We start from the raw sequence: 53672 nt of genomic DNA, 5'->3' as shown, positions 1-53672 counted from the left end.
AAAAAGCGAGCACACTCCGTTTCATCTGCCGACCAGCGGTGATCGCAATGCAAAACGAAGAGCTGCCAGCCCCAGCAAGGCTGTAGATCCCGCAGGATTTGGAGCAGGCAAAAAGAATCTTGCCCGCCCGAAAAAGCCACCAGCAGCCGCTGGCCAGGGTGAAGAAGTTGCCGCTGCCGAATGGCGCACTGTACCCGCAGGTGGAGAGGAGAGAGCCTGGCCACAGCTTGTTATTGCTCAGGTGCAACCCAGACCCTGCCTGCCTTCATGGGATCCCTTAGGCAAGAGCCCGGGTCAGATGAGAGGCCACCGCCTGCACAGCAGCAATGCTGCGTTCGTAGGCCATTCGGGTCGGCCCCAGCAAGGTGACGGTGCCCAGAGGAGCCGAGCGACGGTGGTAAGTGGAGGCGATAACCGTGCAGTGGTGCAGAGACTCCAGTGGATTCTCGCTGCCAATGTAGATGATCACCGGGGTCTTGCGGGCAGACTGTCCTGACTCTTGATCCATCTCCGTTGAGCTCGGCAGAGGAGGCAGATACGCCAACTGCGGATCACCCCCATCGGCAAAATGGAGCCCGATCATCCCCTGCAGTTGCTTGGCTCCCTCCTCGATCAACTGCATCACTGCCTGCACCTGTCGGGCCTGGGAAAACTCCGGCTGACGCATCAACTCGGCCATACCGGCACTGAACACCTGCCCCAGAGAGGGCTGTAGACAGCGTTGCACCACCGAGCGCAGCAGTTGCTGGAGCCAATGGCCGTAGGTACGAAATTCTTCATCCAGTTTCAGCCAGCTCAGATCCTGCAACTCGGCAAAGGTTTTGCCCCGCAGCTTCAGGGTGAGAAAGTTGCTGAGCAATTGCAATTCATCTTCCAAATCCTCTCGGGAGTCGCTGGGCCAGTCGGGGGGGCTGACCAGAGCTGAATGGGTTTGATAGGAGTCGGTTACCACCAACACCATCACCCGCCCTGGCGCTACCGACACCAACTGCACATGATGAATGGCTACCACCGGCCCCTGAGGAGGAGTGATGAGAGCAATGCAACCGCTCAGATGGGCCAAAAGCTGAGCTACCCTTTGCAGGAGGCTGTCTAGGTCGTCTCCCAGCTCACGGCCAAGCTGATCCATCAACTGTTGCAGAGCGGGATGGGGATCCGGCTGAGGAGCATCGTGAGGGATCCCACCGCTGTTGGCGGAGGTCAACAAATCGTTGACATAAACCCGATAGCCAAAGTCGGAAGGAACCCGTCCGGCGGAGGTGTGAGGCTGAAACAGCAATCCCACTTGCTCAAGGGTGGCCAAGTCGTTGCGAATGGTGGCCGTGCTTACCCCAAAGTTGTAGGACTGGGCCAAGGTTCTGGAACCGACAGGTTCAGCTGTAGCAATGTAGCTACGCACTGTCGCCCAGAGAATCTTCCGCTGGCGGGGAGTCAGTTCGAGTTTCATAGCCGATCAAAAGAACCCAGTCAACACCTATCAAAGGAAACTGTTAATACAGAGCCGGTAAATTGCTCCAGGATAAACCAACTCAGAGCTGAGATAGGAATCCAGACAGACTTTTACATCTTCTAATCTATATGCATCTATTGTTACTCTTTATATAGCGGGTTGCCTAGGAAGGAAGTTGCAAAACCCGATGTCGGAAGAGGTTGAGACTGCTGCTTGTGCAGGAGAGAGTGAAATCTCTTGTAGCCTGGGCTCCCCTTTTTTGCCCAGAGGTGGTAGAAGATGAACTACGGCTAGCCACCTTGTTGCGTAGCAACAGTCCGCTGCGCCAAGGCTGGGGATTTCTGCGCATGAGTTCGGTCAACTCTAGGCCAACTGGGCCTGCTGCTGTCCTCTTTGTATCCTTTTTTATCTTTGAGGTTGCCCCATGTACTTATCCCCCCAGGAGAAAGACAAGTTGTTGATCTACCTGGCTGCCCAGTTGGCTCGGGATCGGCGGCAGCGGGGCCTCAAACTCAATTACCCTGAGGCGGTGGCCTACTTGAGCGCAGCAGTCTTGGAAGGGGCGCGGGAGGGGAAAACAGTCGCCCAATTGATGAGCGAGGGGCTGACGTGGCTGACCCGCGAGGACGTGATGCCTGGGATCCCAGAGATGATCCCGGAAATTCAAGTGGAGGCTACTTTCCCCGACGGAACCAAGCTGGTTACCCTACACCACCCCATTCGCTAGGGATCCCCCAGATGCTCCAAAGACCGAAAAACTTCAGGAGGTTGTCCCCATGCCCTCTGGCCGCAAATCCAAAACCACGCCTGGCGCCAACGCAGAGCCGGCCCTGATCCCAGGGGAACTGCTGCTGGCAGAGGATCCCATCCAAGCCAACGTCGGACGGGCCACCGTGACCCTGGAGGTTACCAACCGAGGGGATCGGCCCATTCAGGTGGGATCCCATTTTCACTTTTTTGAGGTGAACCGAGCCCTGGTTTTCGATCGCGCCGCCAGCTTTGGCATGCGCCTCAACATCCCTTCCGGCAACGCAGTGCGTTTTGAGCCAGGGCAAACCCATCGGGTAAAGCTGGTGGCTTTGGGGGGCAAGGGGTTGGTGCATGGCTTCAATCGGCTCACGGAGGGCACGATACGCTCCGCTGCCCAGAAGCGGCTGGCTCTGGCCCGATTGCAGGAGTGGCTGGGTGAAGCAGCCCATCCGTAGGGGGAATATGCCCCCCTCAAGTGTGCAGCTTTGGGCAGCGGTGTCAAGGCTCAACCCCATCCCCGTCTCTGCTCAGATTCAGGACAGTAGGGCTATCCTATTTCTCCTCTAGGAGCTGACAGATGTCAGAGCGCGAGACTGTCTTGTGGATGTGGGTGCAAGGCTTGGGGCTAAATCTTTCTGGGTTGGCGCTGTTGGCAGCAGCAGGCGCCGCCTTTGGGCCTCTCAGTTGGACAGGTGCAACGGTGGCGGTGATGTTGAAGCTCATTGGGGATAGCCAACTGGTGCGGGGCTACTGGCTCTGGCAAAGCCAGCGGCAACAGAAGGGATCCCAGCCCGTCAGCTCAGCAGCGGCAGTGCTCCACAGTCAAGCTTGAGACATTGCCCGGCACTTGTCCGGTCTCCGACTCGAGAATGCCAACGCGACCACCCCTACTCCCTTCTGGCACTGGCAAGCCTCACTGTACAAGCCTCACTGTAAATGAGCCACGGTCACTCCAGTACCGCCGTCTTCGGGATCAGCGGCTGAAAAACGCTGAACGCGCGGGTGATTTTGGAGATAAGCCTGGACGCCGGCTTTCAGGCGCCCTGTGCCGTGGCCGTGGATGATCCAAACCGGGCCGGGAGGAGCTTGGGCAAAGTGCTGTTCCAGAATGGCCTCAGCATCAGCAACGGTTTTCCCCCTCAGATCGAGGGTGTTCTGGCTGGTGCGCAGGTTCAGGGGAGCGGTGGCTGCAGGGGAGGGAGGTGGGGCTTTGGGGCGTCGGCGTTGCTTAGCCTGGTGTTCATCAATGGGATCCAACTGCCCCCGTGGCACTGTGAATTTGAGGATGCCGCTGCGCACTACATATACATCTCCTTCGATGGCGATCACTTCCCCCGTCTGCCCCAAGCCTCTCAGCCGCACCCGATCTCCCACCTCTGGCACAAACTCCATATCCACAGGCGGCGGTGGGGGAGAGTAGCGCTGCTGGATTTGCGCCAGCTCGGCAGTAATGCGTTGGGGATCCTCTCCCTGCTGCAATTTGCGGATGGCGGCAGCCACTTCCTGACGGGCAGCAGCCAACAGGGCTTGCAGTTCTTGGTTTTGCTTGTGCTCCAGCCGGGCTTCTCGCTCGGCAATTTGGCGGCTGCGCTGTTGCATTTGTTGATATAGGCTCTCCAGCTCTCGATGCAGGGATCCCACCTGGGCCGCCCGCTCTTCCAATTGAGCCCGCTGCGCTTCCAGGCCGGCAATGACCCTATCCACCTGGCTTTCCCCTTGCAGGTGCCGCTGGGCCCGCCGCAGAATCTCTGGATCCAACTGCAGCCGTTGGGCAATGGCCAAGGCGTTGGAGCGGCCTGGGATCCCCCACAAGAGGCGATAGGTGGGGGCCAGGGTGACCTCGTCGAACTCCACTGAGGCATTTTCAAAGCCGGGATGTTGGTATTTCAGGGCCTTTAGCTCGCCGTAGTGGGTGGTAGCCAGGGTGAGCAGTGCCCTTTCCGAGAGGTACTCCAATAGCCCAGCCGCCAGGGCAGCTCCTTCGGTGGGATCCGTGCCCGCCCCCACCTCATCCAACAGGACAAGGGCCGGCTCCGGAGCAGACTGCAGGGCCTGCACGATGCGGCTGATGCGGCGGATGTGCCCCGAAAAGGTGGAGAGATTTTGTTGCAGCGACTGCTCGTCCCCAATGTCGGCGTAAACCCCGTCGAACCAAGGCAGCTGGGGCGGATCCTGAGCCGGCAGGAAGATCCCCGCCTTGGCCATGAGCACCAGCAGGCCCAGGGTTTTCAGGGCAACGGTTTTGCCGCCGGTGTTGGGGCCGGTGATAACCACGACACGAATGGAGTCCGCGAGGGTGAAGTCGATGGGGACAACGGCAGAACCTTGACCCTCCGAAGGGGCGGCGGCGCGGGACTGCCAGAGCAGCAGAGGGTGCTTGGCCTGACGCAGGCGCAATCCTGCCGAGACAAACTGGGGACGATTGCCCTCCAGCCAGAGGCTGTAGCGACCCCGAGCCAGAGCCACATCCAACCCCACCATCACCCCCTGCAGATGCTCCAGATCGGTGGCCACGGCTGCCACCTGAGCCGAGAGCGCGGCCAAGATCCGCTCTTCCTCCGCCTGAATCTGAACTTGGGTTTCTCGCCAGCGGTTGCCCAGTTCCACCACAGCGTAGGGCTCCACATAGAGGGTGGCTCCACTGGCAGAGCTGTCGTGCACAAGGCCGCGGATGAGATCCCGATGGGTGGCCTTCACCATCAGGACAAACCGCCCCTGCCGCTGGCCAATCAGGGTATCCTGCAGCGCCTGGGGATACTGGCTCATCAATTGTTGCAGCTGCTCTTGGATCTGGCTGCGTTGCCGCCGCTGCTGCTGGCGCAGATCCGCAAGGGTAGGGCTGGCGCTGTCCCGCACCTCACCATGCTCCTCCAGGCAGCGGAAGATCTCCTGCTCCAGCTCCGGGTAGGTGCGCAGGTTGCTCACCCAGGCCTGCAGGTGGGGCAGATGGTCATGATCATCGATCAGGCGGCGGATGCGGCGGGCTGCCCCCAGAGTTGTAGCGATCTGCACCAGCTCTTCCCCGCTCAGGACCCCCCCCCGTTCGGCCCGTTCCAAAGCCGGCAGCAAGTTGTGGATCCCTGCCATAGAAAGTCCCCCGGCCTGTGTGCGATCGAGGCGGATCGCCTCTTCCGTCTGCTCAAGGTAGGCTTCGCTGTCGGCGCGGCTCTGCCAGGGATCCAGCTCCAAGCAGGCGCGGCGGCCCAAGGGTGTGGCCGCAAAGGTGGCCAAGTGCTGACAAAGGCGGGGCCACTCCAGCAATTCCAAGGTTTCTTGCCGTTCGCCTTGGCAGGCCGTAGGCCTTGGGGAGGGATCGGGCTTGGAGAAGACTGGCAGCGGGTGCAAGGTGGGGACGGTGGGCATTAACCATTCAGTGATGCAAGGAACCCTGGAGACGCAGTTGCTTCATCTCTTGCAAAAACTGCTGTTGATACTTGAGGAAGGCCGTGTGCCACTCGCGGAAGCGACGTTCGCCATCCCGCACCAGCATCTGGCGGTACTGCTCTGAGTTGAGACGGGGCTGAGCAAAAGATGGGTTCATAGGGATCGGGGACGCTCTCCATCCTATTGTGGCAGGCTCTGGGTCGGCTTCCACAGATAGCTTTTGGTGAGAGGGGCACGCTGATAATGGCGCCGTTTTCTCACGCGCTGCCTCTGGTGATCTTCCCAAGAAGCTGAGCTCACCGAAAAACTGGGTTCAAAGCCCCGCCCTACCGCTGTGGGGTTCGCCTTGGGTGTCCTGTGGAGGGTGGAAGTGAGCTGCATTCACGGCCAAACTGAACCTCACAAGCCTGCCATACTGAAGGAAGTTGCTGCACTCAAAACACTCAAGATCCGTGCGCAAACGAGTCACCCTCATTTTCCCCCGCCATTTGGTGAATGTGCCTCTCACCTATCGGTTGGCCAAAGACTTCGATGTGGCTGCCAATATCGTGCGCGCCAGGGTAGCCCCCAACGAAGTGGGTACTTTGGTGGTGGAGCTGTCGGGGGATATCGACCAGGTGGAAGCAGGATTGGAATGGGTACAGTCTTTGGGCATTGAGGTGACTGAACGGGCCAAGGAAATTCAAATCGACCCAGACTTGTGCGTGGACTGTGGATTGTGTACGGGAGTTTGCCCAACCGAGGCCCTGAAGATTTCTGCTCCCAGCTGGAAGCTGGAGTTCTCTCGCAACCGCTGTGTCATGTGCGAACAGTGTGTTGCCACCTGCCCCGTTGGGGCGATCAGCACCAGCTTGTAGTCAGTTTGTGGTCAGTTGGCTGAGTTACGAACTCCCCCAAGCTGACAAATCCCTTTACAATCCTGTTAGATTTGTTGGACATAGGTCTAGCTGCGGAGCGCACTCGACATGGCTTCTACTACATCGTTGATTGGGTTAACTTATGGCGGTTTGGCTGTTCTCTATCTGCTGGTGCTGCCTCTGTTGTCTCTGCTGTATGTGGACAAACGCTGGACTTCAGGCAGTGCTTGGGAAAAGGTGTTGATGTTTTTCTTGGTCTTGTTTTTCTTTCCCGGCATGGTGCTCTTGGCTCCCTTCATGACGTTCCGGCCCAAGCCTCGGTCGCTGTAAGGTCAGCCGTTTGTCGGTTCACTGAGCCATGCGCAGATTGGATGTTCTTGCTATAGGCTTAGCCCTGCTGTTGGGGGGAGGGATCCTCTATGGCCTGCTGCTTTGGGCGGGCTTGGATACGGGGGCTGCGCAGCAGATATCGAGCGTGGTGCTCCTGCTGGCTTGCTTGGGTTGGACTTTTGGCTACCTGAGGCGGGTGCTGCGTGGGGAAATGACCCTGAAGGCTCAATGGGCCAGCTTCGAGACCCAGCAGATTCAAGAGAGGCTCCGCTCCCTCTCCCCAGAAGAGTTGCAGGCCCTGCAAGCTGAATTGGAAAGCGAGAAAGAAGGGATCCCAGATTGAATTGAGCAAGACAAACGTTGAGGCCGTCGGACAGGCCGCACCCAGAAATTGGCTGTCGGCTGCTGGGGATCCAGGTTTAAGGGTATGGAGCGTCGGGCTTAAACCGCAACACTTGTATATCTGTATATCCGGTTACCATTTGCTTCCCCTAAGAATGCTACATTACGCCCCGCACAAGATTCTGGCGTACGACGGATTATTAAGTGGTGCAAGCCTTTGCCTTTCCTTCTACTCGCATATCTCCATCCACTGTGAGAAAAACCATACTGCTAGCTCAGGGCCAGCCCTCGCAAATTCATCTCTGGAAGTTGGCGCTGGAGTCTCAGGGGCACTCTGTGGTGCCGATTTCCCCACGTGAAGATCTGCTAGAGGCGGCAACAAGCCAGCCTCTGGATTTGGATCTGATGGTGGTGGACATGACGACGGGGCTGTTTAACCCCTATGCCTTTTGTCGAGAGTGTCAAAGCAAGCTGCCCAACATCCCTGTGATCCTGACTCATCACCCCCGCCGCCACATCGAGCCCGCAGAGCGGCGCTGGGCAATCTACCAGGGGGCAGCAGATGTGATCCCTGGCTTGGCGGAGGCCGGCGACCTTCTCCACTCCCTCGAACGGATTTACGAGGCTGCCAGGTGGTTTTTGCCTATTGACACGGAGGCGCTCCACAGGGCTCTGAAGCAAGCGGGCTTATGGCCGGCGGAGGTCAGCCGTACATCTTCTTCCACCCCTCCCCCGCAGCCGAGCGCCCACTCTCCCACCGCCCCTCCACAACCCATCACCGCGGAAGGGGATCCAGGGCAAAAAGACTTGACCCCGCAGGTGAAGTACCGACTGATGTACCGGGGTCGCCCTGTCGATTGAGGTACTCGTTCCAACCTGCCGTCACTCGTTTTTCCTCGTAGCTTCTCGTAGCTTCTTGCCCTGCCAGGGTTAAGCTGCCGATTGGCAACGAGCAGGATGCAATCGCTGCAGCCCCGGGCAGCAGTGTATGGCCTCGCCGTGCAAGCTACCCGTCTTGTTCAGCGTCAATGTATCAGCGAAGTCTGCTGGCAGAAATTGTGGAATGGATCACCTGGCCAGCAGAGGGGCCTGCAGAACTGATAGAGTTTTGGCACCTCTGCCTTCCCATTGCCCATGACCAAGCCCAAAGCCGGGATCCTCTACAACGACGCCAAACCCGCCGCCAAACGCAGCAGCGAAACCCTAGCCCGCTGGTTTCAGGAGCAGGGCTGGGAAGTCTGTGTGGCCCCCAACTGGGGCGGTATCCTCGGTTATGCCAAGCCCGACAGCCCCATCTGCCTGACCAAAGTAGATAGCCTGGCCCCGGCTGGATTTGATCAAACCATGAAGTTTGCGGTGGTGTTGGGGGGAGATGGCACCGTCCTGGCAGCAGCACGGCAACTGGCCCCCAAAGGGATCCCCTTGTTGGCGGTGAATACGGGCCATCTGGGCTTTCTGACGGAGACCTACCTTTCTCATCTAGAGGAGGCAGCCAGCGCCGCCATTGCCGGGGAATACACCCTGGATCGCCGCAGCATGTTGCTGGTGCAAGCCTACCGAGGGCAGGAATTGCGCTGGGAGGTCTTGAGCTTAAACGAGATGGTGCTGCACCGCGAGCCTTTGACCAGCATGTGCCATTTCGAGATCACCATCGGGGATCACTCACCTCTGGATGTGGCTGCCGACGGAGTGATTTTGGCTACTCCCACCGGCTCGACGGCTTATGCCCTCTCGGCGGGTGGGCCGGTGATCACACCGGGGGTGCCGGTTTTGCAGTTGATCCCCATCTGCCCCCATTCCATGGCCTCGCGGGCCTTGGTCTTTCCCGATTCGGAGGAGGTGTGGATTAGCCCCGTTACCCCTCAGCCGCTGGTTTTGGTGGTGGATGGGAATGCCGGCTGCTATATCATGCCGGAAGACCAGATTCGGGTGGTACGTGCCCCCTATTGGACGGATTTGATGCGCCTGCGCCGACCGGAATTTTTCCGCGTTATGCGCGAGAAATTGGGGTGGGGACTGCCCCATGCTTCCAAGCCCACGTCGGTGGAGTTGCCTTAACTTTGCCGAGGCAGGACAAGCCATAGCTGCAAAATGGCCAATGCCCTTAACAACTCCACCCCTCTGTCGCTATGATGGTTAGGCTCGGAAGCGGATGTGGCGGAATTGGTATACGCGCACGTTTGAGGGGCGTGTGGCTTTGCCTTGCGAGTTCGAGTCTCGCCATCCGCATTACGCAATTAGTACGCGTTATTCATTAGTCCCTCTCCCAGAGAGGGAGAGGGGAAGCTGGCTTCGGCCTTTGGCACTATTCCCGAACGGCACCCTGCAGGCGTGCGCCCCAGGTGCGAGCAAAGCGCAGGTCAGCCCCAACCAGGTTGGCGTCGCGTAGATCGGCCCCCCGCAAGTCGGCGCCGTACAGGGATGCAGAAGAGAGATCGGCCCCCCGCAGGTTGGCCCCCCGCAAGTCTGCCCCCTCCAGGTAAGCGCCACTCAGGTTGGCTCCCCCCAATTGAGCCCGCCGCAAATTGGCCCCCACCAGGTAAGACTGGCTGAGATCGGCGCCCGTCAAGATGGTGCGCTCCAGATTGGCCTCGATGAGATCGGAACCGCTGAAATTGGCCTCCGCCAAATCCAGATTGCTCAGCTCAATGGATCCCAGGCGGCAGTTGGGACAGGTGCGGGAAGCCATGAGGTAGCGCATAAAACAAGAGTTGTAGGTTGTGGCTGCGGCAGAGGAAGCCAAGGCTGCCGTGGCCAGTAGTGCCCAAATGGCGGGAACTTTGAGATTGAGGTTCATGGTTACCAAGCCTCACAATTTTGAAGGTTTACGTGAAGGGACACAGCAGAGGGGGATGGTTCTGCGCTGGTCACATGATAGTGGCATCTTCTGGCTTCGGCCACTCCGCAGGTCTGTCTGGCCCACCTGATAGCAGGCTCTCTCAGGGCGGGATGACGTTTGGAGTCCTATCGTCCCGAAGCTGCCGGGCCGTTGCCAACACTGGGAAGGGGTGGATCTTTGAGCAGCGGCTGCACCCAATGCCAAGACAGTTGCCCCAACCCCACCAAAACCCCGAGTATTGCCGAGGAAGTCAGGACGCGATCCCAGCGGATTTCCCGCCAGCCGGCAGGGCTGGTTGTTGGCCTTCTTGGGTTGAGTTTCTCGGCAACAGGAAGCGGGCGATGGCGCAAAAAGTGCCCACAGCGACGACAGCGATAATCGGAGTTGGAGTTGAGCCAGTAGCAAGCTGGGCAGCGAAGCATGGGAAGGCCAGGGATCCCCTAGTGAAATGATCCCATTTTGAGGGGGGCGAGCAGTTGCCGTGAGCTATATGAGAACCCCATTAAGGATCCCTCCAGTTGGCTTGAGAGGGATCCACTTTGCCTACACTCCCCTGGATTGTGGGCGGGGTTTGGGGCATCTTTGAGGAAGTAGCCTGTGCGCTGTGGCAGCCGGGATCCCTGTCGGTTGGAGAGAATCAGCCCTACAGAATCAGTAAGCATTGATCAGCAGCCCTGTGCCGGCCCTATGCAGATCTACTTAGAAAACATCTGTAAGCGCTATGGCCGCCGTGAGGTGGTGAGCGACGTTAGCCTGAACATTCAGCAGGGGGAAATCGTGGGGCTCCTGGGCCCCAATGGGGCGGGGAAAACCACCACGTTCTACATCATGACTGGCCTGATCCAGCCCAACCGCGGCCATGTCTGGTTGGATGACCAAGACATCACCCACCTGCCCATGCATCGCCGGGCCCAATTGGGGATCGGCTACCTGGCCCAGGAGCCGAGTATTTTTCGTCGCCTCAGCATCCAAGACAACCTGCTGCTGATCATGGAGCAAACGGGGGTGCCTCGCCGCCTCTGGCAGCAGCGGCTCAACCAACTGCTGGAGGAGTTTCGCATCGCCCACGTGGCCCACAGCCTGGGCCTGCAGGTATCGGGGGGGGAGCGTCGCCGAGCGGAGATCGCCCGTGCCTTGGCCGCTGGGATCCACGGGCCGAAATTTCTGCTGCTGGATGAGCCCTTTGCGGGGGTGGATCCCATCGCGGTGGCGGATATTCAGGAGGTGGTGGCCAAGCTCAAGCAACGGGGCATCGGTGTTTTGATTACTGACCACAACGTGCGGGAGACGCTGGAGATCACCGACCGGGCCTATATCCTCAACGACGGGGCCATTTTGGCCAAGGGCACGGCGGCGGAGCTGGCGGCGGATCCCTTGGTGCGCAAGTATTACCTGGGGGAGAAGTTCCGTCTCTAGGGCAGCTCCAGGTCACCTCCAGGAGTACAGAGCTCGCAGGCGTTGGCTTTTCTTGTGCTGGTGGGTCTGCATCCGAGCCAGCAGCTCGTCCAGGAGGGCGACCGCCTCCAGCAAATACTGGCCCTTGTTGAGCATCACGCATTCGGCGCGGGCAGACATCACCGCATCGGAAAGCTCAGGCCGCGAGGGCAAGCCCTCCTTGGTGAGCTGATCCAGCACCTGGGTAGCCCAGACCACCGGCACCTGGGCTGCCTCGCAGATCCACAGCAGTTCCTCCTGGATCTCGCCCAAGCGCAGCCAACCGATCTCCACAGCCAGATCGCCACGGGCAATCATCACCCCCAGGGGCCGGCAGCCGGCAACGGTCGCGATCAAGGCCGGCAGGTTTTTCACCGCCCGCTGCGTTTCCATCTTGCTGCGTTTCCATCTTGAGGATCAAGCCCAAATCGGGGCGAGCCTGCCGCCGCTCCAGCTCAGAAACCAGCAACTGCAAGTCCGCTGGCTGCTGGACAAAGGAATAGCCCACTAAGTCGGCATGCCGCACCACAAAGTCCAGGTCTTGGCAGTCTTTGTCGCTAAGGGAACGGATCTGGAGCTGACTGTCAGCTAGAAATCGCAGGAGCCCCGCACTGTACCCGTAGGGTCAGTGCCGGGAGGAATGCGAGGTTACAATAGAACCATGACCCAAGTCCTGACCGTCTCCTGCAAGCTCAAGGTAGCCCAGTCGCAAGCCGCCAAATTGGACGCGACGATGAATGCCTTTGTACAGGCATTGAACTGGGTCAACCAGAACACGCAGGAGAAGATCGTCAACGCGGTCAAGCTGCAATCTCTTTGCTACTACGAGATTCGAGCCCGGTTTGGCTTGTCCAGTAACTTGGCTCAACAGGTGTGCAGACGGGTAGCGGGTTCCCGCAAAGTGGCTAAGCAGAAAAAGCGTCCCGTCAAGGAGTTTAAGAGCGGCTTTGTTACCTACGACGCTCGCATCTTTTCGTTCCGTCAAAAAGACTGGACGGTGTCGCTGACCACGGTGGAAGGGAGAGAACGCTTTGAACTGGCCATTGGCAACTACCAGCGTGGGATGCTGGCTGGTTCCAACCCCAAATCTGCCACCCTGGTCAAGCGCAAAGATGGCTCCTACTACATCCAGATTTGCGTAGAGGAAAAAACACCCAAGCAACAAGATACCGACAAGGTGATCGGGGTGGACTTGGGGAGGACAGATATTGCCCATACGTCAGAGGGGGACAACTGGAATGGACAGCAGTTGAGCAGAGTCCGAGAGCGCTACTCCCGGTTGAGGGCGGTACTCCAACGCAAAGCCAGTAAGGGCACACGCAGTTCGCGGCGCAGATGCAGAGAACTGTTGCAACGGCTGTCTGGCAAGGAGAGACGCTTTCAGTCGCGTCAGCGTTGCGTAGCAAAAACGTGGGTCAATCATCGCATCTCTAAAGCTATTGTCTCCAGGGCAAAAGCTACCAACAGCGCTATCGCTCTGGAAGACCTGACAGGGATCCGTGAAAGAGTCAATCAACAGCCACGCAGCAAAACCGAAAGGCGCAGGGCCAACAGTTGGGCGTTCTACCAGCTACGCCAGTTTCTGGAATACAAGGCGAGAGTTGCAGGGGTTTCTCTGATTCCTGTGCCGCCTGCCTACACGTCGCAGACCTGTCACAAGTGTTTACACATCCATCCCGATCCTGCGCAATCCTACCGCAGTGGGAAGAAGTTTAAGTGTGGGCACTGTGGATGGGAAGGAGATGCGGACTTGAATGGTGCAAACGTAATTGCGCTCTTGGGGGCTGCCGTAAACCAGCCTAGAGGTTCGGGCCTGTTTTGTTCTCTGGTAGAGCAGAGCAGGCTCAGGGCTACTGAAAGCCCGCTCCGTACCGCTTAGCGGTCGGAGCCGGGTAGTTTACGAAAATTGAGGCCTTTTTCTGCTCGCAACTTCTTGCCCTGAGGGGCAACTTTGTCCACCTCCAGCACCACGCCTGCCGGCTCGATCCTTACCACGCGGGCGCCGATTTTGCCGTCGTCGATCCAAACACTTGCCCCTACCTGCAGGTGCGCCAAAACCTCCGGCAGGCTGCAGGTCACCTGGCAGGAGATATCGGCGCTGGCCTCAGGAACCTTCGCGGTGAGCAGGATGCGATCCCCGCGGTACACCTTGGTTTTGCCAGGGGGCATGGCCACTGGGCCGGTGCGGATCTTGGGGCCGGCCAGGTCCAGCAAAATCTTGCAACGCCGTTGGGTCTGGGCTTCGGCCTGGCGCAAGTGGGCCACCATTTTCTCCCACACCGAGGGCTCGTCGTGGGCGCAGTTGATGCGGGCCACGTTCATGCCCCGCTCCAACAACTGCAGCAACAGCTCCGGCTGCTCGGCGGCTTCGCTGGGCAGGGTCACCATGATGCGCGCGCGGCGATGGGGAGAAGGAGGGCCAAACAGCGCCTCGGCGTGCTGCTCTAGTGCCGTATCCCCGGCGTAAAACTCTTCATAGCTGGGTGCCGTATGGGTCAAACCCTGGGTGGCTGCCAAAATAGCAATCACCGCATCCAGGCTCTCCAGAACCCGCGACTCACAGCGCCCCAGCGAGGACAGCCCCGCAGCCGCCAGCTCCAGTTGCAAGCTGCGCAGATCCTGTTGGCGCAGCGCCAGGTAGCGCGCCAGGTTGTGGATGGCCGCAGGAGGGCTCGTAAGGCAGCCCCAAGCGGCCAAGTATTTCTGGGATCCCTCTACAACCTGCTGCCGCAGCTCCAGGAGCCGCTCCAGCAAACTCCTAAGATTGCAGGAGGGGGAAGAGGAGGAAACCATGTCGAAAGTCTTCCCAAGACAAACCCGGCCCAATTCTATGCCTGAGCTTACTTGGGGTCGATCATAGGCGGGTTAGGTTGAGAAAGGAAGGCGATAGCCTTTCATTGCCCAGTGTTCCGGTCTAGAGTCGTTAGCAGCCTTCGGCTGTCCTGCCTACTACTTCCTTGGGTTGCGTGAAACTTCATTCTCTCCCTCCTGCCCGTTCCCGCGAGCGGCCTGACCACAGGCTCTCCCTCGTTTGCGCGGTGGGCCTGATGGATCGCTATGTCCTCTCGGAGATGCTGCTGCCGTTTCTCTTTGGGGTGGGAGCTTTCACAACCTTGGTGATGGCGGTGGGATCCCTGTTTGAGCTGGTGCGCCTGGTGGTGGAAGCGGGTCTGTCGCTTTCGGCGGCGTTACAGGTGTTTGTGTTGCGGGCGCCGGGGATCATCGTCCTGACGTTCCCGATGTCCATGTTGCTGGCGACGTTGCTGGCCTATGGGCGCTTGTCTGCCGACAACGAGATCACGGCCTTGCGCGGATGCGGGGTGAGCCTTTACCGCCTCATGGTGCCTGCCCTCGTCCTCAGCTTGCTGGTGACGACGTTAACGTTTCTGTTCAATGAGCTGGTGGTGCCGGTGAGCAATCGCCAAGCGGCCACGACTTTGAACCGAGCTTTAAATCGGGATCCGGACTTCCGGCGGGAGAATATCCTCTACCAAGAATTTGGCGAGATCCTCATGCCTGAGCCAGACGGCACCTTTTCCCGGCGACAAGGGCTAACCCGTCAGTTCTACGCCCGCAGCTTCGATGGAAAGCAAATGCGCGGCATTATCGTCCTGGATTTTTCCAACGAGGCGCTCAACCAAATTCTGCTGGCCCAGCGGGGGCGCTGGGATCCCCAAGAGAATCTTTGGGTGTTTGAGGATGGCACCAACTACATCGTTTCTCCGGATGGCACCTACAGCAACATTGCCACCTTCAGCCGGCAGGAGTTGCGTCTGCCTCGCGCGCCGCTGGAGCTGGCTCAGGAGATTCGCAGCCCTGAGGAAATGAACATTCGGGAGCTGAAGCATTACATCGAGGTGATCGCCAGTTCTGGAGATCTGCAACGGGTGCGCCGTCTGCAGGTCAGCCTCAACCAAAAGTATGCCATTCCTTTCGCGTGTCTGGCGTTTACCCTGATTGGGGTGCCTTTGGGATTGCGCCCGCAACGCACCGGTTCCTCTTTGGGGTTGGGCATCAGTGTGCTGATTATCTTTGCCTTCTATGTGCTGCTGTTCATCACCCAGGCGCTGGGACAAATTGGGACGCTGGGGCCAGCAATGGCGGCTTGGTTGCCCAACTTGATCTGTGCCGCCGTAGGGCTGGGGTTGCTTTACCGAGCCAATCAGTAGCTGCTGGGCACCGTTTCTCCAGATGTAGGATAAAACTGCCCAATGGATTCTCGTATTCTGGAGAGCTCCCCCATGGAAGTTCAAGCTTGGATGAATTGGATGTTTGGCGGATTAGCCCTGCTGATCTTGGGGGGAGGCATGCTGATGATGTTCACCACGGTGTTCACCACCAAAGGGCCCCAGCCCGAGGATTCTCAGTCGGATCCCCAAAAGGGGCGAGCCTAGCCCAAGGCCCGGTGACGGGATCCCTGGCATCCAGCTACATGCCTTCATGGGTTGTCAGTCTGGGCCGAGAGAGAACTAGTCCCGCTCCTGTTGGCGGAGCCGCTGCAGAAGCGAGAGGGGTTTCTCTTCCTCTGGCCCTTTCTTTTCAGTCGCAGTTGGCAGGGCGGCTGTTTCTGTTTTCTGAGGTTCGAGCAAAAGCTTGGCGGCTTCTGACTCAACGGCTGGAGGGCGAGCCGGGTTCTCCCCTTGTTGGCCGGGCAAGGGAACAGACTCCAGAGTGGCCAGCAGAGCTTGAATATGGCTGTGGGTTTCGGGATGGTTGCTGGCGGCATGGGCCAAGAGGGTGAGCTGCTCTTTGGCAGCGACCAGGTTCCCCAGCTTGAGATCCACCAAGGCCAGTTGATAGCGAGCCTTAAAGCCACTGGGATCCACCTCCACCGAGCGCTGAAAGGCGGCGCGGGCCTCCGCCAGCTTGCCTTGACGGGCATAGATCAAGCCGAGGTTGAAAGGCACGTCGGGATCCCGTTCGCTGGGCAGCACCAAGGTTTTTTCTTCCAGTTCAATTGCGCTCCGGTAGGCGTTGATGGCCAAGGTATGGAAGCCCATCTGCAGATAGCGAGCTCCGTCTTCCTTCAGTTGGGCGACCGTCGGCTCCCCTGTCAGTAGGGTCATGGGCGGTTGCGCGTGGGCAGGCATGGCCACCGCCAAGCTCAGCAGGCACCCCACCGTTTTCAGGCCTAAGGGTACAGCCTGACGACCAATCTGCTGCCTATTCATCACCATGATCTGTTTCCTCCAACCACATCAACACCACTTCATTCCACCCCTCTGGGCCGGGGAGCTGAGCCAATTGCCATTGAGGCAGGGCCTCACTCCAGAGACTATCCGCAATGGGGCTGGGAAGCACCACTTTTTGTTCCGACCATCGCAAAAAGGCCACATCTGGCGGGGAACACCCAATGCCCAAAGCTTTGATAGGGCCCAGATGCCGTTGGTAGCAATCCAGCAGCCGCTGCACCGCCTGTTCCCCCGGTAACCAATTGGGTTCTGCGGCCATCGTTGGCTGCATCCATCCGGTCAGATACCATTGCGGCAGGCTAGAGAAGTGAAGCTGACGCACCCGCAGCAGATGTTGGGTGAGGTTGGCTTCTTGCTGGGCAAAAGCTTCCCGCAGGGTTTCGGGATCCCCGGAATAGCTGAAAATCTCACTGTACTCTCGCTGCTGCGCCCGCTCTGCCTCTTCCAAAGGGATCCCAGTGGCAGCGGCCAGCTCAGAGGCAGTCCAATCCCCAAACCCGATCAAATCCAAGTGGGACTCTTGACGCACCTGTTGCAGGATGCTGCGCAGGCGAGAATAGGGCAGACCCAAAGCATACACGTAGTAGGGCGGTCGGTGTTGCCACTGCTCGTCTAGGATGCCCGCCGGGAAGTAATGCTCGGGAACGTAAACGGCAGAGCCATCCTCACAGATGAACGGATGCTCCAGGCGCAACTGCCGCCGCACATGTTCCAGTTGAGCGCGGGTGCGCAGGCTGTAGAGCACCAAGGGAATGGAGCGGCGCTCTAGGGCAGCCAAGGCTTGTCGGGCAGCACCATAGCTGTTGAACTCTAGATCCAGCAAGCTGCCATCCAAACTGGTAAGGACAAGTCGCATAGGCGCAGGAAAGGGAAAGGCGCTGGCCCCGTCAAAATTTCAAGCAGCACGACCGGCTGAAGCGTCCTACAGTACCTATGATCCAATAGCTTGACCAACCTGAGGGGGGTTAGCCCCAAATGCTCTCCCTCAAAGCATCTGGGTGAATGGGCAATCCGTGCGCCAGAAGTGGTAAAAGCTCGATTGAGCACTACAGAATGCGTGTGTCGCCGAAGATCTTGGCTCAAAAACCAGCAGCAGAGAAGACAGACAGATTGAGTGGGTCAGTGGCTAGTTTTCTGTGCCAAAGGCACGATCCCCTGCATCCCCCAGCCCGGGCAAGATAAATCCTCGATCGTTCAGCCGCTCGTCAATCATGGCGCAGAAGATTTGCACCATCGGGTAGTGGGATCCCAACCGCTGTAACCCTGGGGGCGCTGCCAATGCGCTGACAATTCTAACCAAGCTGGGATCCGCCCCCCGTTTTTTTAGCTCATCCAAAACCCAGAGCAGCGTGCCCCCGGTGGCCAACATCGGCTCGGGAATGAGAATGCGCATCTGTTCAGGGATCCGCTCTGGAAGGCGATTGAGGTAGCAACTGGCCTGCAGCGTTTCCTCATCCCGCACCATGCCAATGTGAAAGATCCGCGCCTGGGGCAAAAGGGCCTGACAGCCTTCCAGCATCGCCAAGCCAGCCCGCAATACAGGCACAATGCCCAGCAGGGTATCCGGCGCGATGACCTCTGCGGCAACGGGTTCCAAAGGGGTTTGCACCTGAACGGTTTGGGTGGGGATCCACTCCCGCATCGCCTCATAGGTTAGCCAGCGGCCCAGCTCCGACATGGCCGTGCGAAACAGGGGCATGGGCGTCTCCGCATCCCGAGCCACGGTTAGCCAGTGCTTAATGAGCGGGTGAGGGGGGACATAAACACGAAGCTGCTGACTTGCCACGGGAGAATGCCTCAATCTGGGCGGTAGCATAGCGGGTTGCCTTAGCAGAAAGCAAGCTCTAGAAAGCAAGCTCTCCAATTGGCCGCAACTCCATCCCGACCGGGGATAAATTGCCAACAGCTCCGGCAAATGCTCAAGGGGTGGGGCTCTTTGACCCAGCAAGATTGCGGCAGAATGAGATCTGCAGGTTACTTCGAGCGCCGGTCAGGTTCGGTGGCTACAGGTTTGGGATAGACCAGGGCAAGGCTGGTTTCGGGTTTTGTTCCTCTTGCCATTTGCGAACTGAGGTGCTGGCCCCAGGGCAGCTTGGCCTCCCGCCGATGGAACCGAACGCCAACGGCTCTCGTCTGCAAGTGCCGGTAGCCGGAGATACCGCTCTGCCCAAGGGTTTCTGGCTTAATGGGGTGTCGCAAGTTACAGCCTGTTCACAAATTAAGGGATACAAGACTTAAGGGATACAAAACATCGTGTTTCTGAGGCTTGACTCCGATGAGGTTTAGAACAAGTAGGTTTACAACCGTATCCGTAGCCCCTCAATAGGCTGTACCTGCATCTTTGGCCCCCTCACACCTTGCAAGGATTAGCTTAGGGAGAATGGATTATGGCTTCGTCTCAACCCTCTGACTCGAACACCAAGGCTCTGAGCCGCCGTCAGCTTCTCAAAGTGGGAGCCGCAGCCCTTGGGGGCGGTCTGCTGGCGGCAGGGGGCGCCCAAGCTCAGCGCAAACCCTCTCCCACCCTGATCGTGGCTCAGGGATCCGGCCTGGATCGCGTTTCCTATGCTACCAACTGGTATGCTCAGGCGGAACATGGCGGCTTCTATCAGGCGGTGGCGACCGGCATCTACCGCGAGCATGGCCTGGATGTAACCATCAAGATGGGTGGCCCCGGCATCAACATCACCCAAGTTTTGGCCGGTGGAGCTGCCGAGTTTGCCATGGGGGGAAGCACAGGGGTGATCAATGCTGTGCGAGAAGGGATCCCCTTGGTGTGCGTGGCGGCCATTTTTCAAAAAGACCCGCAGATCATCATGACCCACCCCGGCACCCAGCGCTTTGAAGAGCTCAAGGGCCGGCCCATTTTCGTCTCGAAAGGGGGGCTTGCCACCTACTGGCCCTACCTAAAGGCCCGCTTTGGCTTCACCGACGATCAGGTTCGTCCCTACAACTTCAACCCCGGCCCCTTTTTGGCGGATCCCAGCTCAGCTCAGCAAGGCTATCTGACATCCGAGCCTTTTGCCATCCAACGGGAAGGGGGATTTGAGCCGGTGGTCTTCCTCCTGGCGGATTTGGGCTACAAACCCTACGCCACCACCATCGAAACCCGTCGCCAACTGGTGGAAACCAAGCCCGACTTGGTGGAGCGATTCGTGGATGCCTCTATCAAAGGCTGGTACAGCTTCTTGGAGGATCCCCGTCCGGCCTATCGCTTGATCAAGCAGGACAACCCGGAGATGACCGATGCCCAGTTGGCCTACAGCTTCGAGAAATTGCAGGAGTACGGCATCATCTTGTCCGGCGATGCGTTGGAAAAAGGCATTGGCGCCATGACCGACAAACGCTGGCAAGACTTCTTCGACAGCATGACGGTGGCCGGCGTATTTGAGCCAACCATCAACTACCGGGCTGCCTACACACTGGACTTCGTCAATAAAGGCACTGCCTACTACACTGCCTGACGGACTTCCACCCTTGGCGCTTCTCAGCCCAAGGGATCCCCCCTCGCCCCCAGCCCCTCTTCCACCAAGGGAGAGGGGAACTATAGTCATTTCAAACTAGATTGAGACACCCCCTAAACGCTCCGCGCCACTGCCCTCACCCCCATTCCTTCTCTCAGAGGGAGAAGGGGGCTAGAGGGAAATGTTTCATTCCGGTTTAATTGAGAATGCCAGAACACTGCGTGATCACCTCCCCCAACACCGCCAGCAACACCGGCACCCCCAGACGGATCCCGGAGACCAACAGCGAGATCAAACAAAAAGCTCCAAGTGAAAAGGCGTTCCAGCGAAGCTTGGCCCAGCACTCCATCAACAAATGCAGGCACAGGTGGGAACAGATTCATCGCAGAACCCGAGAGCCTATCATGGGATCCAGTATGGAATCCATCGTGCCAGTGGTGCGGGGCACTTTAACCCTTCCACCCTCCTCTTCTCTGACAAATCCGGCAGCCAGCCTGACGGGCCCATCCGCTGCTGCGTCAGCAGTAGGGATCACTTTGCCTTGGGCAGCGCAGCGGGATCCCATCCTTGTCCTCGGGGCTGGGCTGATGGGGCGTCTGTTGGCCGCCAGCCTTGTCGAGGTTGGGCATCCCGTCCGCATTGTGGAGGCGGCTCCTGCTGCTGCTGTTGAGAGCAGTGCTGCCCATTTTGCCGCTGCTATGCTGGCTCCCCTAGCCGAGTCTGCCATCGCCGAAGCCAGTGTGGTGGCCCAGGGATACTACGCCCTTTCTCGTTGGCCCTCTCTTTTGGCCAGCTTGCCGCAGCCGGTTTTCTTTCAGCAAGAAGGCACTCTGATCCTCTGGCACCGCCAAGATGCCGGGGAAGCCAAGCGCTTCTCGGCGCTACTGGCCGCTGTGGGGGAACACCTCCCGCATCTCCCCCGCCCTCAGCCGCTGGATGCCCAGGCTATTGCCGAGCTGGAGCCGTCGGTAGCCGGGCGATTTGTGCAGGGCCTGTATCTTCCCCAAGAGGGCCAACTGGACAACCGCCAACTGTTGTCGGCTCTGCTGGCCAAGTTGCGGCAGCACGAGGTGGAGGTGGAGTGGGGTTGCCCCTGGGATCTGAAGCAGGCCCAAGCCTGGCAGCAACAAACCGGAGGCTGGGTTTTGGATTGCCGCGGCCTGGGATCCCAAAAAGAATGGGGCGGGCCAAGACTGCTGCGCGGAGTTCGGGGTGAGGTGGTGCGCCTGTATGCCCCAGAAGTCTCTTTGCGGCGCCCAACCCGGCTGTTGCACCCTCGCTACCCGATCTACATCGCTCCCAAGCCGGGTCAGGTGTTTGTGGTGGGGGCCACTGAAATCGAATCTGAGGATCGCTCGCCGGTGAGCGTTCGCTCGGCTTTGGAGTTGCTCAGCGCCGCCTACGCCGTACATCCTGCCTTTGCAGAAGCGCGTATCCTGGAATTGGGCAGCCAATGTCGTCCCACCTTGGCGGATAACCTGCCAGCCGTGGTGGAGCGCTCACCTCGCCTGTTGCAGATCAACGGCCTCTATCGCCATGGCTTTCTGATCTCCCCGGCCATCCACGATGCTGTCTTGGAGTATCTTCACCAGGGCAGTTGTCGCTTGGCTCAGCAGCTTGGGATCCCCTTTCAGGTGCAGGCTGCCCCTCTTTCCGGTGAGTCCCTGTCGCCATGCGTGTCTTGATCAACCAGAAGCCTTACGATTTGCCGGAAGGCACCACTTTGGCCGAGGCAGTGGCTCAGGTGGGGGCCAGCGGCCCTTTTGCGGTAGCGGTTAATCTGAAGTTTGTGCCGCGTGCCCAATACGAGCAAACTCGTCTGCAAGAAGGCGACCAGGTGGAGATCGTCGCTCCGGTTGCCGGCGGCTAGCGCTCAAGTCCGCTTTTCTATCTGCCTCAGCCATGTCCACCCTTCTCCATTGCTCTCCCTCAACTCTGGCCGATGAGGATCCTTTGGTTCTCTACGGCCAACCATTGCCCAGCCGTCTGATGTTGGGTACGGCTCGCTACCCTTCGCCAGCCATTTTGGAGCAGGCGGTGGCGCGCGCGCAGCCCTGTTTGTTGACGGTTTCTCTGCGGCGGCAAGGGGCACTGGGGCCAGAAACTTCCCAGAGGTTCTGGGCTCTGTTGCAGAAGATGGGGATCCCAGTTCTGCCCAACACCGCCGGCTGCCACAGCGTGCAGGAGGTGATCACAACGGCGGAGATGGCGCGGGAGGTGTTCGGCACCGACTGGATCAAGCTGGAGTTGATCGGGGATGACTACACGCTGCAGCCGGATCCCGTGCAACTGCCCACTGCTGCTGCTGAGCTGGTCCGGCGCGGCTTTAAGGTGCTGCCCTATAGCACCGACGACCTGGTGCTCTGCCAGCGGCTTTTGGATGCTGGCTGTGAGGTGGTGATGCCCTGGGCGGCCCCCATCGGCACCGGCAAAGGCCCTCTCAACCCCTACAGCTTACGCCTGCTGCGGGAACGGATTGAAGCGCCGCTGATCGTGGATGCCGGCTTGGGTCTGCCCTCCCATGCCTGCCAGGTGATGGAGTGGGGCTTCGACGGGGTGCTGCTAAACACGGCGGTGGCCTTGGCCCGGGATCCGGTGGCCATGGCCGAGGCCTTTGCAGAAGCGGTGCGCTCAGGCCGCCGAGCCTACCTGGCCGGGGCCATGATCCCTCAGGAAACAGCTCAGCCCAGTACGCCTGTCCTCGGCACTCCCTTTTGGCACCAGGGCTGACTGCCGCTCTCAGGGGTGCAGCTCAGGCGGCAGGCTTTCGCGCCTGGATAACCTGCAGAGCTCCCCCAGCGTGGAGGGTCTGCCGGATGGATTGCCAACCCTGCTGCTGCAAATGCTCGGGCAAGTCCAGCTTGAGTAGCTCCCAGGCGGTCTCGGTTTCAAACAGGGCCAAAAAGAGGGCCAGCCCAGGCCAGATCAAGGGTTGTCGAGGCGCGTGCAGATCCAGAATCAAGAGTCCTCCCCCCGGCTTGAGCACCCGCCACACTTCCCGCAGCACCTGCTCCAAGTCGGCGAAGGACAATTCGTGCAGAGCCAAGCTGGTATGCACCCAATCAAAGCTGGCATTGGGAAAGGGCATATCTTGGGCAAAGGCCTCCACAAACTCCACCTGGGGAAGGCGTTTGCGGGCTGCCGCTAGAGCTTTGGGGGAAGCATCCAGGCCCACCACCTGCTGGCTCAGCTCCGCCAACAGTGGGGTCACTTCAGCCGGGCCACAGCAGAGATCCAACACCCGATCCTGGGGATGAATCTGGATCCCTTGCGTGGGCAATCTCCGCAACCGCTCATATCCGCCCACTGCCAGGGCAGCCCCGCGACTGATGCTGCGGTAAAGCCAGGGAAAGCGGTAGCTCCAGTCGCGCAGGAAGGTGGCCATAGACAGGGATCCCTCAGGGGCTCTTTCAGCCTACCTAGCCCCTCTCCCAGCAGGGGAGTTGGCCTGGCTATTTTCTTGGCCTATGTGGAACTTTTTCCCGCCGGCAGTCGTCTGGGGCGATGGGCCATCTTAGGCCTTTTCTCCATCCACCTGCTGATGATGACTCAGTTTGAGCTGCCTTCTCCCCCTTCTGGAAGACCTAACCGGCACAGCTTGGTTTGGCTGGTGGTTGCTGCAGGTCTGACGGTCTTGCTCTGGCAGCTCCCCTGGGGCAACTATATCCTCTACCCCTTTACGATTCTGGCCACCTGGTTTCATGAGATGGGCCACGGCTTGACGGCAGTGCTGTTGGGTGGGGAGTTTCATCGTCTGGAGATCTATCCCGACGGGTCGGGGTTGGCCTTTCACAGTGGGCACTTGTTTTTGGGGCCGGTGGGTCGAGCTTTGGTGGCCGCCGGTGGGCCAATGGGGCCCCCAATGGCCGGGGCGGTTTTTATCCTGGCTTCTCGTCGTCAAGGTACGGCCCAGTTGGGGTTGTTGGCTTTGGGATCCCTGCTGTTGCTGTCGGCGGTGCTCTGGGTGCGCTCTCTATTTGGCCTGTTGCTGATCCCGGCTATTGGGCTGGGGATCTTGGCGGTCGGCTGCTGGGCTTCCCCTTGGTTGCGGGGCTTTGCCGCACAGTTTTTGGGGGTGCAGGCCTGTGTGAGCACCTACCACCAGCTCGACTACTTGTTTACGGCCTCTGCTGTGATCAACGGGCAGGTGATCCACTCCGATTCCAGCCAGATTGCCCAAAACTTGTTCTTGCCCTACTGGTTTTGGGGAGGGGTGATGGCGGTCTCTTCTTTGGTGCTGCTGATAACCAGCTTGCAGCTGACGTTCCGGGACTAGCCGGCAGGGGGCAAAGCCGCAATTTTGGCAGTGGTTCGTGTTATGTAAAAATCCGTCCTCTATCCCTGCCAAGTCGAGAAAACCGCCGCTACAGTAATGGGCAAGAGGAGTGAGGAGCTGAGGAGTGGAGCATGTGGCGGGATGTTATTGGGCTGGCCCTGGCGGCGACCTTACTGTTGATCAGCAAAACCGCCGCAGATACGCTTGGTCAAGGCCAGGTGCAGACTTTCACCGAACCTGAGCCAACGCCCCATTCTTTTCCGGTGGAGTGAGGTACTCAAGTCTGCTGACGGAAGTCGTAGCGGCGTTGTCGTTTTGTGCAACACTCATTCTAGAGTCTTTAAGGGCTCCGTCCGAGTAGCGCGGTCGCAGCAGCGTTGCGGAGCAATAACAGTAGGCTTGGGATCCCTGATGCGCATAGCCCTATTTACGGAGACGTTTCTGCCCAAGGTGGATGGCATCGTTACCCGCCTCTGCCACACGGTGCGTCACCTAACCGCTCGAGGCAACTCGGTGCTCATCGTCGCGCCCCGGGGAGCCCCCCGGCGGTTTGCACGGGCACGGGTCTACGGGATCCCGGGGATGCCGCTGCCTCTGTATCCAGAGTTGAAGCTGGCCGCCCCTGGCCCGGCCATCGGCAAGTTGCTCAGCCGTTTCCGACCGGATGTGATCCACGTGGTGAACCCGGCAGTTTTGGGATTGGGGGGCCTCTACTACAGCCAGACGATGGGGATCCCGCTGGTGGCCTCCTACCATACCCATCTGCCGAAGTATCTGCAGCATTATGGGCTGGGCTTTCTGGAGGGGGTTTTGTGGAATCTCCTGAAGCTGGGGCACAATTTGGCGCGGGTCAATCTTTGCACCTCGACGGCCATGATGCAGGAGCTGAGCGCCCACGGCATTGAGCGGGTGCAGCTGTGGCAGCGAGGAGTGGACACGGAGTTGTTTCATCCCCAGGCGGCCAGTTCAGAAATGCGGGCTCGGCTCACGGCGGGGCAACCGGAACGGCCTCTCTTGCTCTACGTGGGACGGCTTTCGGCTGAGAAGGAAGTAGGGCGGATCCGGGTCTTGTTGGAGCAGATCCCCCAAGCCCGCTTGGCTATTGTGGGAGATGGGCCAGAGCGGGGATCCCTGGAGCAACATTTTGCCGGCTACGATGTGGTGTTTACGGGCTATCTGCAGGGGGAGTCTCTGGCAGCGGCCTTTGCTTCGGCGGATTTGTTCGTGTTCCCCTCCCGCACCGAGACCTTGGGGCTGGTTCTGTTGGAAGCCATGGCTGCCGGTTGTCCGGTGATCGCCCCCCGCTGCGGTGGCATTACCGATGTGGTGGACAGTGGGCGCAATGGCTTTCTGTTCGATCCCAATTCGGATAGCGACTTTGTCCAGGTTACCCAGCAACTCCTGAGCAGCGTCGGGCAGCGGCAGCTCTTCCGACAGCAAGCCCGCCAAGAGGCAGAACGCTGGAGTTGGTCGGCAGCCACCCAACAGTTGGAGAACTACTACCGATCCGTCATTGCCGCCGGCTAGCAGTGGTTCCCTAGTGGGAAAGGCTCGGGGCACATGAGGACTCCGCCTTGCTCTCTCCAACGCCAGCGGCTAGTCTACGCAGAGACCGGATGATCCCCCTCAATGGCCCGCACTTGCTCCACAAAGAATTCTTCTAGGGATTGCCGTTGCCAATGCAAGTCGGTGACCAGTGCCCCCGCTTGGTTCAAAAGGCTCAGCAACTCCGGTAGGGATCCACTCCATTCCCCCGACCAATGGGATCCCTGAATCGAGAAGTGCTCTAGGCGGTCGCGGAACTGTTCGACGGCGCCACCGTGCCCCTGTACCCGATAGCTTTTGCTCTCTCCCAGCAAGTCATCCAAAGTTCCCTGATGCACCAATTTGCCGCCGATGATCAGGCCGACTCGGTTGCAGATAACTTCCACATCCGCCAGGATATGGCTGTTGAAAAACACCGTTTTGCCCTGCTGCTTGAGGGACAGAATGATCTCGCGCATTTGATAGCGGCCCATGGGATCCAGTCCCGACATCGGCTCATCCAGAAACACCAGCTCTGGGTCGTTGATCAGCGCTTGGGCCATGCCAGTGCGCTGCAGCATGCCCTTGGAGTAGGTGCGCAGTTGTTTTTTGCGGGCCGTATCTATAGAAAGCCCCACCAGCTCCAGCAGTTGCGGGATCCGCTCCTTCAACAGGCTATTGGGCAGACCAAACACCTTGCCGGCAAACTGGAGAAACTCCCATGCCGTCAAGTAATCGTAAAAATAGGGGTTCTCCGGCAAATATCCCACCTGTTGCTTGATGGAGCGATCCCCCAGGGGTTTGCCCAGCAAAGTGCCGCTGCCGCGGGTGGGCTCCACAATGCCCAGTAGGCATTTGATGGTGGTGGTTTTCCCGGCCCCGTTGGGCCCCAGCAGCCCAAAGGTTTCTCCGCGGGCCACAGTCAGAGAAAAATCTTTGAGAGGGCTGACCACCTTGTTCAGCCAAAATCCTGTGCGATAGGTTTTGGTCAGGCCGGTGATGGCAATGACCGACTCTGGTGCCGCGAACGCTTCTGCTGGGGAAGTGGGGGTCTCGCTCATGGACTCGCTCGTAGGTATGTTGGAGTTGAGGGAGAAAAAGGTGCCGCGAACACCGAGTTAAGGAGCACACAGTCCGCCAGGCGATAGGCTACCCAGCCTAACCTTTAGTTTACCCACAGGCTTTGTCCCAGCCTAGGCTTGCCGCAGCACTTCCGGTAGAGGAAAGGGGCCAGAGCAAACATACTCCGCGTAGGTATCCGCTTCATTCGCAACAGCGGTGCGGTTCCTTTGCCGTAGGCACAGCACTTTGCTCTGACCTCCCTTCAGTAGCATTCTCATCATCTGGGATGATTCTGGGATGATGATTTCCATCGCGTTGGCGGTGCGGAGCAAGAAAATTGAATCCAGAGGTTTTGTGGGATCCCAGCCGGTGGTGATCATCGGCAACAGCGTTGCAGAGCAATAAGAAAGGAGTGTTTCTTGCTGGATAAGGTGCTTAGGCAGTGGAAGGAGCGGCTGTTGGCTCCAGTGCTGCAAACCCCTCTCCAACAGGTGCATCCCCTAGCCATTACCCTGTCGGGGTTTGCTGTGGGCCTGGCCTCTGGCGTGGCGGCAGCTTATGGGGCCTACGGGTGGGGGCTGGGCCTGTGGTTGCTGAACCGGTTTATGGATGGGCTGGACGGCACGTTGGCTCGTCTGCAGGGACGGCAAAGCGATCTGGGGGGCTACCTGGATATGCTGCTGGACGTGGTGGTCTACGCAGTCGTTCCCCTGGGGCTGGCCTTTCACCAGGGATCCCTGCTGGGCTATGCTTCTCTGGCTCTGATGCTGGCCAGCTTTTACATCAACCTTTGCTCCTGGATGTATTTGGCAGGGCTGTTGGAAAAACGGCGTTCGCGACAGCGTTGCGGGTCAATGAGGACAGACGGTTCCGGCGGGGCGGGATCCTTGGATGAACTGACCAGCTTAAGTATGCCGTCGGGGCTTATCGAGGGCAGCGAAACCATCTTTTTCTACGGCTTGTTTTTCCTTTTCCCAGAGTACATGGTGGGCTTGTTTGGGCTGATGGCAATTCTGGTGCTCTTGAGTGCTGTGCAGCGGTTGGTTTGGGCGCTGGGATCGCTTTCTGCTCCAAGGTGAGCCCGGAAAGGGTCTGTTACTATGGCTCCGTCCGGCTGGCGCGAGTTGGGTTACAAGGGTTCCCCATCAGATTTCACCGGGCGAGAGGATCCAAAATAAAAAAGCCATGGAGATCTGTTGCCATGACCTCCACCCTCAACCAACGCATTCGCCACTTCTACGATGCCTCCTCCGGCCTCTGGGAGCGGGTGTGGGGGGAGCACATGCACCATGGCTATTACGAGCCGGGCCAAACCGGCAAGGATCGCCGCCAAGCTCAGATTGACTTGATTGATAGGGTTATCCAGTGGGGCCAGATCGGGGATCCCTGCCCTCCCCAGCACATTCTTGATCTTGGCTGTGGCATTGGGGGGAGCAGTTTGGAATTAGCCCGGCGCTTTGGGGCACAGGTTACGGGCATTACCCTCAGCCCCGTCCAAGCCAAGCGGGCTACGGAGCGCGCCCAAGAGGCCGGCCTGAGCAACAAGGTGCGATTTCAGGTGGCCGATGCCCTGGAGATGCCCTTTGCAGACAACACCTTTGATCTGGTGTGGTCTCTGGAAAGCGGCGAGCACATGCCGGATAAGCGGCAGTTTCTGGCCGAGGGCTGGCGGGTCTTGCAACCGGGCGGGCAGGTGATGGTGGTAACCTGGTGCCACCGCGAGGGATCCCTGAGTCGGCAGGATCAACAGCTTTTGCAGAAAATCTACGAGGTGTACTGCCTGCCCTATGTGATCAGCCTCTCCAGCTACGAGGCTCTGGCCCAACAGGTGGGCTTTGAGCAGGTGCGCAGCGCCGACTGGTCGGAGCGAGTGGCCCCTTTCTGGGATGAGGTGATCGCTTCTGCCCGCGACTGGCGCTGGATCCCGGCTTTGCTGCGCAGCGGTTGGGTTACCGTTCGCGGGGCGCTGGGGCTGGGCCTGATGCGTCGGGCTTATGCCACCGGCTTGCTCCGCTTTGGCCTCTTGACTGGGTTCAAACCTGGGGATCAGCCAAGGTAGGGATCCCTTGCTCTCCTTTGGGAGGAGGGGCGCTTGGGGAAATGGGCTCAAAAGTTGGGCTGGGGCGGTGCTGTGCCGGTGAGTTCCAGATACTTTTGCTTCACCGCCTGAATATCCTGCCACATCAACCACTTGGGGCTGCCAGGGGTGCGGTCTGGGTTGCGCAGCAGATAGGCCGGGTGAAAAATGGGCATACACCAGCGTCCCTGCCACTGGATCCATTCCCCGCGGATCTTGGTGATCCCTCGCTTCTCGCCCAAAAGGGAGCGCACCGAGGTGGCCCCCGTGAGCAGAATAATCCAGGGATCCACCAGGCGAATCTGCTCCAACAGATAGGGACGGCAGGCGTCCATCTCCTCCTGGGTGGGCACGCGGTTGTTAGGGGGGCGGCACTTGACCACATTACAGATGTAGGTGTCCTGCTCGGGATCCAGCCCCACCGAAGCCAGGATTTTATCCAGCAATTGTCCCGACTTGCCCACAAAAGGCAGCCCCTGCAGGTCTTCGCTTTCCCCTGGCCCCTCTCCGATGATTAAAATCCTTGCCTTGGGGTTGCCCCGATGCACCACCACATGGGTACGGCTGGCCGCCAACTCGCAGCGCTGGCATACCAAACAATGCTGCTTCAGTTGCTCCAAATCCCTGTAAGTGCCGGGGGGGATGGGCACCTGGGCCGACAGGGGGATCTGATCCCACTGGGGGAGTGTCTCCTCCGCCGGGGCTGGCGGCTCGATGGGATCGTCAAACAGGCTGGGCTGAAGCTCCGGCGGTCTTTTCTTGGCAGCCATTGCAAGTCGAGGTTTCCTTGTGCAGCGATCTTCGATTGCTCCCCCGCCCTTGTCAAGCTCAAGGCCAACCTGCCGGCAGGGGAGAACCTTTACTCCTTGTTAAACTGAGAAAACGAAAACTTGCGCCGGCCTTAGCTCGTCTCTACTCCCTGAGCCTGCCATGCTGCTTTTGTCCAAAGAACTGCCCAACCTGAACTACCGTCATACTCTACAGCGCTTCGACGAGGATTGGCGGGATCCCCTCTCTGCCTTGTTGGGTTGGGGTCGGGCTGCTGGTGCGGACTTGGTGGAGATTTTCCTAGAACGGGGCAATTCCATCAGTTGCCTGGCCGAAGATGACGCCATCACCAGCATCACCCCACGGCTCTCCACCGGGGCCGGCGTGCGGGTGTTTCGCGGCTTGGCCGACTGCTACGTCAGCACCAACGATCTGTCCTTTGCCGGTCTCAAGGCTGCTCTGGAGAAGGGCCTTTCGCTGATGGGCTTCACCCCTCCTGGCCCCACAGCGCTGGTTTCTGCCATCAACCTGGAGATGCTGCAGGACTACGGCGAGCGTCGCCGCAAAGATGGCTGGTTGAAGGAATGTAGCCCCATTGCGGAGATGGGGGAGATCCTGCTCAAAGCCAACGAGCAACTGGGTCGCCAAGCCCGCCATGTGCAGTCCCGCCGCACCACCTATTTCCGCGATTGGCAAGAGATTCTGGTGGCCTGCAGCGATGGCACCTTTGTGCGGGATGTGCGCCTCACCCAATCCGTGAGCTCTACGCTGCTCTGTGCCGATGGATCCCATCGCGCCTCTGTCAGTCAACGCTCCGGCGGTACTGGGGATCCCAACTTTTTGCGCCGTTGGGATCTGGAGGCCCACAGCCGGGAACTGGCAGAAGCTGCCGGCCAGATGCTCTATGCCGACTATGTGGAATCCGGCACCTACCCGATTGTGATGTCCAACGCCTTTGGCGGCGTTATCTTCCACGAAGCCTGCGGGCATCTGTTGGAAACCACCCAGATTGAGCGCAAAACCACTCCCTTTGCCGACAAAAAAGGCCAGAAAATTGCCCACAAAAACCTCACCGCCTGGGACGAAGGTCTCTCTGAAGGGGCCTTTGGCAGCCTGGATGTGGATGACGAGGGGATGCCCGTCCAGCGCACTCTGCTGATCGAGAAGGGCATTTTGAAAAACTTCTTGGCGGATCGGGCTGGCTCAATGCGCACCGGCCACCCTCGCACCGGCAGCGGTCGCCGCCAAAACTACACCTTTGCCCCCGCCAGCCGTATGCGCAATACCTACATTGCCCCCGGAGATGCAGAATTGGACGATCTTTTTGCTTCTATCGACAAAGGCATTTACTGCAAGCGTATGGGGGGAGGGAGCGTCGGCCCCACTGGGCAATTTAACTTCGCCGTCGAAGAAGCCTATCTCATCGAAAACGGCAAGATTACCAAACCCCTCAAGGGAGCCACTCTGATCGGAGAAGCCAAAGACATCTTGACCAAAATTTCCATGTGTTCTAAGGACCTCAGCTTGGCAGCTGGGTTCTGTGGCTCTGTAAGTGGCAGCATTTACGTCACCGTCGGGCAGCCTCACATCAAGGTAGATTCCATTACCGTGGGCGGTCGCTAATTCCAGGGATCCACCTCGACATGGCCTATGACAACGTCTGCAAATATCTGGCCGAGCGTTTCCCAGAGCAGTTTGCCCGCTGGCTCATGGGAGAAGTGGCTCGGCTCCGACTCTATCGGAGGTATCCTCACCTATCGGTGCAGCAGGTGGTCATTGACTTGCGCAAAACGGGGTCGGAGCGAGTTTTCCAGACCTCTTTCGCTTTAGCGGTGCGGAGCGCTCTGCGTCAGCATGAGTGCGGGTAGTTTACTAGAGGCGCTGGATGGCAACAGGAACTTGGGGAGTGGCAATGGTGCAAGTCGAGGTGTTGGCAGAACAGGCACAAAGCTGTGCCCAGCGGTTGGGGATCCATCAGTTTGATCTCTACGGGGCTCAAGTGGACGAAACCAGCGTGCAGGTAGATCATGGGGAACCTCGCCAGGTCAAGGCTTCCCACCGCTGCAGCGTGACAGTGCGGGCCTGGAACGACCAGGGTCAGGTGGGGGTGACCTCCACCACCGATGTGGATGAGGCGGGGCTAGAACTGGCCCTGCAAACGGCCTTTGAAGCCAGCCATTTTGGCGTGCGGGAACATGCCCCTCAATTCAGCCCGGAAGCCACTCTGCCCATTGCTCAGCCTTGTAACGACAAAGGGCCGTTGGCTTTGGCCGGCGACTTGTTGGAACAGTTGGTGGCTGCTGAAAAGGCACTGCTGGGATCCCATCCCGCCATTCAGGGGGTGCCCTACAACGGCCTAGCGCAGCGGCAAATCAACCGCTTCTACCTCAACAGCCACCAAGCCCTACGACAAGAGGAGCATACCCTCGCTTCGGTTTTTCTCTACAGCAAGGCAGAGCAAGAAGGTCGCAAACCCCGCAGCGCCGGAGCCATGCGAGTGGCCCGCAGCCTGGATGAGTTGGATATCCAGGGTTGTGTGCAGGAAGCTGCTGAGAAATTGATGAGCCATCTGGAGTACGAGCGGATCCCTTCTGGAAAATACACAGTGGTCTTTTCCGGAGAAGCCTTTTTGAGTTTGTTGAGCGCCTTCTCCAATGTGTTCAATGCTCAAAACATTTTGGACAACCAAAGCCTGTCCACCCCAGAATCCCTGGGCAAGACCATTGCCTCGCCTCTCCTATCGGTGTGTGACGATGCCCTACACCCGACCAATGTGGGAGCGATCAGCTTTGATGGAGAAGGCACCCCCACCCGCCGTGTCCCTCTCATCACCAATGGAGTCTTGACCCACTTTTTGCACAGCGCCGGTACGGCTAAGCGCCTAGGAGCCAAGCCCACCGGCCATGCCAACATCGGCGCCAAGGTCACAGTTGCCGCCCACTACTACCATGTGTTTGCCGGGGCACCGCCGGAGAGCACCTATGACTTGGCTACGGCTGAAAATGTGGTTTGGATCGATGAGCTGCAAGCGCTTCATGCCGGCGTTAAGCCCCTACAGGGATCCTTCTCGCTGCCGTTTCAGGGGTGGTGGGTGCGCCAAGGAGAACGCATCAGCATCGAAGCGGCCACGGTGGCCGGAGACTTCCTGGAGCTGTTGAAGTCGATTTTCTACGTCGAGCCCGAGCCGCAAGTCACACCGGGTGGGCTGTGTCCCCGCATCTGGGTTGCCGATCTCTCCATTACCGGGCAATAACCTCACTTCAAACTCATGCAACTGACCCGCATCGACCTCAACAGTTGGCTCATCCACACCCGGGAGCAAACCTTCCTATTGGATCCGTGGCTGGTGGATCCCCTGGTGTTTCTGGGGATCCCCTGGTTCATCCGCCTGGAGCACCGCCAGCCGCTCCCTTTTACGCCGGAGACCTTGCCCAAAATCGACGGGATCCTCCTCAGCCAAGCCCAGCCGGATCACTGCCACCCACCAACGTTGCAGCGCCTGGATAAGCGGATCCCCGTTTTGGCCTCGCCGGCTGCAGCCAGAGTAGTGAAGAGTCTAGGATTTGCAACGGTTCAGGCTCTGGATCCCTGGCAGTCCGCTCAGTGGGGGGATCTGCGCGTCACGGCCATTCCCGGTGCGCCCCTAGGGCCTGTCCGTGAGCTGGGCTATCTGCTGGAAGAGGTGCCCTCTCAGACACGGCTTTACTACGAGCCTCATCTTTCCCAACCGGATATCCGGCTGCGATTGCAGCAGGAATTGTGCCCCATTCATACTCTGCTGATCCCGGTGGTGGGGCAGATCTTTCCCCTCTTGGGAGAGGTGATCATGGGGCCAGAGCGGGCCCTGGAGGTGGTGGCAGCCCTACGCCCCCAGCAGGTGATCCCAACCGCGATGGGAGAGGTGGACTACCACGGCTGGTTTGCCGCCCAGATCCGCCCCTTGGGCAGCCTGCAGGAGTTTCGAGAAAAGCTGGCAGCCTTGAATGCCGCCACGTCCCAATCTATCCGGTTGTGTTGCCCTGCCCCCGGAGAAACGGTGTCTCTTTCTGTCGTGGCCAAGACATGAGCCTTCCTTCCCAAGCCCCGCCTAGCGCCGATCTGGTGGCCATCTTGCGGGCAGATTACGCTCGCTTTCCCCGGGATCAGACCTATGCGATCTACGACCCGCAGGTTTACTTCCGGGATCCCCTCAACGAGTTTCGCGGCTTGGATCGCTATCGCCGCATGATCGAGGGGATAGGGCGTTGGATAGAGGATATCCGTCTCGAGCTGCAGGATATTCGACAAACCGGCAGCCAGATCCGCACCGAGTGGATCCTAAGCGGTTCTTTGGCTTTGCCTTGGCGTCCCCGCCTGTGCATCCCCGGCTGGACAGAGATGCAGATCAATGAGACGGGGTTGATCGGATCCCATGTTGATTACTGGCGGTGCTCTCGCCGGCAAGTGTTGCTGCAAATGTTTCGGCCTGGGGAGCCCAAAGGATCTCATTGATGGCTTCCATCCTCTGCTAGGATCACAAAGCTGACTTTTTAGCTCTCTGGAAAGTCGCCCCTGTTCTCAATCTGGAGAGATGGCCGAGTGGTCGAAGGCGCAGCACTGGAAATGCTGTGTGGGGCAACTCACCGTGGGTTCGAATCCCACTCTCTCCGTAATCCGATGACGTCCACTGAAGTCCAGAAAGCTCTTACCCAGCAAGGCTTCTGGGCTTTTTAGTGTCCACGATAGACCGGGGAAACCCACTGTAATCCAGGCTAAAGTGGGACACAATAGGGGATATAACAGACGGGGTGGGACATGGCCCTGTCAGAGATGGCCATTCGGAATGCCAAACTCAAGGACAAGCCGTACCAGTTGCCGAATAGAGAAGCAAGGCCATCCTGCCTGCCGAAGTTTTTGCCGAACCAGCTGACTATAGACTAACGGCCAACCGTAGGACGATGCCGACAAGAGCTACGGTGGCAGCTCCAATCAAGGCAAAAGCCAGGTTAACCACTTGGGCGCTAGCCTTTTGATAGGTGTCAATTCGTTCTAGGATCACCCGGTTTTCTATCCCCTGCTCGGCCCAACGTCTCTCCTGCTCAGCCCAACGTCTTTCCTGCTCGGCCCAGCGCTTTGCTTGATCGGCTGCCAGGGCTTCTAGCCGCTCGTTGGTTCTGGAGACATCCTGCCGGAGTCCTTCCACATCCTGTCGGATCTCTTCCACATCTTGCCGGATCTCTTCAATAACACTCAACACATCCCTGAGGGTGGGTTCACCGGCGGGCATCATAGAGCTGCAACCTCACTGAACAGCAAACGGTCTGAGCTCGCTAGATCAACTCGCTCACCGGGAAGCGATCCAGCATTTTTTGGGCTTGACGGGCATTTTCCCGTAACTCCGCCGGCAGATGGGGAACATAAGGGATCTGAGAAAGCAAATCCAGCGTGCGGCGGATCAGGCGCACCAAGTCTCCGGCATCTAGGTTGGTGCTGGCTTCTAGGGTTTCCCAAGGGATCCCTTGCGCCCAATGTTCGACGATCCCGGCCAAGCTGGGCTCAAACCCGATCGGCACATGAAACACCTGGTGTTGCCGTTGGCTGCGGAACAGCTGCCGCCGTAAACCCCGCAATCCGTGCAGCACATCCTCCACCAGCCCCGAGGTGCGCAGCCGGCTGTAGGTACCTGAACGGGGAGCCTCTGAGACCAAGGCAGCCACAACTCCGGCCAAATGATGAGGAGCACAGCCCTGACACTCACCCGAGAGCAGAGCCAGCGCCAGCCAGAGCTCGTTATCCCCCCGCAGCGCGGCCACCACCTCTCCGCTATCGGTAGGTTGATACTCTTGCAGACAGTTGAAATCCTGCAACACCCCCACCAAGGCCATAAATTGCTGCCAGCGCAACTCCTGCACGGAATCGCTTTGCCGCTCCAGGTGCTCGAGGCGCTTGAGCAAGCGCTGGCGTTTTTCTCGCAAACCCAGCAATTTTTTCCCCACTTGGTGAGCGGGGTTCTCTCGGATTTGAGCTTCTAGGGCACGGATTTTTTCCTCTTGGGCATGAATGTGGGGAAAGGCCAACAGCCGCAAGGTGGGATCCGGCTCAGCTTCCCGTTGTTTGAGCAAGTAGCGCAAAATGCGTCGTTCTTCCCGCCGTTGCGCCTGCATCTTCTCATAGCGGGCGATATCTTCGTCGGCAATGCCTCCCAAGAGACGGTCGATCTCCTCCAGCTCGGCGCGCGTGTGCAGGATCTCCTGTTGTTCGGGCAACTTTTGCAACGAGAGCAAATACTGGCCGAAGCTGCGGTTGATCAGATCCCGTGCTGCTTCCAAAGAGTGCTTTTGCAGCAGGTTCAGCACCATGCCATAGGTGGGGGTAAACTGGCTCACCAAGGGATCCGCTCCAGAGGTGGCCAGCCGCGCAGCTTCTTGGGCCCCCTCAAACGGGGATTGCACCGTCACCACATGGCCGATGATGTCCTTGCCCCGCCGTCCGGCTCGGCCCGACATTTGCATGAACTCGGAAGCGGTCAAGAGGCGGTGGCCGTTGTCGGTGCGCTTAGAAAGGGAGGAGATGACAGTTGTGCGGGCGGGCATGTTGATCCCGGCGGCCAAAGTCTCAGTGGCGAAGACCAGCTTCACTAGCCCCTGCTGAAACAGATGCTCCACCAGTCCCTTCCAGGCAGGCAACATGCCGGCATGGTGAGCGGCAATACCCCGGTAAAGGGCATCCAACTGATCTCGGCGGACAGCTTCGGGCGTTTCTCGACAAAAGCGGTCGATCTGCTCGGCCAACTGCTGCCGTTCTTCCTCGCTGGCTACCAAGTCCAGATCCCTTACGCTGGCCACGGCCATATCACAGCCTTTGCGACTGAAGATGAAATAGATGGCCGGCAGCATGTCCCGCTGGCGCAAGTTCTCCACCACCTGCACCATATCCGGCACTCCCCCATAGGGAGACTGACCTGACTTGGGGAGTTTGCTTTTCAGGCGGCGATTGCAAACCCACTGGCCGGACTCGGTTTGCTCCAGCAGGGGGAACAGCCCTTTGCGATTGGCAAAGTGAAATTGCAGCGGCACCGGGCGGTGGTTGGAGTCGATCAGATGGGTGGGGCCATGCACCTGGTTCATCCAATCGGTGAGCTGGTCGCTGTTGGCCAGGGTGGCAGAAAGGGCAATGAGCTGGATCGTGGGGGGGCAGTAGATGATTGCTTCTTCCCAGACGGTGCCCCGCTGCTGGTCGTTCATGTAATGGCATTCGTCCAGGATCACCGCCTGCACCTCTCGCAAGGGATCCCGACTCAAGGCCTCCGCCTCCTCCCAAGGTTCCATCCCATCGCCGGAGGCTCCTCTCTGAACGGCCAGAGAGAGCGGCGTGCCATAGAGCATGTTGCGGAAGATCTCGGTGGTCATCACCAAGATCGGCGCCTCCCGGTTGATGGAGATGTCGCCGGTGAGCAGGCCAACCTGTTCTGGGCCGAATTGCTGGCCAAAATCCCGGAACTTTTGGTTGGAGAGGGCCTTCAGGGGCGTTGTATAGAAAACCCGCTTGCCCTGGGATAGGGCCCGATAGATGGCATACTCTCCGATCAGGGTCTTGCCGGATCCCGTGGGAGCACAGACCACCACCGATTCCCCAGCAGCCAGAACCTGAATGGCTCGGATCTGAAAGTCGTCCAGCTCGAAGGGGAAAAGCTGCCGCAACTCGTCCAGCAAATCGGTTGCCGGGGAGAGAAGCGCACTCATGGGATCCAAATCAACATTGGGAAACCTGGAAACCCGCCCAATTCACTGCTTCCTGTGGGTTGTACCTTCTAGGATACAAGCTTTCTTGGGGCGTCGACTGCTCCCCTGCAAAAAGCGCCAGTTACTCTGCTTCTTTGGATCAAGAACAGCAGCTCAAGCAAGTGCTAAAATGGGGTGCCGTTGCCGGATGCTATCGTGCTGGTCGTCATCGACAACTACGACAGCTTTACCTACAACTTGGTGCAGTACCTGGGGGAGTTGGGAGCTCAGCTTCAGGTTTTTCGCAATGACCAGCTCTCCGTTGACGACCTGCGCCGAATGCAGCCGCAAGCTGTAGTTATCTCTCCTGGGCCAGGGCGGCCGGAAGATGCCGGGATCTCCCTGGAGTTGATTCGGGAGCTGGGGCCAGAGCTGCCGATTTTGGGGGTTTGTCTGGGGCACCAGTGCATTGGCCAGGTCTACGGTGGTCAGATCGTGCGCGCACCTGAGCTGATGCATGGCAAAACCTCGCTCATTTACCATCGAGGGGTGGGGGTGTTTGAGGGGTTGAGCCAGCCTTTCACGGCCACCCGCTACCACAGCTTGGTGATCGAGCCTTCTACGTGTCCTGACGAGCTGGAGGTGACGGCTCAAACAGGCGATGGGATCATCATGGGGGTACGCCACCGCCGCTATCCCCACGTTCAGGGCGTGCAGTTCCACCCGGAGAGCATCTTGACTGCAGAGGGCAAGCGCTTGTTGAGCAACTTCCTGCGCAGCGCCAAAGCCTCAACTGCTGCTCAGCCCAATGTTTCGCAGAAACCTCAGGAAACCGTTGCCGTTGTTACATCAGGGATCCCCACTCCATGAAGCGTCGCCAGCTTCTGCAAGCCAGCGCTGGGCTGCTGGGATCGATGGCCGTGAACCTGGCCAGAGGGCGCAAAGCGGGCGCTCAGACAGCGCCGGCACAAGGTTCGGAAACGCCAACAACCCCAGGGTCTATAGAGTTCACTCCCGGCTCCAGCTCGCAGGGGCTGCAACTGACTTGGCTGCACCACAGTTGTGTTTTGTTCGAGGGGGAGGGCCGACGGTTTCTGGTCAACCCGTTTCGGCCGGCGGGCTGTACGGCTGGCTATCCTGCCCCACGAGTTGCTGCCGATCTGGTGTTGCTCAGCAGCCGCTTGTTGGATGAGGGTGCTTTGGATGTGGTGCCCGGCAACCCCAAGGTGCTGTTTCAGCCGGGAGACTATCTGATTGACGGGATCCGGGTGCAAGGAGTACGCATGCCCCGTGGCCCTCGCTTTGGCGTAAACGTGGGTTGGCGCTGGCGCATGGCTGGGATCGACATTGTCCATTTGGGAGGGGCGCTGCAGCCAATTACGCGGGAGCAGTCCATTCTGCTTGCTCGTCCCGACCTGTTGCTGGTGCCAGTGGGGGGTGGGCCGAAAAATTACGATCCTGCCGGGGCCAAGGCGGCCATTGAGGCGCTGCAGCCCAAGCTGGTCATCCCCACCATGTATCGCACGGCCGCCGCCGAGGAATCCCAATGCGAGCTGCTGCCGCTGCAGGAGTTTTTGCGTCTCTTCCCCGCTGCTGCCGCGCAACCTGCCCTCAGCAACCCGTTGCTGCTCTCGGCCCAGGCTCTGCCCAGGCAGGGGCTCGCCATCCTTTTCCTTGAGGAATAGGGCTATGCGAGGTCAGGTCCTAAAAATCGCTGTCGGACTGGGATCCCTGCTAGTGGGGGGTCTGGGATTCTATGGATACTCCCTACCAGAAGATCCACAAGCCTTGGCCCAAGCCAACCCGCTGCGGCTGCAACTGGCTCTCTGGCTGGGGAAAGACGCCAACGCTGTCGATGAGCGGGGCAAGACAGCCCTGTTTTTCGTGGAGAGCGGCCTCAACGCCCGTCTTTTGCTGGCAGCGGGGGCGGATCCCAATCAACTAGACCATGGGGGAGCTAGCCCACTGCACCAAGCGGCTCGCCTGGGCAACCCTGAGGTTACGAAAGCCCTGCTCCAGGGAGGGGCCGAGGTGAACGCTCGTTTTGGCGCCGGTGGCCTTCCCCTGCATTTTGCCGCTTGGTCCGGCAACCCCGAGGTCGTTCGGCTGCTGCTGGAACATGGCTCCGAGATCGACGAGCCGGACGGCTACGGCCTCACGCCCCTGCGCATTGCCCAGGATCTGCGCCGCTGGGAAGCTGCGATCCTTTTGTCCCGCTGGCCCCGCTCGGCATCCGCTGACGGGCATATGGATTGATTCCGCTTCTCTCACCACCCCAGCACCCAGGCAAAGATCAAAGGTGCCACAATGGTGGCATCCGACTCGATGACAAACTTGGGGGTATCGACAGCCAGCTTGCCCCAGGTGATCTTCTCATTGGGCACTGCTCCCGAATAGGAGCCGTAGCTGGTGGTGGAGTCGCTGATCTGGCAGAAATAGCCCCACATGGGCACGCCCTGGCGACCCAGATCTTGATGGAGCATGGGCACCACACAAATGGGGAAATCCCCAGCTATGCCGCCGCCAATTTGAAAGAAGCCGATGGAGGATTCCGCCGAGGTGCGCAGGTACCAGTCCGCCAGGTGGATCATGTACTCGATCCCTGTGCGGACGGTGTGTACATTGCGGATCTCACCCGTGATGCAGTGGGCGGCATACATGTTGCCGGTGGTGGAGTCTTCCCATCCCGGCACATAGATGGGCAAGTTGGCCTCCATAGCCGCGTAAACCCAAGAGTCCCGCGGATTGATCTGGTAGTAGGGCTCCAGCCGGCCGCTGCGCAGGATGCGGTAGATAAACTCATGGGGAAAATAGCGCTCGCCCGCCTGGTCGGCAGCCATCCACTCTTCCAAGAGGGCTTTTTCTAGGCGCCGCATCGCCTCCTCTTCGGGAATGCAGGTATCGGTTACCCGGTTCAGGTGCCGCTCCAGCAGCTCCTGCTCCTGCTGCGGGCTAAGATCGCGGTAGTGGGGCACGCGCTCGTAGAAGTCGTGGGCGATGAGGTTGAAGATGTCCTCTTCCAGGTTGGCGCCGGTGCAGGAGATGGCGTGAACCTTACCCTGCCGGATCATCTCAGCTAGGGAAAGGCCCAGCTCTGCTGTGCTCATGGCACCGGCCAAGGTCACCATCATCTTGCCGCCCTTTTCCAGGTGAGCACAATAACCTTTGGCTGCATCCAGCAGCGCGGCTGCGTTGAAGTGGCGAAAATGATGTTGGATAAATTGGCTGACGGGGCTGTTGGTCACGATTTTTCCGGTCACTCTGACCTGGTGAAGCACGGTTTTCTAGTCTATCAACTTTAGGGGCGCTGAAAAGCTTTGCTTGGGGATACCTTTATCGGTATTGGCAACCACTCCCCTGCAGGTCGGCTGGAGCAGGTTGCGTTGCGAAGCCGGGATCCCATACCGGTTCTCACCCGGCCTTGGCTGAGACAAAGGGATCGCCTGCCCATGTCAGAATGGTGGCGAATCACCGCCCTATATCCGTTCACGCTATCTGTTCACGTTGGGTTCATGCCTCCTGTCAGCACCGTCGAGCCAGCCGAGCCCATTGCCGAAGTCCAATCTCCTGAGCTGGCTTCTTCTCCTGCCGAGCCATTGCCTGGCGCTGTGGACATGTCAGTGCCAACAACGACCGGGATCTCTATGGGATCCCTGCGGCGCTGGTGGGCGCGATGGAAGCAAAAACTGCGGTTGGAAACTCAGTTGCTCTTTGTGGCAACGCTAGTGGTCTCATTGGTGGTGAGCAGTTTCACCTTCTGGGCCGTCAGCACCGTGCAGCAGGATGCCCGCTTCAACGAGGCCCGCTTTGGCCGGGATCTGGGGTTGCTTTTGGCGGCCAATGTTGCCCCTCTAATTGCGGAAGATCGCATTGGCGAAGTCGCCCAACTGTCCCGCCAGTACTTTGAGAGCACCAGCAGCATCCGCTATTTGCTCTACGCCGATCCCGAAGGAAACATCTACTACGGGATCCCGTTCTCCAATCAGGAGGTGAAAACCTCCCTCAGCCTTACCCGTCGCATGCAACTGCCGGACAATCGCCCCCCTGCTGAGGGCCAACCGCTGGTGCGCACCCACCTCACCCCTGCTGGGCGGGTGACGGATATTTTCGTCGGCATCTACCATCAGGGCCGCTTTTTGGGCACCCTCGGCTTGGGCATCAATCCCAATCCCGCCCTGGTGCGCTCCACCCAGCTGGCGCGGGAGGTCTCGATTGGGGTGTTTTTGGCGGTGTGGGTCTTGGCCATCCTGGGAGCGGTGGTCAATGCCCTCACCATCACCTATCCCATCAAAGAGCTGGTCAAAGGTGTCCAGGAGATCACCAAAGGTAACTTCAAGCAGCGCATCGACCTGCCCTTCGGGGGAGAGCTGGCCCAGCTCATCGACAGCTTTAACGAGATGGCGGAGCGGCTGCAAAGCTACGAAGAGCAAAACATCGAGGAACTGGCTGCCGCCAAAGCCAAGTTGGAGACCTTGGTCTTCTCCATCGTCGATGCTGCCATTTTGCTGGATGCCGAGTTGCGGGTGCTGCTGCTCAACCCTGCCGCCTCCCGCATGTTTGGCTGGGAAGGGGATCCCGTTTTGGGCAAACCCTTGCCGGAGCTGTTGCCGGAGGATCTGCGGCAGCAACTGGCCCGCCCTCTGATGCACATTGCCCGCGGGGATCAAGAGGCAGAGGAAGTTCGCGTCAACCTCACCGGCCCCACCAAGCGCGTCATTCGCATTCTGCTTTCACCGGTGTCGGATCCGCGGCGGCAAAATCTCAAGGGGATCGTGATGACGGTGCAGGACATCACCCGCGAGGTGGAGCTCAACGAAGCCAAGGCTCAATTCATCAGCAACATCAGCCACGAGCTGCGCACCCCCCTCTTCAGCATCAAGTCTTTTATCGAGACCCTCTACGAGTACGGCGAGCAGATGTCCTCGGCGGAGCGGCTGGACTACCTGGAAATTGCCAACCGCGAAACCGATCGCCTCACCCGCCTGGTCAACGATGTTTTGGATTTGTCTCGTCTGGAATCGGGCAAGCAGTACCACTTTGAAGGTGTCGACATCGCGGCAGTGATCGAGCAGACTTTGCGCACCCACCAACTGCAGGCCCGCGACAAAGGGATCCAGCTGCGCAAGTTCGTCGATCCGGATCTGCCGCTGGTCTGGGGCAACTACGATCTGCTGCTGCAGGTGATGACCAATCTCCTGGGCAATGCCCTCAAGTTCACCCCCTCAGGGGGCCTGGTGACGGTACATGCCCACCTGGTGGTTCAGGCGGATGGATCCCCGCAGGCAGTGCGGGTGGCGGTGGCCGATACAGGCATTGGCATTGCCCCAGAAGATCAGGAGCGGATTTTCGACCGCTTTTTCCGTGTCGAGAACCGGGTCCACACCCTAGAGGGCACCGGCCTGGGGTTGGCCATCGTGCGCAACATCCTGGAGAAACATCGAACCCGCATCTGCCTGGAGAGCAAGCTAGAACAGGGATCCACCTTCTGGTTCGACCTGCACCTGTACACTGAAGAGGGACCGCTGGAGTTCGAGGTTCAGCCAGCCGAGACGGATCCCCCCAGTTGCGCTTGGCGGGAGCACTCCCATCAACGCTGAGGAAAGGGCATACCGGCCATTTTTTGGGGGCTGGGCCTCAGTTTCGCATTTTTGTGCCACACTGGTGACCTCTACCACCACCACAGGGGGGCTGGGCAACCCGCTGTTGGCCACCGGCGAAAACGTCACTTCTCTGCTGCTGGCGGTGGTGGCGGTGCTGTTGATGGGTTGGCTCGTGCGCTGGCTGGGCAAACGGGCGTTGAAACTGGGGTTCCGCAGCAGAAATGCCGCTCCCAAGTCTCAGGGATCCCCGCCGACGGCTGTTCTACACTGGAGAAGGTTTTAACTGGATGGTTTTGCCATGCCGCCTCGCTGGCCCCGGAAGCCCTCCCGTCGGGATCCCGAATTTCGCAAGCTGGATGATCGCTATACCTATGCCGCCCACCTGTCTGTTTTCCTCTGTAGCGGGTCTGGGCTGGTGTTTTTTCAGCAACTGTACCGCGCGGATTGGCCGTGGCTGGTGCCCCTGTTGGGCTGGTGGGCTTTGGGGTTGGGGATCCACAGCTTCTGGATCTTTTTTGTGGCCCGCTATCCCGTCGAGGCCGGCTTTGGGGAGCTCACTCCCGGCGCGCACGAAAACCCAACAGCCGCGGAGACGGATCCCTCCAGAGCCAGCTAGGACTTAGAGAGGGGATGATCCCCTTGCTCCTGTTCTCAGCCAGGGGAGGTAGAAGCTCCACCTGGTCGCCGCTGCCGCCGCAGCAGCAGGGGGGAGAGATCGCTCTCGTCGTAAATATCGCCCACCAGCTCCTCCAAAATGTCCTCCAGCGTGATCAGGCCGGTGGTGCCGCCGAACTCATCCACCACGATCCCCAGGTGTTGGCGAGAGCGCAGCATTTCCTTGAGCAACAGGCTGACCCGCTTGGTGTCCGGCACAAAAAAAGGCGGTGCCATCGCCTGGGTCACTTCGGCATTGCCTTTTTGATCGAGATAGCGCAAGGCTTGCTTGAGGTGGATAATGCCGACGATCTCGTCCTTGGATTCTCCCTGCACGGGGATGCGCGAGTAGCCCGTTTCCAAACAGAGCTTCACCACATCCTGCAGTGTTTTGTCGTGGGAGATGGTCTCCATTTTAACTCTGGGCTTGGCCACGTCCCGCGCCTGCAGCAAGTCCAAAGCCAAGGCCCCACGGAACAGCCGCCGTTTTTGCCAATCCAGCAGCCCCCGCTGCCCCAACACATCGATCAACAGCTCCAAATCCTTGAGAGAAGCAGTAGCCGTCAGCGGGGAGAACTCCAATAGGTTGAAGAGCCTGCTGACAACCCACTCAAAAGCGTCGCTAAAAGGGCGCAGCAGCACCGATAGGACATGAACAGGCCGCACCACCCAGCGGAACACCCCTAGCGGATGGCTCACCGCCAAGGACTTTGGGGCTACTTCCCCAAACAGGAGCACCACAATTGTGGTGGGCACGGTGGCGGCCAAAGCTCCAATCTGGGTTCCCAACAGTTCAATAGAGAGGGTTGTGGCCAAAGCGGCAATGCCGATGTTGACAAAGTTGTTCACCAGCAACAGGGTGGTGATCAGCCGCGAGCGCTGTTGTTGGGCCAGTCGATACAAGCCCTGTGGATCCCCTTGTTCTTCGATCAGAGATTCCAGGCGCAGGTTGTCCATGGCCGTGATGGCGGTTTCGGCCCCAGAGCAAGCTCCTGAGAGGAGCAGCAAAAAGGCCAAGAGGAAGACATTAACCATAGCGCTCCGTTACGGGATATGGGTGGCGTCGAAGGACTAAACCCAAGCTGCTCAAGCCAGTCAGCTCCTCGAAGATCTTATTCATCCCGTTGATTTGTTCTTGATTGAGTTAAGGCTACTGATCGAAATGGGCGGAGCCGGATCGCTCCAAAAGTTGCCGGTACAACATGACAATCTTGTCTTGCACCTCGGATTGGCTCAGGTGATCTGTGTCGATCAAGATGGCATCGGGGGCAGGCCGCAAGGGAGAGATGAGCCGTTCGCTGTCGCGGCGATCCCGCTGCTCGATTTGCGCTTTCAATTCTTCGAGAGGCACCATTTGCCCTTGGGCTTGGAGTTGGTGTTGCCTACGCTGCGCCCGCTCCCCAACAGAAGCGGTCAAGAAAACCTTCAGCTCTGCATCAGGAAAGACGTGGGTGCCGATATCCCGCCCCTCCAAGACAGCACCGCCATCCCGGCCAATGCTGCGTTGCCGCTTCACCAGCTCCTGGCGTACTCCCGGCACTGCCGCCACGTGAGAGACCCAGCGGGTCACTTCCGGAGAGCGAATGGCCTGGGTAATTTCTTCGCCATCGGCCCAGATGCGGGTCGGCTCTGTCGAAGAGGTGCCACTTTGCAGGGTGAGCTGGGTTTGGGCGGCCAGTTGGGTGAGTTGCTCGGCATCGTCCAAAGGGATCCCTCTTTGCAGCGCCAGCCAAGTGATGGCCCGATACATGGCTCCGGTATCCAAGTAGAGCAGTTGCAGTTGGGCTGCCACTGCCCGCGCCACGGTGGATTTTCCGGCTCCAGCCGGGCCGTCAATGGCAATCAGCGGGCGACGCGGGGGAGAAGTCGTGCCGGAAGAGGGCGGTGCCGCATGCTGGACTCTCTCCGGCGAGGGATCCCCTTGCTCTGGGGAAAGGAGCAGGTTGTCGATCAGGCGAGTCTGCCCCACATAGGCAGCAATGGCCAGCAGGCCCTTGTCTTCCACCCGCGGCAGCGGTTGCAGCGTTTGGGAATCCACCAATTCCAGGTATTGCAGTTGCAGCTCTGGGGTATGCTCCAGCTCAGCACGGGCGGCGGAAAGGATCCCTTCTGCTGAGGGATCCCCGGCCTGCCAATGGTCATATCCCCGACGCAAGGCCCGGTACAGCCCGGCAGCCACCTGTCGTTCAGCAGCAGAAAGGTAGCGGTTGCGGGAGCTACAGGCGAGGCCATCGGCTTCTCGCACCGTGGGGCAGGGAACAATCGTGGTGGGTATTTGCAGATCCCGAACCAAACGCTGAATGATCGCCAGTTGCTGGGCGTCTTTTTGGCCGAAGTAGGCCCGCTGCGGCTGCACCAGGTTCAGCAGTTGCAGCACAATGGTGGCTACACCGCGAAAGTGGCCAGGTCGGTGGGGGGCGCAGAGGGTCTGCAGAAGGGATTCGGGGGGCATGACCCAGGTGCGGTCGCTTCCGGTTGCGGGGTCGGCTCCCATCTCTTGCGGGTCAGGCGCAAACACCACATCCACACCTGCTGCCTCGCACAAAGCTCGGTCCCCCTCTTCGTCGCGGGGATAGCGATCCCAGTCTTCGTTGGGGCCAAATTGCAGCGGATTGACGAAAATGCTGACCACCGTGTGGTCACACTCTTGCCGGCAGCGGCGGATTAGGCTGAGATGGCCCTCATGCAGGGATCCCATCGTGGGCACCAAGCCAACTGTGGATCCCCGCCAATCGGCTACCTGCTCCCGCAAAGCAGCAACTGTGCGCAGCCAGTGCATTGCCATGCCACCTCAATCTCTCTCTCCCCTATGGGTTTTCTCCAACCCCCCCAAAGGCTGCTCCTACAGGCCGATCTTGTTGCTGCGTTGATACTGCCTGTAGGCTGCCACGAATAAGCCCGCCAAGGTGACCACCACCATGCCCAAGACGATCCCCAACAAAATCGGCTCGATCACAACACAGACCTCCCAGTTCAAACCTAGATCATGATAAGCCAAGATAAGCCAAGCCCAAACCTATCCTCACCGTTCCTTGCCAAGGAAATCGAGGGGGGATCCCCTAATAAAATGCAGGGGATCCGCGAAGCCGTTGAGATGGCATACCCATAGCCCATGAGGTCGATTGTCTTGTCCGAGGATGGCGGAGACTTGAAGGAGTGCCTGTCCAAACTGGAAGAGCAACTGCGCCCTTTGGCAGACAAGGCCGTTCCCCTGCTGGTGGCGGACTCGCGTCCAGTGCAGGTGTGGGCGGCAGTTTTGACCTGCCAACGCTTGGGGATCCCGCTGTTCCTGGGTAATCCCCACTGGGGAGAACGGGAATGGGGACAGGCTTTGGCGGATATGGGATCCGGCTGGTGCTGGCGCCAGGGCCGACTGGAAGGGGATCCCGCCCCCTTGAATCCGCGCCTGCGGGATTTGCGGGAAGCTGTGCCCAGCTCCCATTGGCCGCTGATCGGCATCCCCACGGGTGGCTCTGGCGGCCAAGTGAAATGGGCCCTGCACTCTTGGCTGACCCTCAGTGCCTCGGCCAAAGCCCACCAACAGCACTTTGCCGTCGGGCCTGTACACAGCTATTGCCTTCTGCCCTTGTACCACGTCAGCGGCTTGATGCAGGCAGTCCGCTCCTGGCTGAGCGGTGGGCAGTGGGTTGTCTGGGATTGGAAACGGCAACAGCAGGCCGAGTCTTGGGATCCCCCTCTGCCGGGGAGCTTTCTGTCGCTGGTGCCCACTCAGTTGCAGCGGCTGTTGCTCAGCGCCCATCCGGGAGTTTTGGAGAGCCTGCGCCAATTTCGGGCCATTTTGGTCGGCGGTGGCCCCACCTGGCCCAGCTTGCGGCAACAGGCCCGGCAACTTCACCTTCCCCTTGCCCTCACCTATGGCACGACGGAAACGGCTTCCCAAGTTTGTACGCTGTTGCCGGAAGCGTTTTGGCAAGGCAACGATAGCCTGGGCCGGCCCTTGCCCCACGCCAAGCTCCAGATCCGCAGCGAAAAAGGGGATCCCCTGCCCAGCCATGCTGTGGGCTACATTCACATTCAGGCAGAGTCGCTGGCACTGGGCTACTACCCGCACCTAAATGCTACGCACCGCTTGCGCGAAGGGCAACAGCAAGGCTTTACCCCCGGCGATTTGGGCTATCTAGACCGACAGGGATCCCTCTATTGGTTAGGTCGAGCCGATGACCTAATCCTAACCGGCGGGGAAAAGGTGATGGCTGCAGAAGTGGAAGGGGAGATCCGAGCCAGCGGCTGGGTGGAAGATGTGTGCGTGTTGGGCCTACCGGATGCCGAATGGGGGCAGCAGGTGGTGGCGGTGGTCGTCCCCAAAACAGGGATCCCGGCAATCCCCAAAGAGCTGGAAATGCACCTGAAGCAACACCTAAGCCGCCAACTGAGTCCCTTCAAGCACCCCAAGCACTGGCTGTGGTGTACGGGGATCCCGCGCAACCCTCAGGGCAAAGTCAACCGCCAACAACTCCGGCAGTGGGCAGCTCAGACGTTGGGGATCCCAACGCAGGCAAGTTAGCGGGATCCCTCCCGAATGCCCAGACGGGCTAAATCTCGCTTGATTTCAAAGGCCAATTCTCGGTTGTGCGGCTCCGTGGCCAAAGCTTTTCTCAAGTAGGCTTCCGCCTGCTGATAGCGCCCCTCGTAGATCAAATGGTTGCCGAAGCGCTGGTAGGCCAACGCCAAGATGTGGATGGCCTCGCTGGAGTTGGGAAACCGTTTCAGCAGCGCCTCCGCCTGGGCCACCGCCGTGGGCAACTTCCGCTCCCGCCAGGCTGCCTTGACGCGGGCAATCCCCTCCTTGAGCCCTTCCGGATTGGGCTGCTCTGCCGATGAGGGGCCTATGCTGCGAATGACCACCCGCCTTTCGCCGGCAGCAGGAGAGCTGGGTGGAGATTGACGTTGTGCAGATTGACGTTGTGCAGATTGACGTTGTGCATCGTAGCGCCGCCGCTGCTCAGGGTCGCTCAGCACTTGGTAGGCTTGGTGGATTTGTTGGAAACGCTCTCGGGATCCCTCCCCTGCCACATCAGGGTGAAACTGCCGCGCCAACCGTCGAAACGCCTGTTTAATCTCTTCAATGTCCGCTGCAGGAGATAGGTTCAGGATCGCGTAGTAATCCATAAACGGTGGCGCAACTAAGGGATCGGGAAAAGACCTGGCCAAAAACCAGCTCTAGTCTATCGCTGCGGCCCCGGCTTGACCAAGGGATCCCACCAAGCGCTTGGTTCTCCCGCTTCCCTCAGCAGCAGGGATCCAGTGTTAGACTTTGCCCAAGTTGTTTGGAGCCTCCATTCCGGCCTATCGAGGATTCCTTTCTGTTGCCCAACTTCATTGCAACTTGGCTTTTTTATTTCTATCTGTTATGAGTGAAGCACTTCATCAAGCTCTTGCCAATCGAGATCTAAAACAATTATTGGCCCATTTGCAGCGGGGGGAAGATGTAAATGCTGTCGATGCTCAGGGAATGACCTTGCTTCACAAAGCGACACTCCTTGGCCATCTGGGACTGCTGGACTTGCTCTTAGTATATGGCGCCTCCCCCAATGCCTTAGATCCCACAGGTGCTACCCCTCTCCATTTGGCTGCCGCCAGCGGTCAGGTCAAGCTGGTGGAGCGTCTCTTGAGGGCAGGCAGTGATATCAATCTCCCAGATAACCATGGCTATACCCCTCTCCATCGGGCTGCTTTAACCGATCAGGTAGAAGTAATCGGTCTGCTCATCCAAAAGGGAGCCAACACCGGTCGTGTTCTCCACTGGGCCACAGCCACCGGTCGAAAAAGCATTCTGGCCCGCCTACTATCCAAGGGAGCGCCGGTGGATGCCACTGACGAAACAGGCCGAACCCCTCTGCATGAAGCCGCCACCCGAGGGGATTTGGGCATCGCTCGCTTTCTGCTCTTGTACGGGGCCAATGTGAATGCGCGCAACCGATTCGGGGCGACACCGATGCACTGGGCTGCTTGGGAAGGACACATCGAAATCCTGGAGCTTTTGCTGGAAAATGGAGCCGAACTAAACCCTCGCAATGAAGATGGGCATACCCCCTTAGCCTATGCACAAAAACGCCAACACAGGCTGGCTGTCCAATGGTTACAAGATCGAGGAGCAACTCTTTAGCTTAGTATCAAGTTTGGCATAGAGAGTAAAACAAAAGTTAATGAAAATGCTGCTATTTCAAGTCATAGGGTATTTGGTCTTCCTCCCTTCTCATGAGATGGGGTTTGAGAGTGAGGGTAACCCCTACAGAAAAAAGGAGAGAGGCTGTTAGGCTTTCCTCCCTCCAGTCTCTTCGTCGCGGTTAGCGTTAACGCCAGCTAGATTCTAACTGATTCTTCCACCTGATTCAACTTTTTTCTAGAGTTTCTCTTGAGCCCAACATAAATTTTTGAACGACAAAACAAGACATAGGACAGACAGTTTGTCCCAAAAGGTTGGTCTTTTTCCTTAGCTTCTGACAAGTTTGCAAAGGAAACTAGAGCAGCAATCTTTGTATTCGGTCTTGTCTTCCGGTTCCCGAAGCCAGATTGCCCCCTTCCAAAGCCATAACCCTCAGCCGCTGTTGCTCCTTTACACTGCCACCTCCACAGATTGACATGAGCAAGCAAAAAATCTCTCTATCAACTGATTCTGACTCTCATTAGCACAGAACCTTGCTTAGCCTTGGAGAGGAGAAAAAGGGATCCCTGCTGACGCAGATGGCCAGCTCTGCCAGCACAGGATCCCTGGCACATCCAAGACAAGAGAGGAAGACTGATGGATATGACTCCACCACTCAACTGAGTAACAGCATAGCTTTATTGAGATTGAATTGCAATACCTAGCCAACGTAAGAGGAAATGTTCTTGACAAAACTGCTTCAAGTAGTCGTTTCAAGTTAGGGTGAGACGCTTGGGCTACTGAGGAGAGCCTTCTGATTCCCTGTATTCAAGGCTTTAGGTATGGGTGCAGTGTCCCAGTTTGAATCGAAATGGCCACAAGCAGAGTACCTGGGCTAAAGGGTAATTGGCCAAGATTTGCAGTTTCAGCCCTCTTGAGAGGATAGGTCGCGGAGTTGTGGGCACAGCACAGGTTCAAGGGGGGGTGAGGGGCTGATAGCAGTCGTGGTTCTTATTACCCTCTATTTCAACTGCTCGCGTAGCGGGCCGGAGGCCTTAGCAGGAAGCAACCGGTCGTTTGTTTCACCTTGACGGTGAGATAAATGACTACGCGTTGCGGAACAGTAGGTAACCTCACTGCCATTCAAATGCCGTGGCGGGCGAAAAATCAAACCTTGGCCCAATGGATCCCTAGCCACGATAGCTGAGTCGCCTGGCAGGAGATCGAACCTGACGGCGTTTTCTGCGCCAGCGTTTCCAGCGGGAGACCATCCAGTCGCTTAGGCTGTGGTTCACCGATCCCAGTTCCAACCCCATCCCAATCCAAAAGAGCATCTCGGCGTGAACTTGCAGCAATTGCCAGAGATCGCTGCGCCACACCCAGGGTTGCCACATCCACCAGCCCAACCGGGATCCCAGCCAAGCCCCCAGCAGGCCAACTCCTCCTGCCCATAGGCTCAAGTACAGCACCCGCACGGCAGTGCCCACAATCGGCCCATGAGACCAAAAGGAGCGATGCCGTATCCACCTGCGGTAGGGCAGCCAAATCCAACGCAAGAACAGCCAGCGTTGATACTGTCGAGAACAGGTGTCCAGATCTCCAGAAAACATCAGGCCGCTGAATAGATAGGCCGATCCCACGGCCAGAGCAACCGTGGTGCTGTTCCCCAGCAAACCGGCGGCTAAGGTGATGCCGGGGGCTGTCCAGAGGGTGATGCGATCGTGGGTGGATCCCAGCGGCATAAAGCCAGAGCAACAGTACACGACTGCGGCTCAGTCTACCCGCAAGCAAAGGAGAAAGCCTGCTCCAGCCCTGGGATTGCTCCGCCGGATCTTGAAAAACTTAAGCCTGCTGCTCCCCAAGGATCCCTCGATTCAGGCGATCCAACACCTGCAACTGTCGGTAGAGCATTTCAACCCGTGGCAGATGGATCCCAGCTTGTCGAGCGTACTGCAGTGGGTTGCCGAAGATCACCTGCAGTTCCAGAGGACGTTTGCGCTCATAGTCGATTTTCATGCTGGTGCGGTAGGGGGCCATTTTCTCGGTATTGGTGAGCATTTCTTGGATCAGGGAGTCGGGAAGCAGGCGATCACAAGCTGCAGCTCCCTGTATCACCTCCTGCATCAGCGTTTCCGCCAAAGCACGGGCCTCAGGGTCTCGAATCATTTGCTGAGTATCGGCATTGAACACCACCGAGAGGCCGTTGAAGGGAATATTCCAGACCAGTTTCTGCCAGCGGGCCAACATCAAATCTGGTGAGAGCGAAGTCGGGATCCCTGCCCGTTGAAAATCGGCTTGAACTTGTTGAAGGCGGGGCGTGATCCCTTGGGGGGCATAGCCAGGGCCGTACTCTGCCAGCAGCACCGAACCGTAATCCAGATGGTGAATGTGGCCGGGGCCAACCTTATTGGAGCTGATGAAGCAGAGGCCCCCCATGACCCGCTCTGGGCCAACGCAATCGGCAATCTCGGGTTCCACCCCCAGCCCGTTTTGCAACAAGATCACCACGCCATTCTCGGCCAACACAGGCGGGATCAAGTGCGGCAGAAGCGCATTTTGGGTGGCTTTCAAAGCCACGATCACGCCTTCGCAAGCCGGCATGTCCTCCACGGCTGCGTAGGCATTCACCTGGGGCAAATGAAAATCCCCCCAGCAGGACTGCACCCAGAGGCCGCTTTGGCGAACATGGTCATAGTCGCTGTGCAGCAGAAAATGCACCGAAAAGCCCGCCTGTTGCAATTTCGCCCCATAAAATCCTCCCAAAGCACCCGTACCCAAAACAGCGTAACGGCGGGTTTCCGGCAACCGAGGCATGGCGGCAAGTTTTAGCAGGTCATCCCCAAAATACCGCACCCCAGCGCCGGCTCAGGACTTGATCTTTGCCGTTTTGTCTATCAACAGCACCCGCTCTTCCGCATCGGTTTCCCGCAGATGGACTCTCACCGTTTGCTCCGGTTCTGTGGAAAGCTGACAACCGCAGTAATCGGGCTGGATGGGGAACTGCCGGTGACCCCGGTCGATCAACACCGCCAATCGCACCCGTTCCGGTCGCCCAAAGTGGTTTAGAGCCTCCAAAGCTGCTCGCACGGTGCGACCGCGAAAGATAACATCATCCACCAGCACCACCTCTTGGCCGGTCAGGTCACGCGGCATTTCGCTGCGATCGGGGGTGCGCAACCCGCCGGCGCTCAAATCGTCGCGGAAAAAAGTGATGTCCAGCTCCCCTACTTGGGGCGGGATCCCCAGTAGAGTGGCAATCCGATCCCGCAGGCGGTAGGCCAAGGGGACTCCCCGGGTGCGAATGCCGATCAACGTCAACTTTTGGGGGTGGGGATGATCCCTGCCGATCGCCTCTGCCAGACCCTCGATCAGCCCGGCCAACTGCTCCGCATCGAAGACCTCGATCTCGGACATGGATCCCTGTCGCCCCCTCGCCAATCGCGGATCTGGTCTGTAGAAGACTTTAACAAAACGCGCGGAATTCCCCACCCTCTGTAGGGTGGGGATGGATAGCGCCACTGGATTTGTGGAGCACTCAGAACTGGGGCAGGTGGGGGTAGGATAACGCATATGGCAACCAGAAGGCAGACCTTTCGACTGTATCCCAGCAAAGCTCAGGAAAAGGCTTTGTTCGAGGCCCGTCGTCTGCACTGCTACCTCTACAACGCCTGTGTCAGCCATCGGGAAACCGAGTACAAGCTCCACCGCCGAACGGTGACCTACCTGGAACAGCAGAACCTACTCCCCGAATTCAAGCAGGTGTGGGTGGAGTTTGCCCAACTGAACTCCCAAGCCCTGCAAGCTACCGTCAAGCGGGTGGATTATGCTTACCAACGGTTCTTTCGAGGACTGAGTAGGAAGCC

Annotated in this window: 58 protein-coding genes, 2 tRNA genes and 1 pseudogene (2 of these 61 cut by a window edge); 37 read left to right on the top strand and 24 right to left on the bottom strand. The window is 58.9% G+C overall.

What is annotated here, in order from left to right:
• Together tilS and ACVWY9_RS07365 are read right to left on the bottom strand one after the other, a co-directional pair.
• Window positions 1-224, bottom strand: the start of a protein-coding gene (tilS, locus tag ACVWY9_RS07370; protein WP_457387936.1) for a tRNA lysidine(34) synthetase TilS. 760 nt of this gene lie to the left of the window's left edge; 224 of the gene's 984 nt are visible here — the first part of the coding sequence; the start codon lies at window positions 222-224; its stop codon lies off the left edge, out of view.
• Between the two features lie 53 nt (window positions 225-277).
• A complete protein-coding gene (locus ACVWY9_RS07365; RefSeq protein ID WP_457387935.1) occupies window positions 278-1447 on the bottom strand; it encodes an HrcA family transcriptional regulator in 1170 nt (389 codons plus the stop codon).
• Between the two features lie 427 nt (window positions 1448-1874).
• Here ACVWY9_RS07365 and ACVWY9_RS07360 point away from each other — a divergent pair, with 427 nt between their 5' ends.
• From ACVWY9_RS07360 to ACVWY9_RS07350, 3 genes are all read left to right on the top strand, one after another.
• Window positions 1875-2177, top strand: coding sequence for an urease subunit gamma (locus ACVWY9_RS07360; protein ID WP_011433938.1), 303 nt, complete (start codon window positions 1875-1877; stop codon window positions 2175-2177).
• A 49-nt stretch (window positions 2178-2226) separates the two neighbouring features.
• Window positions 2227-2655 (top strand): urease subunit beta, encoded by a 429-nt coding sequence (locus tag ACVWY9_RS07355; RefSeq protein ID WP_457387934.1) that lies wholly within the window; start codon window positions 2227-2229, stop codon window positions 2653-2655.
• A gap of 122 nt (window positions 2656-2777) precedes the next feature.
• Entirely contained in the window at window positions 2778-3032 is a 255-nt protein-coding gene (locus ACVWY9_RS07350; protein ID WP_011433939.1) for a hypothetical protein, read from the top strand.
• Window positions 3033-3127: 95 nt separating this feature from the next.
• Here ACVWY9_RS07350 and ACVWY9_RS07345 read toward each other — a convergent pair whose 3' ends face one another.
• Window positions 3128-5563 (bottom strand): endonuclease MutS2, encoded by a 2436-nt coding sequence (locus ACVWY9_RS07345; protein ID WP_457387933.1) that lies wholly within the window; start codon window positions 5561-5563, stop codon window positions 3128-3130.
• Window positions 5564-5570: 7 nt separating this feature from the next.
• Window positions 5571-5741, bottom strand: a complete 171-nt coding sequence (locus ACVWY9_RS07340; protein WP_414344414.1) for a hypothetical protein — start codon at window positions 5739-5741, stop codon at window positions 5571-5573.
• A gap of 295 nt (window positions 5742-6036) precedes the next feature.
• Between ACVWY9_RS07340 and ACVWY9_RS07335 the strand changes: the two genes are divergently transcribed.
• The 6 genes from ACVWY9_RS07335 to ACVWY9_RS07310 all read left to right on the top strand — a co-directional run bounded on the left by ACVWY9_RS07335 (window position 6037) and on the right by ACVWY9_RS07310 (window position 9342).
• Complete coding sequence (locus ACVWY9_RS07335; protein ID WP_414344412.1) at window positions 6037-6441, top strand: NIL domain-containing protein; 405 nt, start codon at window positions 6037-6039, stop codon at window positions 6439-6441.
• Window positions 6442-6549: 108 nt separating this feature from the next.
• On the top strand, window positions 6550-6771 hold the full coding sequence (gene ndhL, locus ACVWY9_RS07330; RefSeq protein ID WP_457387932.1) for an NAD(P)H-quinone oxidoreductase subunit L: 222 nt from the start codon (window positions 6550-6552) through the stop codon (window positions 6769-6771).
• A 28-nt stretch (window positions 6772-6799) separates the two neighbouring features.
• Window positions 6800-7114, top strand: a complete 315-nt coding sequence (locus tag ACVWY9_RS07325; protein ID WP_457387931.1) for a DUF3007 family protein — start codon at window positions 6800-6802, stop codon at window positions 7112-7114.
• A gap of 251 nt (window positions 7115-7365) precedes the next feature.
• The gene (locus ACVWY9_RS07320; RefSeq protein WP_457387930.1) at window positions 7366-7974 is read left to right on the top strand and encodes a response regulator; all 609 of its coding nucleotides are present in this window, start codon (window positions 7366-7368) and stop codon (window positions 7972-7974) included.
• A gap of 273 nt (window positions 7975-8247) precedes the next feature.
• Window positions 8248-9171, top strand: a complete 924-nt coding sequence (locus ACVWY9_RS07315) for an NAD(+) kinase (RefSeq protein ID WP_457387929.1) — start codon at window positions 8248-8250, stop codon at window positions 9169-9171.
• A 90-nt stretch (window positions 9172-9261) separates the two neighbouring features.
• Window positions 9262-9342: transfer RNA gene (locus ACVWY9_RS07310), tRNA-Leu, on the top strand.
• Between the two features lie 76 nt (window positions 9343-9418).
• Here ACVWY9_RS07310 and ACVWY9_RS07305 read toward each other — a convergent pair.
• Together ACVWY9_RS07305 and ACVWY9_RS07300 are read right to left on the bottom strand one after the other, a co-directional pair.
• The gene (locus ACVWY9_RS07305) at window positions 9419-9910 is read right to left on the bottom strand and encodes a pentapeptide repeat-containing protein (protein ID WP_041436730.1); all 492 of its coding nucleotides are present in this window, start codon (window positions 9908-9910) and stop codon (window positions 9419-9421) included.
• A 167-nt stretch (window positions 9911-10077) separates the two neighbouring features.
• A complete protein-coding gene (locus ACVWY9_RS07300; protein WP_011433947.1) occupies window positions 10078-10374 on the bottom strand; it encodes a hypothetical protein in 297 nt (98 codons plus the stop codon).
• A gap of 265 nt (window positions 10375-10639) precedes the next feature.
• Here ACVWY9_RS07300 and lptB point away from each other — a divergent pair, with 265 nt between their 5' ends.
• Window positions 10640-11368, top strand: coding sequence for an LPS export ABC transporter ATP-binding protein (gene lptB / locus ACVWY9_RS07295; RefSeq protein WP_011433949.1), 729 nt, complete (start codon window positions 10640-10642; stop codon window positions 11366-11368).
• Between the two features lie 12 nt (window positions 11369-11380).
• Here the strand turns inward: lptB and ACVWY9_RS07290 are convergent.
• Window positions 11381-11972: pseudogene (locus ACVWY9_RS07290) on the bottom strand (pyruvate kinase); the annotation flags it as partial.
• Between the two features lie 75 nt (window positions 11973-12047).
• Between ACVWY9_RS07290 and ACVWY9_RS07285 the strand changes: the two are divergent.
• Window positions 12048-13265: an RNA-guided endonuclease InsQ/TnpB family protein gene (locus ACVWY9_RS07285; protein ID WP_457387928.1), complete on the top strand. Its 1218-nt coding sequence runs from the start codon at window positions 12048-12050 to the stop codon at window positions 13263-13265.
• Here ACVWY9_RS07285 and ACVWY9_RS07280 read toward each other — a convergent pair.
• Complete coding sequence (locus ACVWY9_RS07280) at window positions 13262-14179, bottom strand: pyruvate kinase (protein WP_457387927.1); 918 nt, start codon at window positions 14177-14179, stop codon at window positions 13262-13264. The genes ACVWY9_RS07285 and ACVWY9_RS07280 overlap by 4 nt on opposite strands.
• Before the next feature lie 173 nt (window positions 14180-14352).
• Between ACVWY9_RS07280 and ACVWY9_RS07275 the strand changes: the two genes are divergently transcribed.
• Together ACVWY9_RS07275 and ACVWY9_RS07270 are read left to right on the top strand one after the other, a co-directional pair.
• Window positions 14353-15555, top strand: a complete 1203-nt coding sequence (locus tag ACVWY9_RS07275; protein ID WP_457387926.1) for an LptF/LptG family permease — start codon at window positions 14353-14355, stop codon at window positions 15553-15555.
• Between the two features lie 42 nt (window positions 15556-15597).
• On the top strand, window positions 15598-15780 hold the full coding sequence (locus ACVWY9_RS07270) for a hypothetical protein (RefSeq protein WP_414344401.1): 183 nt from the start codon (window positions 15598-15600) through the stop codon (window positions 15778-15780).
• 75 nt (window positions 15781-15855) lie between these two features.
• On the opposite strand, the gene ACVWY9_RS07265 is transcribed toward ACVWY9_RS07270, so the two are convergent.
• From ACVWY9_RS07265 to upp, 3 genes are all read right to left on the bottom strand, one after another.
• Window positions 15856-16563 carry a tetratricopeptide repeat protein gene (locus tag ACVWY9_RS07265; protein ID WP_414383967.1) on the bottom strand — a complete coding sequence of 236 codons (708 nt, stop codon included), beginning with the start codon at window positions 16561-16563 and terminating at the stop codon, window positions 15856-15858.
• On the bottom strand, window positions 16550-17434 hold the full coding sequence (locus ACVWY9_RS07260) for an HAD family hydrolase (protein WP_011433954.1): 885 nt from the start codon (window positions 17432-17434) through the stop codon (window positions 16550-16552). The genes ACVWY9_RS07265 and ACVWY9_RS07260 overlap by 14 nt, the downstream gene beginning before the upstream one ends.
• Before the next feature lie 270 nt (window positions 17435-17704).
• Entirely contained in the window at window positions 17705-18394 is a 690-nt protein-coding gene (gene upp, locus ACVWY9_RS07255) for a uracil phosphoribosyltransferase (protein WP_011433955.1), read from the bottom strand.
• Window positions 18395-18965: 571 nt separating this feature from the next.
• Here upp and ACVWY9_RS07250 point away from each other — a divergent pair.
• The 4 genes from ACVWY9_RS07250 to ACVWY9_RS07235 all read left to right on the top strand — a co-directional run bounded on the left by ACVWY9_RS07250 (window position 18966) and on the right by ACVWY9_RS07235 (window position 22772).
• On the top strand, window positions 18966-20042 hold the full coding sequence (locus ACVWY9_RS07250; RefSeq protein ID WP_011433957.1) for an ABC transporter substrate-binding protein: 1077 nt from the start codon (window positions 18966-18968) through the stop codon (window positions 20040-20042).
• A 536-nt stretch (window positions 20043-20578) separates the two neighbouring features.
• On the top strand, window positions 20579-21727 hold the full coding sequence (locus tag ACVWY9_RS07245; RefSeq protein WP_457387947.1) for an FAD-dependent oxidoreductase: 1149 nt from the start codon (window positions 20579-20581) through the stop codon (window positions 21725-21727).
• Window positions 21715-21912, top strand: coding sequence for a sulfur carrier protein ThiS (thiS, locus tag ACVWY9_RS07240; RefSeq protein WP_457387925.1), 198 nt, complete (start codon window positions 21715-21717; stop codon window positions 21910-21912). Before ACVWY9_RS07245 ends, thiS begins: the two co-directional genes overlap by 13 nt.
• Before the next feature lie 32 nt (window positions 21913-21944).
• Window positions 21945-22772 carry a thiazole synthase gene (locus tag ACVWY9_RS07235; RefSeq protein WP_414416754.1) on the top strand — a complete coding sequence of 276 codons (828 nt, stop codon included), beginning with the start codon at window positions 21945-21947 and terminating at the stop codon, window positions 22770-22772.
• A 22-nt stretch (window positions 22773-22794) separates the two neighbouring features.
• Here ACVWY9_RS07235 and ACVWY9_RS07230 read toward each other — a convergent pair whose 3' ends face one another.
• Complete coding sequence (locus ACVWY9_RS07230; RefSeq protein ID WP_457387924.1) at window positions 22795-23427, bottom strand: class I SAM-dependent methyltransferase; 633 nt, start codon at window positions 23425-23427, stop codon at window positions 22795-22797.
• 159 nt (window positions 23428-23586) lie between these two features.
• Between ACVWY9_RS07230 and ACVWY9_RS07225 the strand changes: the two genes are divergently transcribed.
• The 3 genes from ACVWY9_RS07225 (at window position 23587) to ACVWY9_RS07215 (ending at window position 25845) form a co-directional block, all read left to right on the top strand.
• Window positions 23587-24318, top strand: coding sequence for a M50 family metallopeptidase (locus ACVWY9_RS07225; protein ID WP_457387946.1), 732 nt, complete (start codon window positions 23587-23589; stop codon window positions 24316-24318).
• A gap of 131 nt (window positions 24319-24449) precedes the next feature.
• Complete coding sequence (locus ACVWY9_RS07220; RefSeq protein ID WP_414383973.1) at window positions 24450-24590, top strand: hypothetical protein; 141 nt, start codon at window positions 24450-24452, stop codon at window positions 24588-24590.
• A gap of 139 nt (window positions 24591-24729) precedes the next feature.
• Complete coding sequence (locus tag ACVWY9_RS07215) at window positions 24730-25845, top strand: glycosyltransferase family 4 protein (RefSeq protein WP_457384208.1); 1116 nt, start codon at window positions 24730-24732, stop codon at window positions 25843-25845.
• Between the two features lie 74 nt (window positions 25846-25919).
• Here the strand turns inward: ACVWY9_RS07215 and ACVWY9_RS07210 are convergent, their stop codons facing one another.
• Entirely contained in the window at window positions 25920-26903 is a 984-nt protein-coding gene (locus ACVWY9_RS07210; protein ID WP_457387923.1) for an ABC transporter ATP-binding protein, read from the bottom strand.
• Between the two features lie 420 nt (window positions 26904-27323).
• Between ACVWY9_RS07210 and ACVWY9_RS07205 the strand changes: the two genes are divergently transcribed.
• Together ACVWY9_RS07205 and ACVWY9_RS07200 are read left to right on the top strand one after the other, a co-directional pair.
• A complete protein-coding gene (locus ACVWY9_RS07205; RefSeq protein WP_457387922.1) occupies window positions 27324-27983 on the top strand; it encodes a CDP-alcohol phosphatidyltransferase family protein in 660 nt (219 codons plus the stop codon).
• 122 nt (window positions 27984-28105) lie between these two features.
• Window positions 28106-28963 (top strand): methyltransferase domain-containing protein, encoded by an 858-nt coding sequence (locus tag ACVWY9_RS07200; protein ID WP_457387921.1) that lies wholly within the window; start codon window positions 28106-28108, stop codon window positions 28961-28963.
• Between the two features lie 47 nt (window positions 28964-29010).
• Here the strand turns inward: ACVWY9_RS07200 and ACVWY9_RS07195 are convergent, their stop codons facing one another.
• Window positions 29011-29751, bottom strand: coding sequence for a uracil-DNA glycosylase (locus ACVWY9_RS07195; RefSeq protein WP_457387920.1), 741 nt, complete (start codon window positions 29749-29751; stop codon window positions 29011-29013).
• 160 nt (window positions 29752-29911) lie between these two features.
• Here ACVWY9_RS07195 and ACVWY9_RS07190 point away from each other — a divergent pair, with 160 nt between their 5' ends.
• From ACVWY9_RS07190 to ACVWY9_RS07165, 6 genes are all read left to right on the top strand, one after another.
• Window positions 29912-31372 (top strand): TldD/PmbA family protein, encoded by a 1461-nt coding sequence (locus tag ACVWY9_RS07190; RefSeq protein WP_457387919.1) that lies wholly within the window; start codon window positions 29912-29914, stop codon window positions 31370-31372.
• A gap of 20 nt (window positions 31373-31392) precedes the next feature.
• Window positions 31393-31617: a hypothetical protein gene (locus ACVWY9_RS07185; RefSeq protein WP_457387918.1), complete on the top strand. Its 225-nt coding sequence runs from the start codon at window positions 31393-31395 to the stop codon at window positions 31615-31617.
• Between the two features lie 44 nt (window positions 31618-31661).
• Window positions 31662-33002, top strand: a complete 1341-nt coding sequence (locus tag ACVWY9_RS07180) for a TldD/PmbA family protein (protein ID WP_457387917.1) — start codon at window positions 31662-31664, stop codon at window positions 33000-33002.
• Between the two features lie 15 nt (window positions 33003-33017).
• Window positions 33018-33815: an MBL fold metallo-hydrolase gene (locus ACVWY9_RS07175; protein WP_457387916.1), complete on the top strand. Its 798-nt coding sequence runs from the start codon at window positions 33018-33020 to the stop codon at window positions 33813-33815.
• A complete protein-coding gene (locus ACVWY9_RS07170) occupies window positions 33812-34240 on the top strand; it encodes a DUF2358 domain-containing protein (protein WP_414375407.1) in 429 nt (142 codons plus the stop codon). Before ACVWY9_RS07175 ends, ACVWY9_RS07170 begins: the two co-directional genes overlap by 4 nt.
• A 73-nt stretch (window positions 34241-34313) precedes the next feature.
• A tRNA-Ser gene (locus ACVWY9_RS07165) sits at window positions 34314-34398 on the top strand.
• Window positions 34399-34658: 260 nt separating this feature from the next.
• Here the strand turns inward: ACVWY9_RS07165 and ACVWY9_RS07160 are convergent.
• Both ACVWY9_RS07160 and ACVWY9_RS07155 read right to left on the bottom strand, forming a co-directional pair.
• On the bottom strand, window positions 34659-35018 hold the full coding sequence (locus tag ACVWY9_RS07160; RefSeq protein ID WP_414331067.1) for a hypothetical protein: 360 nt from the start codon (window positions 35016-35018) through the stop codon (window positions 34659-34661).
• 40 nt (window positions 35019-35058) lie between these two features.
• Window positions 35059-37470 (bottom strand): DEAD/DEAH box helicase, encoded by a 2412-nt coding sequence (locus ACVWY9_RS07155; RefSeq protein ID WP_414406825.1) that lies wholly within the window; start codon window positions 37468-37470, stop codon window positions 35059-35061.
• Between the two features lie 195 nt (window positions 37471-37665).
• Here ACVWY9_RS07155 and ACVWY9_RS07150 point away from each other — a divergent pair, with 195 nt between their 5' ends.
• From ACVWY9_RS07150 to ACVWY9_RS07140, 3 genes are read left to right on the top strand one after another with little or no spacing between them, the layout of a single operon-like run.
• Complete coding sequence (locus ACVWY9_RS07150) at window positions 37666-38319, top strand: anthranilate synthase component II (RefSeq protein ID WP_011433980.1); 654 nt, start codon at window positions 37666-37668, stop codon at window positions 38317-38319.
• Entirely contained in the window at window positions 38316-39134 is an 819-nt protein-coding gene (locus ACVWY9_RS07145) for an MBL fold metallo-hydrolase (RefSeq protein WP_457387915.1), read from the top strand. Before ACVWY9_RS07150 ends, ACVWY9_RS07145 begins: the two co-directional genes overlap by 4 nt.
• A 4-nt stretch (window positions 39135-39138) precedes the next feature.
• Window positions 39139-39705 (top strand): ankyrin repeat domain-containing protein, encoded by a 567-nt coding sequence (locus ACVWY9_RS07140; protein WP_457387914.1) that lies wholly within the window; start codon window positions 39139-39141, stop codon window positions 39703-39705.
• A gap of 11 nt (window positions 39706-39716) precedes the next feature.
• On the opposite strand, the gene ACVWY9_RS07135 is transcribed toward ACVWY9_RS07140, so the two are convergent.
• Window positions 39717-40694 (bottom strand): deoxyhypusine synthase family protein, encoded by a 978-nt coding sequence (locus tag ACVWY9_RS07135; protein ID WP_457387945.1) that lies wholly within the window; start codon window positions 40692-40694, stop codon window positions 39717-39719.
• A gap of 267 nt (window positions 40695-40961) precedes the next feature.
• Here ACVWY9_RS07135 and ACVWY9_RS07130 point away from each other — a divergent pair, with 267 nt between their 5' ends.
• The 3 genes from ACVWY9_RS07130 to ACVWY9_RS07120 all read left to right on the top strand — a co-directional run bounded on the left by ACVWY9_RS07130 (window position 40962) and on the right by ACVWY9_RS07120 (window position 43665).
• Window positions 40962-43046, top strand: coding sequence for a HAMP domain-containing sensor histidine kinase (locus tag ACVWY9_RS07130; RefSeq protein WP_457387913.1), 2085 nt, complete (start codon window positions 40962-40964; stop codon window positions 43044-43046).
• A 64-nt stretch (window positions 43047-43110) separates the two neighbouring features.
• On the top strand, window positions 43111-43332 hold the full coding sequence (locus ACVWY9_RS07125) for a hypothetical protein (protein ID WP_457387912.1): 222 nt from the start codon (window positions 43111-43113) through the stop codon (window positions 43330-43332).
• Between the two features lie 15 nt (window positions 43333-43347).
• Window positions 43348-43665, top strand: coding sequence for a hypothetical protein (locus tag ACVWY9_RS07120; protein ID WP_011433986.1), 318 nt, complete (start codon window positions 43348-43350; stop codon window positions 43663-43665).
• A 35-nt stretch (window positions 43666-43700) separates the two neighbouring features.
• Here ACVWY9_RS07120 and ACVWY9_RS07115 read toward each other — a convergent pair whose 3' ends face one another.
• The 3 genes from ACVWY9_RS07115 to petG all read right to left on the bottom strand — a co-directional run bounded on the left by ACVWY9_RS07115 (window position 43701) and on the right by petG (window position 46659).
• On the bottom strand, window positions 43701-44738 hold the full coding sequence (locus tag ACVWY9_RS07115) for a hemolysin family protein (RefSeq protein ID WP_414358051.1): 1038 nt from the start codon (window positions 44736-44738) through the stop codon (window positions 43701-43703).
• Window positions 44739-44853: 115 nt separating this feature from the next.
• Window positions 44854-46482 carry a bifunctional pantoate--beta-alanine ligase/(d)CMP kinase gene (locus tag ACVWY9_RS07110; protein WP_457387944.1) on the bottom strand — a complete coding sequence of 543 codons (1629 nt, stop codon included), beginning with the start codon at window positions 46480-46482 and terminating at the stop codon, window positions 44854-44856.
• Between the two features lie 63 nt (window positions 46483-46545).
• Window positions 46546-46659 (bottom strand): cytochrome b6-f complex subunit V, encoded by a 114-nt coding sequence (petG, locus tag ACVWY9_RS07105; protein ID WP_011433989.1) that lies wholly within the window; start codon window positions 46657-46659, stop codon window positions 46546-46548.
• A gap of 156 nt (window positions 46660-46815) precedes the next feature.
• Here petG and ACVWY9_RS07100 point away from each other — a divergent pair, with 156 nt between their 5' ends.
• Complete coding sequence (locus ACVWY9_RS07100; protein ID WP_457387911.1) at window positions 46816-48228, top strand: 2-succinylbenzoate--CoA ligase; 1413 nt, start codon at window positions 46816-46818, stop codon at window positions 48226-48228.
• Here the strand turns inward: ACVWY9_RS07100 and ACVWY9_RS07095 are convergent.
• The gene (locus ACVWY9_RS07095; protein ID WP_414373594.1) at window positions 48225-48833 is read right to left on the bottom strand and encodes a J domain-containing protein; all 609 of its coding nucleotides are present in this window, start codon (window positions 48831-48833) and stop codon (window positions 48225-48227) included. The genes ACVWY9_RS07100 and ACVWY9_RS07095 overlap by 4 nt on opposite strands.
• A 241-nt stretch (window positions 48834-49074) precedes the next feature.
• Between ACVWY9_RS07095 and ACVWY9_RS07090 the strand changes: the two genes are divergently transcribed.
• Window positions 49075-49830, top strand: coding sequence for an ankyrin repeat domain-containing protein (locus tag ACVWY9_RS07090; RefSeq protein ID WP_457387910.1), 756 nt, complete (start codon window positions 49075-49077; stop codon window positions 49828-49830).
• Between the two features lie 1169 nt (window positions 49831-50999).
• Here ACVWY9_RS07090 and ACVWY9_RS07085 read toward each other — a convergent pair.
• The 3 genes from ACVWY9_RS07085 to pyrR all read right to left on the bottom strand — a co-directional run bounded on the left by ACVWY9_RS07085 (window position 51000) and on the right by pyrR (window position 53223).
• Window positions 51000-51551 carry a metal-binding protein gene (locus tag ACVWY9_RS07085; protein ID WP_457387909.1) on the bottom strand — a complete coding sequence of 184 codons (552 nt, stop codon included), beginning with the start codon at window positions 51549-51551 and terminating at the stop codon, window positions 51000-51002.
• 100 nt (window positions 51552-51651) lie between these two features.
• A complete protein-coding gene (locus ACVWY9_RS07080; protein WP_457387908.1) occupies window positions 51652-52623 on the bottom strand; it encodes a putative 2-dehydropantoate 2-reductase in 972 nt (323 codons plus the stop codon).
• Window positions 52624-52674: 51 nt separating this feature from the next.
• Window positions 52675-53223, bottom strand: coding sequence for a bifunctional pyr operon transcriptional regulator/uracil phosphoribosyltransferase PyrR (gene pyrR / locus ACVWY9_RS07075; RefSeq protein WP_457387907.1), 549 nt, complete (start codon window positions 53221-53223; stop codon window positions 52675-52677).
• Between the two features lie 156 nt (window positions 53224-53379).
• On the opposite strand from pyrR, the gene ACVWY9_RS07070 reads away from it, so the two are divergent.
• Window positions 53380-53672, top strand: partial view of an RNA-guided endonuclease InsQ/TnpB family protein gene (locus ACVWY9_RS07070; RefSeq protein WP_457387906.1) — the start only. It continues 1033 nt past the right edge of the window; only the first 293 of its 1326 coding nucleotides appear in the window; it begins with the start codon at window positions 53380-53382; the stop codon falls past the right edge of the window.

The organism is Thermostichus sp. OS-CIW-31 (genome assembly GCF_054060305.1).
The sequence above is the reverse complement of the archived record's forward strand: the minus strand, read 5'-3'. Positions and strand labels throughout refer to the sequence as shown.

What these genes read in the sequence shown, in the direction of transcription:
- ACVWY9_RS07200 (WP_457387921.1), top strand. Translation starts at nt 28,106, where the DNA reads ATGACCTCCACCCTCAACCAACGCATTCGCCACTTCTACGATGCCTCC.
- ACVWY9_RS07340 (WP_414344414.1), bottom strand. Translation starts at nt 5,741, where the DNA reads ATGAACCCATCTTTTGCTCAGCCCCGTCTCAACTCAGAGCAGTACCGC.
- ACVWY9_RS07220 (WP_414383973.1), top strand. Translation starts at nt 24,450, where the DNA reads ATGTGGCGGGATGTTATTGGGCTGGCCCTGGCGGCGACCTTACTGTTG.
- ACVWY9_RS07315 (WP_457387929.1), top strand. Translation starts at nt 8,248, where the DNA reads ATGACCAAGCCCAAAGCCGGGATCCTCTACAACGACGCCAAACCCGCC.
- lptB (WP_011433949.1), top strand. Translation starts at nt 10,640, where the DNA reads ATGCAGATCTACTTAGAAAACATCTGTAAGCGCTATGGCCGCCGTGAG.
- ACVWY9_RS07365 (WP_457387935.1), bottom strand. Translation starts at nt 1,447, where the DNA reads ATGAAACTCGAACTGACTCCCCGCCAGCGGAAGATTCTCTGGGCGACA.
- ACVWY9_RS07180 (WP_457387917.1), top strand. Translation starts at nt 31,662, where the DNA reads ATGGTGCAAGTCGAGGTGTTGGCAGAACAGGCACAAAGCTGTGCCCAG.
- ACVWY9_RS07100 (WP_457387911.1), top strand. Translation starts at nt 46,816, where the DNA reads ATGAGGTCGATTGTCTTGTCCGAGGATGGCGGAGACTTGAAGGAGTGC.
- ACVWY9_RS07185 (WP_457387918.1), top strand. Translation starts at nt 31,393, where the DNA reads ATGGCCTATGACAACGTCTGCAAATATCTGGCCGAGCGTTTCCCAGAG.
- ACVWY9_RS07160 (WP_414331067.1), bottom strand. Translation starts at nt 35,018, where the DNA reads ATGATGCCCGCCGGTGAACCCACCCTCAGGGATGTGTTGAGTGTTATT.
- ACVWY9_RS07350 (WP_011433939.1), top strand. Translation starts at nt 2,778, where the DNA reads ATGTCAGAGCGCGAGACTGTCTTGTGGATGTGGGTGCAAGGCTTGGGG.
- ACVWY9_RS07360 (WP_011433938.1), top strand. Translation starts at nt 1,875, where the DNA reads ATGTACTTATCCCCCCAGGAGAAAGACAAGTTGTTGATCTACCTGGCT.
- ACVWY9_RS07265 (WP_414383967.1), bottom strand. Translation starts at nt 16,563, where the DNA reads ATGGTGATGAATAGGCAGCAGATTGGTCGTCAGGCTGTACCCTTAGGC.
- upp (WP_011433955.1), bottom strand. Translation starts at nt 18,394, where the DNA reads ATGCTACCGCCCAGATTGAGGCATTCTCCCGTGGCAAGTCAGCAGCTT.
- ACVWY9_RS07110 (WP_457387944.1), bottom strand. Translation starts at nt 46,482, where the DNA reads ATGCACTGGCTGCGCACAGTTGCTGCTTTGCGGGAGCAGGTAGCCGAT.
- pyrR (WP_457387907.1), bottom strand. Translation starts at nt 53,223, where the DNA reads ATGTCCGAGATCGAGGTCTTCGATGCGGAGCAGTTGGCCGGGCTGATC.
- ACVWY9_RS07250 (WP_011433957.1), top strand. Translation starts at nt 18,966, where the DNA reads ATGGCTTCGTCTCAACCCTCTGACTCGAACACCAAGGCTCTGAGCCGC.
- ACVWY9_RS07145 (WP_457387915.1), top strand. Translation starts at nt 38,316, where the DNA reads ATGAAGCGTCGCCAGCTTCTGCAAGCCAGCGCTGGGCTGCTGGGATCG.
- ACVWY9_RS07270 (WP_414344401.1), top strand. Translation starts at nt 15,598, where the DNA reads ATGGATTCTCGTATTCTGGAGAGCTCCCCCATGGAAGTTCAAGCTTGG.
- ACVWY9_RS07130 (WP_457387913.1), top strand. Translation starts at nt 40,962, where the DNA reads ATGCCTCCTGTCAGCACCGTCGAGCCAGCCGAGCCCATTGCCGAAGTC.
- ACVWY9_RS07300 (WP_011433947.1), bottom strand. Translation starts at nt 10,374, where the DNA reads ATGCTTCGCTGCCCAGCTTGCTACTGGCTCAACTCCAACTCCGATTAT.
- ACVWY9_RS07225 (WP_457387946.1), top strand. Translation starts at nt 23,587, where the DNA reads ATGACTCAGTTTGAGCTGCCTTCTCCCCCTTCTGGAAGACCTAACCGG.
- ACVWY9_RS07355 (WP_457387934.1), top strand. Translation starts at nt 2,227, where the DNA reads ATGCCCTCTGGCCGCAAATCCAAAACCACGCCTGGCGCCAACGCAGAG.
- ACVWY9_RS07210 (WP_457387923.1), bottom strand. Translation starts at nt 26,903, where the DNA reads ATGAGCGAGACCCCCACTTCCCCAGCAGAAGCGTTCGCGGCACCAGAG.
- ACVWY9_RS07120 (WP_011433986.1), top strand. Translation starts at nt 43,348, where the DNA reads ATGCCGCCTCGCTGGCCCCGGAAGCCCTCCCGTCGGGATCCCGAATTT.
- ACVWY9_RS07260 (WP_011433954.1), bottom strand. Translation starts at nt 17,434, where the DNA reads ATGCGACTTGTCCTTACCAGTTTGGATGGCAGCTTGCTGGATCTAGAG.
- ACVWY9_RS07325 (WP_457387931.1), top strand. Translation starts at nt 6,800, where the DNA reads ATGCGCAGATTGGATGTTCTTGCTATAGGCTTAGCCCTGCTGTTGGGG.
- ndhL (WP_457387932.1), top strand. Translation starts at nt 6,550, where the DNA reads ATGGCTTCTACTACATCGTTGATTGGGTTAACTTATGGCGGTTTGGCT.
- ACVWY9_RS07190 (WP_457387919.1), top strand. Translation starts at nt 29,912, where the DNA reads ATGCTGCTTTTGTCCAAAGAACTGCCCAACCTGAACTACCGTCATACT.
- ACVWY9_RS07235 (WP_414416754.1), top strand. Translation starts at nt 21,945, where the DNA reads ATGTCCACCCTTCTCCATTGCTCTCCCTCAACTCTGGCCGATGAGGAT.
- ACVWY9_RS07155 (WP_414406825.1), bottom strand. Translation starts at nt 37,470, where the DNA reads ATGAGTGCGCTTCTCTCCCCGGCAACCGATTTGCTGGACGAGTTGCGG.
- ACVWY9_RS07115 (WP_414358051.1), bottom strand. Translation starts at nt 44,738, where the DNA reads ATGGTTAATGTCTTCCTCTTGGCCTTTTTGCTGCTCCTCTCAGGAGCT.
- ACVWY9_RS07195 (WP_457387920.1), bottom strand. Translation starts at nt 29,751, where the DNA reads ATGGCTGCCAAGAAAAGACCGCCGGAGCTTCAGCCCAGCCTGTTTGAC.
- ACVWY9_RS07140 (WP_457387914.1), top strand. Translation starts at nt 39,139, where the DNA reads ATGCGAGGTCAGGTCCTAAAAATCGCTGTCGGACTGGGATCCCTGCTA.
- ACVWY9_RS07215 (WP_457384208.1), top strand. Translation starts at nt 24,730, where the DNA reads ATGCGCATAGCCCTATTTACGGAGACGTTTCTGCCCAAGGTGGATGGC.
- ACVWY9_RS07095 (WP_414373594.1), bottom strand. Translation starts at nt 48,833, where the DNA reads ATGGATTACTACGCGATCCTGAACCTATCTCCTGCAGCGGACATTGAA.
- ACVWY9_RS07090 (WP_457387910.1), top strand. Translation starts at nt 49,075, where the DNA reads ATGAGTGAAGCACTTCATCAAGCTCTTGCCAATCGAGATCTAAAACAA.
- ACVWY9_RS07230 (WP_457387924.1), bottom strand. Translation starts at nt 23,427, where the DNA reads ATGGCCACCTTCCTGCGCGACTGGAGCTACCGCTTTCCCTGGCTTTAC.
- ACVWY9_RS07285 (WP_457387928.1), top strand. Translation starts at nt 12,048, where the DNA reads ATGACCCAAGTCCTGACCGTCTCCTGCAAGCTCAAGGTAGCCCAGTCG.
- ACVWY9_RS07175 (WP_457387916.1), top strand. Translation starts at nt 33,018, where the DNA reads ATGCAACTGACCCGCATCGACCTCAACAGTTGGCTCATCCACACCCGG.
- thiS (WP_457387925.1), top strand. Translation starts at nt 21,715, where the DNA reads ATGCGTGTCTTGATCAACCAGAAGCCTTACGATTTGCCGGAAGGCACC.
- ACVWY9_RS07085 (WP_457387909.1), bottom strand. Translation starts at nt 51,551, where the DNA reads ATGCCGCTGGGATCCACCCACGATCGCATCACCCTCTGGACAGCCCCC.
- ACVWY9_RS07080 (WP_457387908.1), bottom strand. Translation starts at nt 52,623, where the DNA reads ATGCCTCGGTTGCCGGAAACCCGCCGTTACGCTGTTTTGGGTACGGGT.
- ACVWY9_RS07280 (WP_457387927.1), bottom strand. Translation starts at nt 14,179, where the DNA reads ATGGTTTCCTCCTCTTCCCCCTCCTGCAATCTTAGGAGTTTGCTGGAG.
- ACVWY9_RS07305 (WP_041436730.1), bottom strand. Translation starts at nt 9,910, where the DNA reads ATGAACCTCAATCTCAAAGTTCCCGCCATTTGGGCACTACTGGCCACG.
- ACVWY9_RS07345 (WP_457387933.1), bottom strand. Translation starts at nt 5,563, where the DNA reads ATGCCCACCGTCCCCACCTTGCACCCGCTGCCAGTCTTCTCCAAGCCC.
- ACVWY9_RS07170 (WP_414375407.1), top strand. Translation starts at nt 33,812, where the DNA reads ATGAGCCTTCCTTCCCAAGCCCCGCCTAGCGCCGATCTGGTGGCCATC.